At 58.8% G+C, this 57,671-nt stretch carries 47 protein-coding genes and 1 tRNA gene (2 of these 48 only partly in view); 29 read left to right on the top strand and 19 right to left on the bottom strand.

What is annotated here, in order from left to right; all coding sequences use genetic code 11:
• Window positions 1-2,524, bottom strand: partial view of a PKD domain-containing protein gene (locus SJY29_RS11530; protein WP_400083081.1) — the 5' portion only. 1,763 nt of this gene lie to the left of the window's left edge; the window shows 2,524 of its 4,287 coding nt (coding positions 1-2,524); it begins with the start codon at window positions 2,522-2,524; its stop codon lies beyond the left edge, outside the window.
• Window positions 2,525-2,750: 226 nt separating this feature from the next.
• Here SJY29_RS11530 and SJY29_RS11525 point away from each other — a divergent pair, with 226 nt between their 5' ends.
• Window positions 2,751-3,278 carry a phage tail protein gene (locus SJY29_RS11525; RefSeq protein WP_400083079.1) on the top strand — a complete coding sequence of 176 codons (528 nt, stop codon included), beginning with the start codon at window positions 2,751-2,753 and terminating at the stop codon, window positions 3,276-3,278.
• Window positions 3,279-3,358: 80 nt separating this feature from the next.
• On the top strand, window positions 3,359-4,573 hold the full coding sequence (locus tag SJY29_RS11520) for a DUF4331 family protein (RefSeq protein ID WP_400083077.1): 1,215 nt from the start codon (window positions 3,359-3,361) through the stop codon (window positions 4,571-4,573).
• Between the two features lie 466 nt (window positions 4,574-5,039).
• On the opposite strand, the gene SJY29_RS11515 is transcribed toward SJY29_RS11520, so the two are convergent.
• Window positions 5,040-5,129 (bottom strand) — tRNA-Ser (locus tag SJY29_RS11515).
• A gap of 173 nt (window positions 5,130-5,302) precedes the next feature.
• Between SJY29_RS11515 and SJY29_RS11510 the strand changes: the two genes are divergently transcribed.
• The 3 genes from SJY29_RS11510 to SJY29_RS11500 all read left to right on the top strand — a co-directional run bounded on the left by SJY29_RS11510 (window position 5,303) and on the right by SJY29_RS11500 (window position 10,865).
• On the top strand, window positions 5,303-5,980 hold the full coding sequence (locus tag SJY29_RS11510; protein WP_400083074.1) for an ImuA family protein: 678 nt from the start codon (window positions 5,303-5,305) through the stop codon (window positions 5,978-5,980).
• On the top strand, window positions 5,949-7,415 hold the full coding sequence (locus SJY29_RS11505; RefSeq protein ID WP_400088914.1) for a Y-family DNA polymerase: 1,467 nt from the start codon (window positions 5,949-5,951) through the stop codon (window positions 7,413-7,415). Before SJY29_RS11510 ends, SJY29_RS11505 begins: the two co-directional genes overlap by 32 nt.
• 144 nt (window positions 7,416-7,559) lie before the next feature.
• Window positions 7,560-10,865 carry an error-prone DNA polymerase gene (locus SJY29_RS11500; protein WP_400083071.1) on the top strand — a complete coding sequence of 1,102 codons (3,306 nt, stop codon included), beginning with the start codon at window positions 7,560-7,562 and terminating at the stop codon, window positions 10,863-10,865.
• Window positions 10,866-10,876: 11 nt separating this feature from the next.
• On the opposite strand, the gene SJY29_RS11495 is transcribed toward SJY29_RS11500, so the two are convergent.
• Window positions 10,877-12,727 carry a methyl-accepting chemotaxis protein gene (locus SJY29_RS11495; protein WP_400083069.1) on the bottom strand — a complete coding sequence of 617 codons (1,851 nt, stop codon included), beginning with the start codon at window positions 12,725-12,727 and terminating at the stop codon, window positions 10,877-10,879.
• 211 nt (window positions 12,728-12,938) lie between these two features.
• On the opposite strand from SJY29_RS11495, the gene SJY29_RS11490 reads away from it, so the two are divergent.
• From SJY29_RS11490 to SJY29_RS11470, 5 genes are read left to right on the top strand one after another with little or no spacing between them, the layout of a single operon-like run.
• Complete coding sequence (locus SJY29_RS11490) at window positions 12,939-15,014, top strand: hydantoinase/oxoprolinase family protein (RefSeq protein ID WP_400083067.1); 2,076 nt, start codon at window positions 12,939-12,941, stop codon at window positions 15,012-15,014.
• Window positions 15,011-16,696 (top strand): hydantoinase B/oxoprolinase family protein, encoded by a 1,686-nt coding sequence (locus tag SJY29_RS11485; RefSeq protein ID WP_400083064.1) that lies wholly within the window; start codon window positions 15,011-15,013, stop codon window positions 16,694-16,696. Before SJY29_RS11490 ends, SJY29_RS11485 begins: the two co-directional genes overlap by 4 nt.
• Window positions 16,696-17,898, top strand: coding sequence for an NAD(P)/FAD-dependent oxidoreductase (locus SJY29_RS11480; RefSeq protein WP_400083063.1), 1,203 nt, complete (start codon window positions 16,696-16,698; stop codon window positions 17,896-17,898). The genes SJY29_RS11485 and SJY29_RS11480 overlap by 1 nt, the downstream gene beginning before the upstream one ends.
• Window positions 17,895-18,680, top strand: a complete 786-nt coding sequence (locus SJY29_RS11475) for an HpcH/HpaI aldolase/citrate lyase family protein (protein WP_400083061.1) — start codon at window positions 17,895-17,897, stop codon at window positions 18,678-18,680. The genes SJY29_RS11480 and SJY29_RS11475 overlap by 4 nt, the downstream gene beginning before the upstream one ends.
• The gene (locus SJY29_RS11470; RefSeq protein ID WP_400083058.1) at window positions 18,677-19,513 is read left to right on the top strand and encodes an NAD-dependent epimerase/dehydratase family protein; all 837 of its coding nucleotides are present in this window, start codon (window positions 18,677-18,679) and stop codon (window positions 19,511-19,513) included. Before SJY29_RS11475 ends, SJY29_RS11470 begins: the two co-directional genes overlap by 4 nt.
• Here SJY29_RS11470 and SJY29_RS11465 read toward each other — a convergent pair.
• Genes SJY29_RS11465 through SJY29_RS11455 form a run of 3 tightly spaced genes read right to left on the bottom strand, consistent with a single transcriptional unit; the run spans window position 19,510 to window position 20,840 of the window.
• Window positions 19,510-19,935, bottom strand: a complete 426-nt coding sequence (locus SJY29_RS11465; protein ID WP_400083055.1) for a DMT family transporter — start codon at window positions 19,933-19,935, stop codon at window positions 19,510-19,512. The two genes, SJY29_RS11470 and SJY29_RS11465, sit on opposite strands and share 4 nt — an antisense overlap.
• Complete coding sequence (locus SJY29_RS11460; protein WP_400083052.1) at window positions 19,932-20,399, bottom strand: DMT family transporter; 468 nt, start codon at window positions 20,397-20,399, stop codon at window positions 19,932-19,934. The genes SJY29_RS11465 and SJY29_RS11460 overlap by 4 nt, the downstream gene beginning before the upstream one ends.
• Window positions 20,400-20,417: 18 nt before the next feature.
• The gene (locus SJY29_RS11455) at window positions 20,418-20,840 is read right to left on the bottom strand and encodes a hypothetical protein (RefSeq protein ID WP_400083050.1); all 423 of its coding nucleotides are present in this window, start codon (window positions 20,838-20,840) and stop codon (window positions 20,418-20,420) included.
• Between the two features lie 260 nt (window positions 20,841-21,100).
• Between SJY29_RS11455 and rpsD the strand changes: the two genes are divergently transcribed.
• The 7 genes from rpsD to SJY29_RS11420 all read left to right on the top strand — a co-directional run bounded on the left by rpsD (window position 21,101) and on the right by SJY29_RS11420 (window position 28,728).
• Complete coding sequence (gene rpsD, locus SJY29_RS11450) at window positions 21,101-21,721, top strand: 30S ribosomal protein S4 (protein WP_055296059.1); 621 nt, start codon at window positions 21,101-21,103, stop codon at window positions 21,719-21,721.
• A 150-nt stretch (window positions 21,722-21,871) separates the two neighbouring features.
• On the top strand, window positions 21,872-22,957 hold the full coding sequence (hisC, locus tag SJY29_RS11445; RefSeq protein WP_400083047.1) for a histidinol-phosphate transaminase: 1,086 nt from the start codon (window positions 21,872-21,874) through the stop codon (window positions 22,955-22,957).
• Complete coding sequence (locus SJY29_RS11440; RefSeq protein WP_400083045.1) at window positions 22,957-23,880, top strand: prephenate/arogenate dehydrogenase family protein; 924 nt, start codon at window positions 22,957-22,959, stop codon at window positions 23,878-23,880. The genes hisC and SJY29_RS11440 overlap by 1 nt, the downstream gene beginning before the upstream one ends.
• Window positions 23,877-24,698 (top strand): extensin family protein, encoded by an 822-nt coding sequence (locus tag SJY29_RS11435; RefSeq protein ID WP_400083042.1) that lies wholly within the window; start codon window positions 23,877-23,879, stop codon window positions 24,696-24,698. Before SJY29_RS11440 ends, SJY29_RS11435 begins: the two co-directional genes overlap by 4 nt.
• Before the next feature lie 186 nt (window positions 24,699-24,884).
• Window positions 24,885-27,845, top strand: a complete 2,961-nt coding sequence (ileS, locus tag SJY29_RS11430) for an isoleucine--tRNA ligase (RefSeq protein WP_400083040.1) — start codon at window positions 24,885-24,887, stop codon at window positions 27,843-27,845.
• Window positions 27,845-28,282 (top strand): PaaI family thioesterase, encoded by a 438-nt coding sequence (locus SJY29_RS11425; protein WP_400083037.1) that lies wholly within the window; start codon window positions 27,845-27,847, stop codon window positions 28,280-28,282. The genes ileS and SJY29_RS11425 overlap by 1 nt, the downstream gene beginning before the upstream one ends.
• Window positions 28,279-28,728 carry a methylated-DNA--[protein]-cysteine S-methyltransferase gene (locus SJY29_RS11420; RefSeq protein WP_400083034.1) on the top strand — a complete coding sequence of 150 codons (450 nt, stop codon included), beginning with the start codon at window positions 28,279-28,281 and terminating at the stop codon, window positions 28,726-28,728. The genes SJY29_RS11425 and SJY29_RS11420 overlap by 4 nt, the downstream gene beginning before the upstream one ends.
• On the opposite strand, the gene SJY29_RS11415 is transcribed toward SJY29_RS11420, so the two are convergent.
• From SJY29_RS11415 to fsa, 4 genes are all read right to left on the bottom strand, one after another.
• Entirely contained in the window at window positions 28,725-29,423 is a 699-nt protein-coding gene (locus SJY29_RS11415) for a CDP-alcohol phosphatidyltransferase family protein (protein ID WP_400083031.1), read from the bottom strand. The genes SJY29_RS11420 and SJY29_RS11415 overlap by 4 nt on opposite strands.
• 42 nt (window positions 29,424-29,465) lie before the next feature.
• Window positions 29,466-30,380 (bottom strand): tyrosine recombinase XerC, encoded by a 915-nt coding sequence (locus SJY29_RS11410; RefSeq protein WP_400088912.1) that lies wholly within the window; start codon window positions 30,378-30,380, stop codon window positions 29,466-29,468.
• Window positions 30,381-30,384: 4 nt separating this feature from the next.
• Complete coding sequence (locus SJY29_RS11405) at window positions 30,385-31,080, bottom strand: DUF484 family protein (RefSeq protein ID WP_400083028.1); 696 nt, start codon at window positions 31,078-31,080, stop codon at window positions 30,385-30,387.
• Window positions 31,081-31,228: 148 nt separating this feature from the next.
• Window positions 31,229-31,882 carry a fructose-6-phosphate aldolase gene (fsa, locus tag SJY29_RS11400; protein WP_055296218.1) on the bottom strand — a complete coding sequence of 218 codons (654 nt, stop codon included), beginning with the start codon at window positions 31,880-31,882 and terminating at the stop codon, window positions 31,229-31,231.
• Between the two features lie 83 nt (window positions 31,883-31,965).
• Between fsa and SJY29_RS11395 the strand changes: the two genes are divergently transcribed.
• Complete coding sequence (locus SJY29_RS11395) at window positions 31,966-34,158, top strand: primosomal protein N' (RefSeq protein WP_400083025.1); 2,193 nt, start codon at window positions 31,966-31,968, stop codon at window positions 34,156-34,158.
• Window positions 34,159-34,204: 46 nt separating this feature from the next.
• Here the strand turns inward: SJY29_RS11395 and SJY29_RS11390 are convergent, their stop codons facing one another.
• Window positions 34,205-34,804: a thymidine kinase gene (locus tag SJY29_RS11390; protein WP_400083022.1), complete on the bottom strand. Its 600-nt coding sequence runs from the start codon at window positions 34,802-34,804 to the stop codon at window positions 34,205-34,207.
• A 266-nt stretch (window positions 34,805-35,070) separates the two neighbouring features.
• On the opposite strand from SJY29_RS11390, the gene SJY29_RS11385 reads away from it, so the two are divergent.
• Window positions 35,071-35,520, top strand: a complete 450-nt coding sequence (locus SJY29_RS11385; RefSeq protein WP_400083019.1) for a hypothetical protein — start codon at window positions 35,071-35,073, stop codon at window positions 35,518-35,520.
• Window positions 35,521-35,638: 118 nt separating this feature from the next.
• On the opposite strand, the gene SJY29_RS11380 is transcribed toward SJY29_RS11385, so the two are convergent.
• Window positions 35,639-36,757, bottom strand: coding sequence for a beta-ketoacyl-ACP synthase III (locus SJY29_RS11380; protein WP_400083017.1), 1,119 nt, complete (start codon window positions 36,755-36,757; stop codon window positions 35,639-35,641).
• Between the two features lie 168 nt (window positions 36,758-36,925).
• Between SJY29_RS11380 and SJY29_RS11375 the strand changes: the two genes are divergently transcribed.
• Entirely contained in the window at window positions 36,926-37,246 is a 321-nt protein-coding gene (locus tag SJY29_RS11375) for a BrnA antitoxin family protein (protein WP_400083014.1), read from the top strand.
• 200 nt (window positions 37,247-37,446) lie between these two features.
• On the opposite strand, the gene SJY29_RS11370 is transcribed toward SJY29_RS11375, so the two are convergent.
• A complete protein-coding gene (locus SJY29_RS11370; protein WP_400083012.1) occupies window positions 37,447-37,890 on the bottom strand; it encodes a hypothetical protein in 444 nt (147 codons plus the stop codon).
• A 146-nt stretch (window positions 37,891-38,036) separates the two neighbouring features.
• Window positions 38,037-41,366 carry a carbamoyl-phosphate synthase large subunit gene (carB, locus tag SJY29_RS11365; RefSeq protein WP_400083009.1) on the bottom strand — a complete coding sequence of 1,110 codons (3,330 nt, stop codon included), beginning with the start codon at window positions 41,364-41,366 and terminating at the stop codon, window positions 38,037-38,039.
• 183 nt (window positions 41,367-41,549) lie between these two features.
• Between carB and bchE the strand changes: the two genes are divergently transcribed.
• The 3 genes from bchE to aspS all read left to right on the top strand — a co-directional run bounded on the left by bchE (window position 41,550) and on the right by aspS (window position 45,804).
• On the top strand, window positions 41,550-43,214 hold the full coding sequence (gene bchE / locus SJY29_RS11360) for a magnesium-protoporphyrin IX monomethyl ester anaerobic oxidative cyclase (RefSeq protein WP_400083006.1): 1,665 nt from the start codon (window positions 41,550-41,552) through the stop codon (window positions 43,212-43,214).
• Window positions 43,186-43,797 carry a bacteriochlorophyll 4-vinyl reductase gene (gene bchJ / locus SJY29_RS11355; protein WP_400083003.1) on the top strand — a complete coding sequence of 204 codons (612 nt, stop codon included), beginning with the start codon at window positions 43,186-43,188 and terminating at the stop codon, window positions 43,795-43,797. Before bchE ends, bchJ begins: the two co-directional genes overlap by 29 nt.
• A gap of 153 nt (window positions 43,798-43,950) precedes the next feature.
• Window positions 43,951-45,804 carry an aspartate--tRNA ligase gene (gene aspS, locus SJY29_RS11350; RefSeq protein ID WP_400083000.1) on the top strand — a complete coding sequence of 618 codons (1,854 nt, stop codon included), beginning with the start codon at window positions 43,951-43,953 and terminating at the stop codon, window positions 45,802-45,804.
• Window positions 45,805-45,814: 10 nt separating this feature from the next.
• Here aspS and SJY29_RS11345 read toward each other — a convergent pair whose 3' ends face one another.
• A complete protein-coding gene (locus tag SJY29_RS11345; protein WP_400082997.1) occupies window positions 45,815-46,528 on the bottom strand; it encodes a response regulator in 714 nt (237 codons plus the stop codon).
• 125 nt (window positions 46,529-46,653) lie between these two features.
• On the opposite strand from SJY29_RS11345, the gene mce reads away from it, so the two are divergent.
• Both mce and SJY29_RS11335 read left to right on the top strand, forming a co-directional pair.
• Complete coding sequence (mce, locus tag SJY29_RS11340) at window positions 46,654-47,058, top strand: methylmalonyl-CoA epimerase (RefSeq protein ID WP_110278398.1); 405 nt, start codon at window positions 46,654-46,656, stop codon at window positions 47,056-47,058.
• A 64-nt stretch (window positions 47,059-47,122) separates the two neighbouring features.
• Window positions 47,123-47,410 carry a DUF1467 family protein gene (locus tag SJY29_RS11335; RefSeq protein WP_055687091.1) on the top strand — a complete coding sequence of 96 codons (288 nt, stop codon included), beginning with the start codon at window positions 47,123-47,125 and terminating at the stop codon, window positions 47,408-47,410.
• On the opposite strand, the gene SJY29_RS11330 is transcribed toward SJY29_RS11335, so the two are convergent.
• The 4 genes from SJY29_RS11330 to SJY29_RS11315 form a co-directional block, all read right to left on the bottom strand.
• On the bottom strand, window positions 47,397-48,086 hold the full coding sequence (locus SJY29_RS11330) for an EI24 domain-containing protein (RefSeq protein WP_400082994.1): 690 nt from the start codon (window positions 48,084-48,086) through the stop codon (window positions 47,397-47,399). The two genes, SJY29_RS11335 and SJY29_RS11330, sit on opposite strands and share 14 nt — an antisense overlap.
• Window positions 48,083-48,661 carry a nitroreductase gene (locus SJY29_RS11325; protein ID WP_400082992.1) on the bottom strand — a complete coding sequence of 193 codons (579 nt, stop codon included), beginning with the start codon at window positions 48,659-48,661 and terminating at the stop codon, window positions 48,083-48,085. Before SJY29_RS11325 ends, SJY29_RS11330 begins: the two co-directional genes overlap by 4 nt.
• A gap of 303 nt (window positions 48,662-48,964) precedes the next feature.
• Window positions 48,965-51,562, bottom strand: a complete 2,598-nt coding sequence (locus SJY29_RS11320; protein WP_400082989.1) for an ATP-binding protein — start codon at window positions 51,560-51,562, stop codon at window positions 48,965-48,967.
• Window positions 51,562-52,044 carry a molybdopterin-dependent oxidoreductase gene (locus tag SJY29_RS11315; protein WP_400082986.1) on the bottom strand — a complete coding sequence of 161 codons (483 nt, stop codon included), beginning with the start codon at window positions 52,042-52,044 and terminating at the stop codon, window positions 51,562-51,564. The genes SJY29_RS11320 and SJY29_RS11315 overlap by 1 nt, the downstream gene beginning before the upstream one ends.
• Before the next feature lie 296 nt (window positions 52,045-52,340).
• On the opposite strand from SJY29_RS11315, the gene SJY29_RS11310 reads away from it, so the two are divergent.
• The 4 genes in view from SJY29_RS11310 to SJY29_RS11295 are tightly spaced (at most 39 nt apart) and all read left to right on the top strand, a layout consistent with a single transcriptional unit that may run on beyond the window.
• Window positions 52,341-52,946, top strand: coding sequence for a response regulator (locus SJY29_RS11310; RefSeq protein ID WP_400082983.1), 606 nt, complete (start codon window positions 52,341-52,343; stop codon window positions 52,944-52,946).
• A gap of 39 nt (window positions 52,947-52,985) precedes the next feature.
• Window positions 52,986-56,069, top strand: coding sequence for a hypothetical protein (locus SJY29_RS11305; protein ID WP_400082980.1), 3,084 nt, complete (start codon window positions 52,986-52,988; stop codon window positions 56,067-56,069).
• A 4-nt stretch (window positions 56,070-56,073) separates the two neighbouring features.
• Entirely contained in the window at window positions 56,074-57,138 is a 1,065-nt protein-coding gene (locus SJY29_RS11300) for a hypothetical protein (RefSeq protein ID WP_400082977.1), read from the top strand.
• A protein-coding gene (locus tag SJY29_RS11295) for a hypothetical protein (protein WP_400082974.1) crosses the window boundary here: on the top strand, window positions 57,135-57,671 show its 5' end (the start). Its footprint extends 966 nt past the window's final position; only the first 537 of its 1,503 coding nucleotides appear in the window; it begins with the start codon at window positions 57,135-57,137; its stop codon lies beyond the right edge, outside the window. The genes SJY29_RS11300 and SJY29_RS11295 overlap by 4 nt, the downstream gene beginning before the upstream one ends.

Raw genomic sequence — 57,671 nt, 5'->3', positions numbered from 1 at the left:
TCACCGTAAGGCTGAATGTCAGTACCGCGTCACTGTCGCCGATGTTCAATGTGGGGGCTGTGAATGACGGCTGTGCGACCGTTGTATCAAAGCTGACGGCGGTCCCGCCTGTTTGGCTCCACGTATAGGTGAGCACTTGACCCGCGTCATTTGCGGATGATGCGCTGCCGTCGAGCGTGACCAATGACCCATCCGCAACGTTTTGATCCGCTCCGGCATTGGCTGTGGGTGGTGTGTTCGGTGGTGCGGTAACGGTCACCGTGACCGTATCAGCCGCCGATGTATCAAAACCATCATTCACCGTCAGACTGAATGTCAGGACCGCGTCGCTATCGCCAATTTCCAAATTGGGTGAGGTAAATAGCGGAGAAGGTGTCGACGAGCTCGACAGTGTAACAGATGTGCCACCTGTCTGCGTCCATGCGTATGTCAGGCTCTGACCGGCGTCATTGGGGGTGGAACCGGTCCCGTCCAAGGTTACCGTGTTATTTGTTGGCACGATCTGGTCTGCCCCGGCATTTGCGACAGGTGCTGTGTTCCCCGGCGCTTGAACCGTGATCACCACCGTATCAGTGACAGAGGTGTCAAAACCGTCGAAAACCGATAGCTGGAAAGTCAGCGCCTGATCGGCGGCCCCGATCGGCAGGGTCGGCGCCGTGAATGTGGGCATCACGGTATCCGCTCCGCTGAGCACAACAGCGCCGCCAGACAGTTGCACCCAACTATAGGTCAGCGTCTGACCTGGATCATTTGCATCGGAGGCCGATCCATCCAGCGTCACCGACGCCGCAGAGCCAACCGCTTGGTCTGGGCCTGCGTTGGCGGTAGGGGCAGTATTTGCGGGGGCCTCAACCGTGACCGAAACTGTGTCAGCCACCGAACCGGATACCCCGTCATTCACGATCAGGCTGAACACCAGCGTGTCATCCGCAGCGCCAACCGCAAGGGTCGGGGCCGTAAATGTCGGCTGGGCCGCTGTCGTACTCGACAGGGTTACCGAAGGGCCGCTGGTCTGGCTCCACGCGAAAGTCAGGGTCTGTCCTGCATTGTTGGGATCAGAGGCCGTGCCATCCAGCGTGACTAATGCCGCAGAAGCAACCGTCTGATCAGGGCCAGCATTTGCCGTTGGGTCGATGTTTGCAGGTGGGTTGACCGTGATATCGACCAGCGACGCCGCAGAATTTTCAAAACCGTCATTCACAATCAATGAAAACGTCAGCGTCTCGGGCGGCACACCGGGGACCAGCGTTGGTGCGGTAAAGGTCGGTGCTGCTGCCGTTGAGCTTGACAATGTGACAGCCGTGCCTGCGGTCTGCGACCAAGCATAGGTCAGTGTCTGACCCACATCATTTGCGTTTGATCCAGTGCTGTTCAGCGTCACGGATTGTCCGGCTGCGGCGGTGGTTGGGGTGGCACCCGCGACCGCCGTAGGCGCTGTGTTCGTCGGGGCGACAATCGTGATCGTCACAACAGACGGGTTCGAGGTCGCGCCGTCATCGTCCGTGGCAACAACCGAGAACTGATGCGTGACCGATGAACTGCCGGTCGTGAGAGAATTGTCGGTGAAGGTCGGGTTCTGTGCAGTTGCATCACTCAGAACGGCATTGGCGCCTGAACCGGTGCCGCCTGTGCGCGTCCATGCATAGGACACAACGGTCCCGTCGGTATCATTGCCCGCCCCTAAAAGCTGCACCTGCGTCCCCGACGTGACACTCGTCGCGACCGCCGATGCGGTTACGGTCGGCGCCGCATTGGGGGGCGGCGTGATCGTCACAGTCACGGTATCAGCAACCGAGCTGTCGCCATCATTATCCGTGACAACCAAAGAGAACTCGTGCGTAACCGACGTATCATTGGAGGTCAGCGAGCTATCGGTAAACGTCGGGCTCACAGCCGTTGCATCATTCAGAACAGCATTGGCCCCCGATCCGGTGCCGCCTGTCCGCGTCCATGCGTAAGACACGATTGCGCCGTCACTGTCTGTGCTGCCGGAGCCATCCAGTGTCACCTGCGTGCCCGATTGCACCGACTGGTTCGATCCTGCGTTGGCCGTCGGCGCGACATTGGGCGCCGTATTGAGGGTGCGGGTGTTCACAACAATTGTATTTGTGACACCCTCAAGTGCGACGCGGTAGGTATAGCTCAGCCCGTCGTCGTCAAAAGTCGCTGTCCATACCAGCTCGTACTGATCTTCAGCTGAGTAGGAGGCCGCATCAGCGCCGACCTGTGACAGGATCACGACGTTTGAAAACGGACAATCGGTTTCAAGATCGGTGACGGTGACTGCGTTGAATATTGTGGTGTTGTTCGCCGAACTCCACCAGGTCCCGCCAACCGACGTGTTGCCGGGCGCGCTCGAAAAAAAGCTGATCTCGGCTTCGCCAAAACCGGGGTCATTGTAAGGGTTGAACGCACAAACAGTCGAACCACCCGTCACACCGACAGGTTTGAAGGCGGGCCCATCAAAGAACGATCCCCCGAACGCATTCACCGATGCTGGCGCGCTGACAGTCAACATCATCATGGTCGCACCTAAAGCTCTTGTTAATTTCTTCATCTGCTCGCCTTTCAAATTCGCTTGTGCCGTTCAGGGCACCGATATGAGACAGGCAATGGCAGATTTGCGCCGTTTGAAATGTGCGTTGGGATACAGATTGCGAAGCGCACGACCGGTCACTGTGAACACACGAAGGCGGGCAGACCGATCAGGTTTCCACTCACCCCGCTTATACAGATTGATTGGAGTAACAATGGAACCATTTATCGCGCAAATCATGCTCTTCGGGGGTAATTTTGCCCCGCGTGGCTGGGCTTTTTGTGATGGGCAGCTTTTGCCGATTTCGAGCAATTCCGCCCTCTTTTCTATCATCGGCACAGCCTTTGGTGGTGACGGACGCACAACTTTTGCTTTGCCTGATCTGCGCGGACGGGTGCCAATGCACGCTGGGACCGGTCCGGGTCTGTCGCCCCGCCGGATCGGTGAAAGCATCGGTGTAGAAGATGTCGCACTCGTTGCATCGCAGATGCCGTCCCACAGCCATGAAATGCTGGTGGCTTCTGCGGCGGCAGCAAACAACCGTGCCGCAGACGATGCCATCGGACGGTCCGACATATTTGTTAACAATAACCCGTCAGACCCGACGACCCAGCCCTCTATCGTACTGAACAGTCGCACAATCAGCAGCGCAGGAGGCAGTCAGCGGCACGAAAACATGCAGCCAACACTCTGCATTAATTATATCATCGCGTTGCAAGGGATCTTCCCGTCGCGCAACTAGAACTGTCAGCGATCCTCACACAAGGGACAAGCCGGGATATCCTGGCTTGTCCCACGCGACATATTTTGAAAGGAAACATAGTGTTACGCCGCAATCTCGCATTCGTCTCCGCCTTATTCTGCGCCGCCTTTCAGGCTTCCGCCGTCAGCGCCTCCGATCACCGCGATGCGCCCCTGACGCAGCTTTATCCGATGTCAGATATCGGTGATAATTTCCTGTTCCGAGGCGCCCAGACGGGTGGCTTGACGATAGCCTATACGCTCAACCCGCTGTCAGGTAGCGGCGCGCCGGGCACGCTCGGGTCCGAGGATATCAAGCTTGATCCGGATCTGATCTATATGTTCCGGCTGGATCTCGACGATGACGCGCGCGCCGACATTGCCTATAAAGTCAGGGTCCGGGATATCGATGGCGAGCGACAGAAACAAACAGTCGAACTTCGGGTAGCCGAAGGCGAGGAGGCTCGTTCGAACCGCTGGAACGGCCGCGAAATTGCACGCGGCTATACGACTGCGCTCAATCGCGCGCTTGAAGTAGTCGAAGGCGATAACGGCGAGTTGCTGTTCATCGGCCCACGGCGTGATCCATTCTTTTTTGACTTCTCAAATGTGCAGGCCCCGGCCGCCCTTGCGATTAAACAGGCACTGGCCGGTGGCGACAACCTGCCAGCCGAACCCACCTCTATCGGTGCCTTCGGGATTTCGGATATGACACTGATCGTTCTTGAAATCCCCGGTCTGGCCGATCAGGCATTGAACTACTGGGCCGTGGTTGCGGACAGCAACGGCATATCTGTTGACCGGATGGGGCGCGCGGGTGTGCAGGGTATTTTCTTTGTCGACCCGCCCGTCGGATACAACCCGGCACGCTATCTGCCCGTCGACCCCGAATATCCCACCGTTGGTGACTTCAACAACGCCTATAACGCCGCAAACCCGGATGAAGGTCTTTCACGCTTCGGCGATCAGTTCACCTTCAGCTTTAACCGGCTTGAGGTCGAAGAGGACAAGCTGGAAGACACCGTGGCCTTCTATGCCCCCGATATGCTGACATGGGACCCCTCGCAGCCTGCAGGCTATCCCAACGGGCGCAGTTTTGCGGAAGATGCGATCTACTGGACGATCACGGACATCAACCCGTTCCGCTACGAGGCCCCCGACAGCTTCCTGCCGCGCAGCTCTGATCAGGCGCTCAATGAAGAGAAATTCCCCTATGCAGCGCCATCCTTCAATCAAGCATGGCAACCGGGAATTCCGGTGCGGCCAGTGGCACCGATCTATATGGACGAGGAATAAGACCCGTGATCCGCAGGCGCCTAGGTTAGGATCAGGGCGGGTGTATGCCATCCCGCGGTGGCTAGTCTATCTGCTGTGATACATGCATCCCGGCAGGTAGGCCTGAAAACGATTTTCCTGACCAGCGCCATAATCTCTACGCGATAGGCGGACGTTACAGGTGATCCAGTGTACGTATTTCGCCCTTAAGGCGCAGCCGGCGTATCAACCGAACAAGCTGACGGGCTTTGCCCAGTGGCAAGTCCTCCGACTTGCCGGAAAGTGTTTTCGCGCACCGTCCAGAACTGATCGGTTTAAACCGATATTGCACTTCTCACGGAGGATAGTTTCCTGCAAACGACATGAAAATTCACAGCGGCAGTAGGAAAATGTCTGTTTGATATCGCGTATATTTCGGGTTCCCGAAATTCGGCCTGGAAGCAATATTTGTATTAATTCTGTATTACCAATGCCTTATTTTGGGCAGTGGCGGAGACGAAGGGATTCGAACCCTCGAGACGGTTTCCCGCCTACTCCCTTAGCAGGGGAGCGCCTTCGACCACTCGGCCACGTCTCCGCCGACGCGTCTAGCAGGAACAAACTGCCGATCACAAGTAGAATCTTGGATTTTGGGGCCTTTGCGTCTTCGCTGTGAGGTCTGCCTATTTCGCAGCGGGGCGGACGTTGCGAGAAAGGATAAAATGAATTAGAACAAATAGTGAACATCAAGAGGGATTCGGTGTGTCGTGTGTGACCCCACTTCGTTTACACAAAGGTCTGGAAGGGCAGGGGCCGCGTGCTGCGCCAATCGCCCATACCTTGTCAGAGGCTTTTGCGAGCCACTCCGCAGACGCCAGTGCTGTGGGTTTTGCTCTCTCGCGGCTGCCGCGCGGTACGGCACCGGTCCTATGGGTGCAGGATCGTTTGTCCCGCAAAGAGGCGGGGCGTCCTGCGCTGGCGGGAATGTGTGTGGATCGTCCGGTGATTATGGTCGATCTTTCGCGTGCCGTGGACGTGCTTTGGGCGATGGAGGACGGGTTGCGCTGTCGCAGCCTTGGCGCTGTGATTGGCGAGATTTGGGGCGATCCGCCCTGTCTGGATTTTACCGCCACCAAACGACTGGCCCTGCGCGCAGAGGCCGGCGATGTGCCCTGCTGGTTGATCCGCAGGGCGGCCAGCCCCGATCTGAGCGCCGCGCGCGAACGTTGGCGTATCGCCAGTATCCCCTCTGCCCCCCATCCGCACGATCCGCAGGCCCCCGGCGCGCCGCGCTGGGCGCTCGATCTGTTTCGCGCACGCCATACCAGGCCCGGCCAATGGGTGGCCAGCTATGACCGCGCGACGGATCGTGTCGATCTCGCTGCCCCAGTTCGCGATCGAGCGGTGGATGCGCGTGATGGAACGGCAGGGAAACGCACCGCCGGATAATATCCCCGTGGTACTGGCCCGCGAAGGACAGCATGGGCCGGTTATTCACGCCGCCAACCGGACTGCGCGGCTTGAGGGGATCACGCCGGGATCGCGGGTGGTCGATATGCGCGCGATTTGCCCCGAACTGCAGGTCGCATATGCCGATGAGGCGGGCGATCGTGCAGCCCTTGACCGGCTGGTCCTTTGGGCGCGTCGGTGGTGCCCGTGGACGGTGCGGGATGGCAATGACGGGCTGATTCTGGACACCACAGGGGCCGACCATCTTTGGGGGGGTGAGGCGGCCATGCTGGTCGAGATGGAAACGCAGTTATCCTTGCTGGGTCTGACCGCGCGGTTGGCGGTGGCGCCCACATGGGGGGCGGCCTGGGCGCTTGCGCGTTTCGGGCCGGTGCGCGCGATCTGCGGGGCGGACGAGATTTATTTCAAACTGGGGGCCTTGCCGGTGGCCGGTTTGCGGCTTGATGCGCCGACGCTGCTTTTGCTGCGCCGCCTGGGGTTGAAAACCATTGGTGCTGTCATGGATGTACCCCGCCTGTCCCTGACCCGCCGCTTTGTAAAGGCGGGGGTGCAGGCCAACCCGCTGATACGGCTGGACCAGCTGATGGGCAAATTGGCTGAACCGGTTTCCAGCGTCGATGCCAGGCCTGTGATCCGCGCGCAGGCCCGTCTGGCCGAGCCGGTTTTTGACCCAACCCCCTATCTGCCGGAGCTTTGTGATGATCTTTGTGATCAGTTGAAACAGACCGGACAGGGGTGCCGCCGCCTGCATCTGACGGTCTATAGAACCGACGGCGATGTCAGCCATGTTGATGTCGCGATCTCTGCGCCAACACGCGATCCTGCGCATTTGCATGGTCTTTTCCGGGATAAGCTGGAACGTATCAACCCCGGTTTCGGGTTTGACCTGATCACGCTGGCGGCGGGGGCGTTGGAGGAGATGCAGGACCGCCAGACCCGTCTGGAGGGTGGGGCGGACGATGATCTGCGCCTGACACAGCTGATTGACCGGCTCAGCGCGAAATTCGGCCCGCGTGCAGTGACCCGCCCCATTTTGCGCCAAAGCCATCTGCCCGAACGGGCCGAGGCGCAGATCGCAGCGCTTGCAAACGCACCTAGCGAGGGCACGGTTTTGATCAGGGAACGCCCCCTGCGCCTGCTTGATCATCCCGAAGAGGTGCGCGTGCTCTACGCCGTGCCCGAAGGCCCGCCTGCACAATTTGTCTGGCGCAGGCAAACCCACCGTGTGGCCCGTTATGCAGGGCCCGAACGGATCGCGCCCGAGTGGTGGAAGGACCGCCCCGGCACGCGGTTGCGTGACTATTTCAAGGTTGAGAACCAGACGGGTCTGCGGTTGTGGCTGTATCGCGAAGGCCTGCATGAGGATGGACGCGGGGGGGATCCGCGCTGGTTTGTGCATGGGTTTTTCGCATGAACCTGTGGTGCATATTGTGGGCTTGGGATGCCTCCGGCAGTGGGGTGAGTGGCGTCTTGGAAACTGTCCAGTGGACAGTTTCAGCCGCGAACGGGCGGAGCCCATTTGGCAAGATGATAAGCCTGTCGGATCGGGGGGTGGAAAATGCCTGAAAACGACCACCAACACCCCCGACGTACGCTGGATGGCGATGATTTTCCGCCAAACCCCCGGGCATCCTTTGTCGAACTGGGGGTGACGACCTGTTTTTCCTTCCTGCGCGGGGCCTCTGACGCGGTGGATCTGGCTGCAACCGCTTGGGCGCTGGGCTATGATGCCTTGGGCTGTGCGGACCTCAACACGATGGCCGGTGTTGTGCGCCTGCATACCGAAGCAACCAAGGCGAATATCCGCCCTGTCATTGGGTGTCGCATCCAGCTTGTCAGTGGTGAGGCCTTCCTTGCCTATCCTACAGACCGTGCCGCCTATGGGCGGCTGTGTACGCTATTGTCCAAGGGTAAAATGCACGGGGTTGATGGCGCATGGCAGGACAAGGGGGCCTGCGATATCACGCTGGATGATTTGGCCCAGCAGAGCGCAGGGGTGCAGTTGATCGCACTGCCGGGTGCAGACCTGAATCATTTCAGTGCCGGTTTGCGGCGGCTGACCCGTGCGTTGCCGACGCTGAAACATATCGCGGCCAGCTATCTTTATCGCGGCGATGATCGCGCGCGGATCAACCGGCTTGATGCGCTGGCGCGTGCCAACGGGCTCTCTATTCTGGCCACGAATGACGTGCATTACCACGCTCCTGACAGGCGCCCTTTGCAGGATGTCATGACCTGCATCCTGCATAAAACCACGATCCACAAAGCGGGGTTTCTGCTGGATGCCAACGCCGAACGACACCTCAAATCGCCAGCACAGATGGCGGGGCTCTTTGCCGAATGGCCCCATGCAATCGCGGCAACGCGCAAAGTGGCGGATGCGTGCAATTTCAACCTGACCGAACTGGCCTATGAGTACCCGCGCGAGACGGTGCCGGATGGGTCTACTGCGCAAGAACACCTTGAAGCGCTGACATGGAAAGGGGCCGCCACCCGCTATCCCGACGGTGTCCCGCCCGAGATCACGGCAGTCCTGCGTAAAGAACTGGCCCTGATTGCCAAGCTTGATATCGCCCAGTACTTCCTGACCATCGAACAGATTGTTGATTTCGCGCGCCACCAGACCACGCCGGAAATCCTGTGTCAGGGCAGGGGCTCTGCGGCCAATTCCGCTGTCTGTTACGTGCTGGGCATCACATCCGTTGACCCCAATAAAAACGATCTGCTGTTCGAGCGGTTTATCAGCGAAGAGCGCCGCGAGCCCCCTGATATCGACGTTGATTTCGAACATGAACGCCGTGAAGAGGTGATCCAGCATATCTACCACAAATACGGGCGCCACCGTGCCGCCCTCTGTGCGACCGTGATCCACTACCGCCCCCGCATGGCGGTGCGCGAGGTGGGCAAGGTCATGGGCCTGTCCGAGGATATCACAACCGCATTGGCCAAAACCATCTGGGGGTCATGGGGGCGCGAAGTGGGCGCGCGCGAAGCGGCTGAGGCAGGGATCGATCTGCGCGATCCGCTGATGGCGCGTACCATCAAACTGGCCGACCAGATGATCGGCATGCCGCGGCATCTGGGGCAGCATGTGGGGGGCTTTGTCCTGACCGAAAAGCCGCTGGTGGAAACTGTGCCCATCGGCAATGGCGCGATGCCCGATCGCAGTTTTATCGAATGGGACAAGGATGACATCGACGCGTTGCGCATCCTCAAGGTTGATGTGTTGGCGCTGGGCATGTTGACATGTATCCGCAAGGCCTTTGATCTGATTGATGCCCATTACGGCAAACGCTTCACCCTTGCCACTGTCCCGCAAGAGGACCCTGCGGTTTATGATATGCTGTGTCGCGGGGACAGTCTGGGCACCTTTCAGGTGGAAAGTCGCGCACAGATGAACATGCTGCCGCGCCTGAAACCGCGTGAATTCTACGATCTGGTCATCCAGGTCGCCATTGTCCGGCCCGGGCCCATTCAGGGGGACATGGTCCATCCCTACCTGCGTCGCCGCAGTGGCAAGGAACCGCCGGAATACCCATCCCCCGGTCCGGGGCATGACCCTGATGAGCTGCGTAAAGTGCTCGGTCGCACCCTTGGTGTGCCGATCTTTCAGGAACAGGCGATGAAAATCGCCATGGTCGCGGCGGAGTTTTCTACCAAAGAAGCCAATGAGCTACGCAAAGCCATGGCCACCTTCCGGTCCCGCGGCACCATTGGCGCGCTTGAGGACAAGATGGTCAGCCGCATGATCAAACGCGGGTATGATCCGGAATTTGCGGCACGCTGTTTCAACCAGATCAAAGGTTTTGGCGACTATGGTTTCCCCGAAAGCCATGCTGCCAGTTTCGCGCATCTGGTCTATATCTCTTGCTGGCTGAAATGCCATTATCCGGATGTATTCTGTGCGGCCTTGCTCAATTCCCAGCCGATGGGGTTTTACGCCCCCGCCCAAATCGTGCGCGATGCGCGCGAACATCAGGTGATCGTGCGGGCGGCTGATGTGAATTATTCGGATTGGGACAACACGCTGGAACCCGTCAGCCCTGGTGTCTTTGCCGTGCGGCTGGGTCTGCGCCAGATTGACGGGATGCGGCAGGAGATGGGGCAGCGTCTGATGGATGCCCGCACCGCACCTTTCACCGATTTGACCGACCTTAAAGAACGCGCGCGGCTTGATGCGGGCACAATGCGCAAACTCGCCGCCGCCGATGCGTTGCGATCCATGGCACTTGACCGGCGACAAGCGCTTTGGGACGCGCGCGCCCTGCGCGATGCACCGGACCTGCCGCTTTTTGCCGGCACCCGTGATGAGGGTGCAGAACAGCGTTTTGACCTGCCCCGGATGCCTGTGTGCGAACATGTGGTGGCGGACTACCAGACGACGCGACTGTCACTCAAAGCGCATCCGATGTCCTTCCTGCGCCGCAGTATGGACAAACAGGGCTATGCACCGACCCGTGCCCTGCAGGACATGCGCAATGGGCGGCAGATCAAACTGGCTGGCATCGTATTGATCCGGCAACGCCCGGGCAGTGCCAAGGGCGTGTGCTTCATCACGCTTGAGGATGAAACCGGTGTTGCCAATCTGGTGGTCTGGCCCAAAGTGATGGCGGCGTACCGCAAGGTCATCATGCGGGCCCGCGTCATTGATGTCCGCGGCACGGTCCAGCGTGATGCGGATGTAATCCATGTGGTCGCCCATCACCTGACCGACCGCAGTGATGCGCTTGAACGGCTGTCGCACGACCGGATGGAGGCGCCATTGGCCCGCGCAGATGAGGTCAGAAAGGCCATCCCACATGACCCGAGGGGCGGGCATCCGCGCGACGTGCGGGTCATCCCGAAATCACGGGATTTTCACTAGCTCAATATGGTTCAGGTCCCTGTCGCCAAACGTGGCATGTTTTCGATCACTGCAAAACGCCCGATATTCTGCTCACTGCCAAGCCGTTCCGGCGTGCGGAACCCTTTCAGGGAATCGGACAATCGCAGAGATTCATCGCGCAAAAAGCGCACCGCAGTGCCCGTCTGTTCGACCATCGACGCATTCTTCTGGGTCATATTGTCCAAGGTCCGGACGCTACCGTTGATTTCATCAAGATCACTGGCCTGCCGGCGGACGGATTGCGCGATATCCGATACAAGCCCGCCGAGGGATTCGACATGTTCCAACACTTCACCAAGCTTAAGGCCTGTATTCTGCACCAGTTTATTGCCGGATTGAATTTCCGCAGCACTGGTTGATATCAGCGCCTTGATTTCCTTTGCCGAATCCGTCGCATTCTTGGCAAGCCCGCGCACTTCGGATGCGACAACAGCAAAGCCGCGACCTGCATCACCGGCGCGCGCCGCTTCAACACCTGCATTCAATGCAAGCAAGTTCGTTTGAAAGGCAATATCTTCGATCACGCCAATAATCTTGGTGATTTCACCCGAGGACGCCTCAATGCGCCCGATCGATTGCATCGCGGCTTCCAACGCCGTGCGACTATCCGACGACAGCGATTGACTGCGGGTTGCCGCCGCATCAGCCTGATCCGCTTTCTTTACGATCTGCGTTGTCTCTTCGGTCAAGCGGTTCAAGGATGTCGCGGAGTCCGCCAGTGTTTTGGCCTGACTGTCGACGCGCGCTGCCAGTTCAGCGGATTCCGAACCGATAGACTGGCCGATTCTTTCGACTTCATCGGCAATGCTTCCAATGTCTGAAATAGTCCGCGACAGGTGTGTCACGAAATGGTTAAAGTCATCACGCAGCGCGGCATAGTCCTGTGGGAAACTTTCGCCATCACGCGCAGAGACCCGCACCATCAGATCCTGTTTCGCCAGCTTTTCCAGTGCATCGCGCAAGGCGCTGACAGCGAAGGCCTGCTCCGCTTGTGCGGTATCAGAGGCCTGCTTGACGGCTTCCGCGCGTTTCAATTCGTCCTGAAATCCTGAAATCTCTTTTGCGATCGCGCCGATCTGGTCTTTGCGTGTGATGAAGGGAATTGTCTGATGCAGCTGGCCCTGTGCGACTTGTGAAATCCGGTCTGCCAAAATGCTTAACGGGCCTAAAAGCCACGAAATCAATACTGCCAAAAGACCTGCTCCAAGCAAAATAATCGCTGCCGCCGTTCCGGAACCCAACCAGAAGCTTGATGCAAGTGCCGTGTCGATCCGCGTGCGCTCGACGCCCACGTAGAAAATCCCGATCACGTCGCCACGGCTATCGATGACGGGTTCGTAGATCGTCAGATAGGGCTTGCCGAGAATCACCGCCTCGCCACGAAATGTCTGCTTGTTTCTCATGACATCGAACACCGGATTGGCAGTCCCCAAGGCTGTCCCCACTGCGCGTTCCCCGTCAGGTTTGATAATGTTTGTAGTGCGTCGAATGAAATCACCTGCGTTCTGATCCCAAACAAACACGGTGGCTGTTTCACCTGAAATCGCACCCACGCGGTCGATCAAACGGTGGTCATCAAAGGCAGGAATCGCATCCCAGTTCACGGATGTGACAGCGCCATCTGCCCCGTAAGTTACCGCGATATCGTCGAATTGATCCACGAATGTTGATGTCAGGATGCGCAGCCCTGTATTTTGTTCCAACTGCGCTTTTTCCAATAACGTCTGTTTCTGTGAATATTGCAGTACGCCGATCACCATCGCGAAAAGAGCGGCGATAAGGATCACCGAACTCATGATCAACTGACCACGCAGTGACATGTTCGAGAGGAAATTGCGCATGTGGCGTACTCCGGATTTACAGTCTGGCCGCCGTTCTCGCGCAAAACTGTTTTCAAACAGTGAACGCGGGCCAACGAGTGATACGATTTTCAATCGTAAACGCGGATTGTGCGCCGGTAAAAAATTCTCCGCCAAGTGCGTCAAAGCCGTTTGTATCGCCGAAATATCGCTTCTAAGCTGACGCTGAATTTGCACGTGAAGGAGCCCCGCAATGCAGCAACATATACGCATGGGCGTAGATATCGGCGGGACCTTTACGGATGTGGTGTTGGAGGTGGGGGATGCACCCTATTCCACCAAGGTACTGACCACCTATGCCGCCCCCGAAAACGCAATCATCGACGGGATGCATCAGGTCTGTGACAAGGCAGGCATCAAGCCTTCCCAGATCGACCAGATCATCCACGGCACAACCCTTGCCACCAACGCGCTGATCGAACGGCGTGGGGCGAAAACAGCGCTGATTACCACTGAAGGCTTCCGTGATGTCATCGAGATGCGCACCGAAAGCCGCTTTGAACAATACGACCTGAACCTGCAACTGCCCGAACCGCTTTTGCCACGCCAGCATCGATTTACCCTAAACGAGCGCATTGATGCGAACGGTCATGTGCTGGTCGCGCTGGACCGCGCCGACATCGCGGCACTTGCCGACCAGATGGCCCCTTACGGTTTCGAAAGTATCGCCATCGGATTGCTTCACGCCTATCTCAATGACAGCCACGAGCGGATGATCCGCGAGGTCTTTGCGCAAAAGCTGCCCGATGTGATGATTTCGCTTTCATCCGAAGTGTCGCCGCAGATGCGCGAATACGAACGCTTCAATACGACAGTTGCCAACGCCTATATCAAACCGCTGATGAAGTCCTATCTGGGTCGCCTCAAGGGCCGCTTGAGCAATGAAGGGGCGGCTTGCCCCGTCTTTCTGATGCATTCGGGCGGCGGAATTATCAGCCTTGAGAGCGCGGCGGAATTCCCTGTCCGGCTGGTGGAATCCGGGCCCGCTGGCGGGGCCGTCTTTGCGGCAAATATCGCTGCACGCTATGGGCTAGACAAGGTTTTGTCCTTCGACATGGGTGGTACGACGGCCAAGACTTGCCTGATCAAAAATCAAACTCCTAAGACCGCGCGTGTCTTTGAGGTTGCGCGCACCTATCGCTTTAAAAAGGGCTCGGGCATGCCCATCTCGATCCCTGTCATTGATATGGTCGAGATCGGGGCAGGGGGCGGCAGCCTTGCCCATGTGGATGCGATGCGCCAGATCCGTGTTGGCCCCGAAAGTGCAGGATCAGAGCCGGGTCCGGCCTGTTACGGACGCGGCGGCGCGCGCGCTGCGGTAACAGATGCGGACCTGACACTGGGCAAGCTGGACCCCGACCATTTCGCAGGAGGTTCGATCAAACTTGATGCTACTGCCGCGTCGCAGGCGCTGGGCACATTGGGTGCGCCGCTTGATATGGATGCGCAGATGGCAGCCTTCGGGCTGGCTGAAGTGGTCGATGAAAACATGGCCAATGCGGCGCGCGTACATGCGGTGGAAAACGGTGAAGATCTTGCCAACTACACCATGATTGCCTTTGGTGGCGCGGCACCGCTGCACGCGGGACGGCTTTGTGAAAAACTTGGCATCGACCGCTTGCTTGTGCCAACCGGCGCAGGTGTTGGTTCGGCGATCGGTTTCCTGCGCGCGCCATTCAGCTTTGAAGCGACCCGCAGTGTTTACATGAAGCTTTCCGGTTTTGCGCCGCAGGTGGTCAAGACGCTGCTTGCCGAAATGGAGGCCGAAGCCACGGGTTTCGTGCGCACCTGTGACGCTGATGCGCCAATTAAAGCTGAATTCAAGGTGTATATGCGCTACACGGGCCAAGGCTGGGAAATCCCGATCAGCTTGACGCCCAAGCAAGCGCAGACCCCTGATGCGGCAGAGTTCCTTGCACTTTTTGAGGCGGATTATACTACGCTCTTCGGGCGCACGGTGGCAGGGATGGATGTTGAAATCACCGTCTGGGCTGTGAACGCGACGACCGAGGTGGCGGCTGTTGAAACGCTTGGTGCGACGCCCGGCGGCAAGGGTGCAGTGTCGGTTAACACCCGCGCGCTTTTTGATCCGATCATAGGCGCATCTTCCGCCGCGGCCATCGTTCCGCGTGCGCGCCTTTCTGCGGGTGATTGGGTCGCGGGCCCTGCGCTGATCACCGAGGATGAGACGACCATCGTCGTCCCCGCAAGCCGCACCGCCATAGCACGCCCTGATGGTACCATCGACATTACGGAGAAACGCACATGAGCAACGTTGCATTCCAGGTGATGTGGAACCGCCTGATCTCGGTCGTCGAGGAACAGGCACAGGCGCTGGTCCGCACCGCATTTTCGACTTCTGTGCGCGAAGCAGGCGATCTCTCGGCCGGGGTTTACAACGCTGACGGCCTGATTCTCGCACAGGCGGTCACAGGCACGCCCGGCCATGTGAATGCGATGGCCGATGCTGTCGCGCATTTCATCCGCAGGATTGGCCGTGAGAATATACAAGAAGGCGACGTCTATATCACCAACGATCCATGGGAAGGTACCGGCCATCTGCATGATATCACCGTCGTGACACCGTCATTTCATAACGGTCACCATGTGGGCTTTTTCGCCTGTACGGCCCATGTGGTTGATATCGGCGGGCGGGGTTTTGGAGCGGATGCGGCAAGCGTTTACGAAGAGGGTATCTATATCCCGATTATGAAATTCGCGGATCGCGGCAAGGTGGATGAGACCCTGATCCGCCTGTTGCGCGGCAATGTGCGCGAACCCGATCAGCTGATCGGTGATATTTATGCGCTGGCCACCTGCAACGAGATCGGGCACCGGCGGCTGACCGAAATGATGGACGAATTCGGCCTCGGCGACCTGACAGGGATCGGTGATTTCATCCTCGAAAATTCGCGCCGCGCCACGCTGGAACGGATCGCGGCGCTGCCCCGCGAAACCGCGACAGGGGCTATGCGGATCGACGGGTTTGACCGGCCCATTGATCTCAAAGTCAGGCTTGAGATCGCCGGGGACCGCATTTCATGTGATTTCGCGGGCACATCCGGAGTGGATAGAAAAGGCATCAACGTGCCGATGGTCTATACCAAGGCCTATGCATGCTACGCGCTCAAATGCGCTATCGCCCCTGAAATTCCCAACAATGCGGCATCATTGGCGCCGTTCGAAGTGACAGCCCCCGCAGGGAGTATTGTCAACGCGGTCCATCCTGCACCCGTCGCCTTGCGCCATATCATCGGCCATATGATCCCCGATACGGTGTATGATGCGCTGGATAAAATCCTGCCTGCCAATGTGCCTGCCGAAGGGGCGGGGTGTCTGTGCAATTTCCAGGTCTCTTTGCGCCCCGCTCCCGGCCACCAAGGGCGCAGGTCCGAGGTGCTGACTTTCAACTCCGGCGGTGCAGGTGCGCGGCCCACCGTGGACGGGCTGAACGCGACGGCCTTTCCTTCGGGCGTCATGACCATGCCGATCGAAGCCACGGAACACACAGGCCCTGTCATTATCTGGCGCAAGGAACTGCGTCCTGACAGCGGTGGCGCCGGGCAGTATCGCGGCGGTCTGGGACAATATATGGAGGTCGGTGCCACAGCAGGGCATGAATTTGATTTCTCGGCCATGTTTGACCGTGTCCATCACCCCGCCCGTGGACGGCAGGGCGGGCAGGATGGCGCACCGACGGTAATTGCGCAGGATGATGGCAGCGTCATGCAAGGCAAGGGGAAGCAGTTTGTCCCTGAAGGTAGACGCGTCATGCTGGCTTTGCCCGGTGGCGCAGGCTATGGCCCCGCCTCCGCACGCGATCCCGTGCTTGTGAAACGCGATCTTGCGCGTGGGTATATTTCGGCGACATCTGCCAGTGAGGATTATGGTCTCAGCGCGGATGAAATCGCAGGTGTTCTTGCGGCTGTCAGCAAAGGGGAAACCGCGTGATGCAAGCGCCTGAGCACGCAAACTATGACGTCGTTATCGTCGGTGGAGCGATCTACGGGTCGGCGGTTGCGTGGTTCCTGACAGACAACCCCGATTTTGACGGCTCTATCTTGGTCATAGAACGCGATCCGACCTATGAATTCGCCTCGACCTCGCACACGAATTCCTGCATCCGCCAGCAGTTCAGCGAAGAAATCAACGTGCGGATTTCCCAGTTCGCAGTGGATTACATCAAGAATTTTCGCGCCTATCTGGGCGGCGATGCCCGCATCCCGCAACCGCTGATCCATAGTTTCGGCTATCTCTATCTGGCAGATAACGACGGTTTTGCCGCAGCGCTGCGCGAAGCCCAGAAAATTCAGGCGGCTTGCGGTGCGGGCACGCGGCACATGAGCCGTGATGAAATCGCGCAGGCCTATCCGTTCTATCAGCTCGATGACATCATCGCAGGCAACCACAATACAGTGGATGAAGGGTATTTCGACGGTCACACGCTTTTTGACTGGTGGCGGCGCATGGCGAAGGCACGTGGTGTTACCTTCCTGACCAACGAAGTCGTTGCGATGCACCGCAACGCTGCAGGCACCCGCGTGGAGAGTGTGGTCCTCAAGTCTGGCGAGGTTGTTGGCTGCGGCACTGTCGTTAACGCCTCAGGTCCGCGCGCTTTGCTCACCGCGCGTATGGCGGGTATCGACATGCCCGTCGAGCCGCGCAAACGTTACACTTTTGTCTTTGAAGCGGCAGAACCGTTGGACCGCGATCTGCCACTGACGATTGACCCCTCGGGCGTCCACATGCGCACCGATGGCGCCTATTATATGGCGGGCTGTCCACCCGATGACGACGGGCCTGTCGATTATGCCGATTTCGCCGCTGACCATAGTATCTGGGAAGACAAGGTCTGGCCGATCCTCGCCACCCGTATCCCGCAATTCGAGGCGATCAAGCTGCGCAATTCGTGGGTCGGGCACTACGCCTACAATACCTTTGACCAGAACGCTGTTCTGGGCGCACATGACGTGGTCGAGAACTTTGTCTTTGTGAACGGATTCTCGGGCCATGGTTTGCAGCAATCCCCCGCCATCGGGCGCGGCACGGCGGAATTGATCACTTACGGGGAATATCGCACGCTGGATCTGACCCCGTTGAACTTTACCCGCATTGCGCAGGGTGCCCGCTTTGTCGAAAAGGCCGTGATATGAAGATGGCGCCCAACGCCTTTCTGGCCGCAATCCGCGCCGGCCGTCCGCAAATCGGGCTGTGGATCAGCCTGTCGCACAATTATGCCGCCGAGGTGGTGGCAAGTGCGGGCTATGATTGGCTCTTGGTCGATATGGAGCACGCACCAAGCGATATGGCGACTGTTCTGGGCCAATTGCAGGCAATAGCGCCGCATGGATCAACCGCCATTGTGCGCCCGCCATGGAACGACGCTGTGATCGTGAAACGCCTGTTGGATATGGGTGCGCCAGGGTTGCTCTTCCCGATGGTCCAGTCGGTGCAGGAAGCGCAGGCCGCAGTCGCCGCCTGCCGTTATCCACCCAAAGGTGTGCGGGGCGTGGCTGGGTCCGTCCGCGCCAACAACTTTGGGCGGATCACCGACTATTATGCCAAAGCAGGCGATGAAACAGCCGTGCTGGTGCAGGTCGAAACCCGCGCGGCCGTGGCGCAGGCGCTAGAGATCGGTCAGGTCGGCGGTGTGGATGGCGTCTTCTTTGGCCCCGCCGATATCGCCGCCGATATGGGGCTGCTCGGGAAACATATGTCGCAGGAGGTCTGGGATCTGATCCTGCCTGCGGCGCGCAAGCTGATGGATGCGGGCATCCCTGTGGGCACCTTGGTGACGGACCCTGTGTTCGCGGCAAAGCTGCTCTCTGACGGGTTCACCTTTGTGGCCTGCGGCACGGATACGAATTTGCTGGCCAAAGGGGCCGATGCATTGCTGGCGCAGATGCGCGCAGCGACAGAAAGGGAAGACACATGAAGAAACTCGTTCTCACAGGGGCCGCGGGCCGTCTTGGATCATATCTGCGCGAGCCGCTGACAAAGATGTGCGATGAGCTTGTCTCGACCGATCGCGCTGATGATATCGGCACGCTTTATCCGGGTGAAAGCTATGTGCAGGCGGATCTGTCCAGCCTTGATGCCATGCTCGAGGTGATCAAAGGGGCCGATATGGTCGTCCATTTCGGGGCCATCGGGGATGAGGCCCCTTGGGACGATATCCTGCAATCCAACATCATCGGTGCCTATAATGTCTGGGAGGCGGCCTATCGTTGCGGCGTCAAGCGTGTGGTCTATGCCAGTTCTGTCCATGCGGTGGGCATGCACCTGAAAACCGATACCATCGGATTGGACGCCCCCCACCGCCCTGACACCTACTATGGGCTGGCCAAATGCTTTTGCGAGGATCTGGCCAGCCTTTATTGGGACAAGCGCGGGGTGGAAAGCGTATGCATGCGCATTTTCTCTTGTGCGCAGGCCACCAACGCCCGCAGCATCGGCACGTGGCTGTCCTATGACGATCTGATCCATCTTGTGGAACGGTCCATCGACAGCCCTGTGGTGGGGTTCACCGTGGTCTACGGCATTTCCAACAATGACCGCGCGGTGGTGGATAACAGCAAGGCAGGCCATCTGGGGTATCGCCCCAAAGACAATGCCGAGGTTTTCGCCAAAGCGGTCTTTGCCGACACCCCGCCGCTGGACAACAAGGACCTAGCCAACCTGTGCATCGGCGGGCCTTTCGCGACGGTGGAACTGGGCAACTCTGGCGTGGCCGCACTCGGCGTTGTGGATGATCGCAAGGAAACCTAGCGTTTGCGCCCTTGCGCCACCCACATCCCTGCAAGGATCAGACCGACACCTAAAATGCGCGCCCACAGATTGCCGGGCGCGCCCATCACGATATCCAGCAACACGCCGGAAATCATCTGCCCTGCGATGATCAAAAGCGCCGTTTGCGCCGCGCCGATCCGCGCGATCAGCCAGCTTCCAGCAGCAATAAAGACCACACCGACAGTGCCGCCCAAATAGGCCCACCAAGGGGCCTCGGCGGGGTCGCCGGCAAAAAGGCCGCCGACCGCCAAGGCAACACAGGTAATAAAGACCAGCCCCACCAGATGATTCCAGAACGACGATTCCATTGCCGAGGTCGACAGCGCCAAGCGCCCGTTGATCTGGCGGCTGAGTGACACCAGAACGCCGGCCAGAATGGCGAGGGCAGCAAAAAAGATCATGTGCTGCTGCCAAAAAAGATCAGGATCAGACTGCCCGCGATGATCAGCGCCAAGGCCACAAAATCGCGCCGCACCGGCATCCGCTGGGGTAGGCCGAACAACCCGCGCATATCGGCAAACAGACTAAACACCATCTGGCCTGCAAGGCCCAGTGCAATGGTCCCCGACAGGGCCAGCGCTGAATTCAACGTCGCCGATGTTAACATCACCGTCACTGCCCCCGACACGCCGCCCAGATAGACCCAGAGCGGCGGGCGCGCCGCCTGCGCACGTTTCGGACGCAAGACCAGCAAAAATAGCAGCGCCGCGACACTGCCCGTCAGATGGGGCACCCATGATGCAAAGAACAGCGACCCGTAGGCGGCCAATGTGCCATTGAAGAGCACCATAAAGGATAACAACCCGCCCGTGCCAAAGGCGGCGGCAAAATGCAGTGGATGATTTGAAAGCTCAGGCTGCGACATAGTCGCAGGTGTCACTCTTTAGACGCGGGAACGCAATTGCTGTTGGCGCTTTATCGCACCAAAATGTTGCTTGGGCTGCTCGGGACGTGAAGATTTGATGTCGCGAAGTTTGCCGATTAGCTCCCGTCCGGCCCTGGGCAGCCCGTAAGATGCATAGCGCGACATCCACGAGGGCAGTTCTTCAACCGCATGGGCATGCAGGACCATCTTCTTTTCTTGCGCAGTCAACTGGTCAAAAGGCACCTCACAGGTTTCCCTGCGCATCAGGTCAACACAAAGCGCCATCAGGCTCTGTTCCGCGTCATCAAGAGTTGGGGCAGCAAATGTTGTGAGATACCGGTCAGCCAATTGATGATTCAACTTGGCGAAGCGACGCCGCACCAATTGATGACCAAAAAGCCAGATTGCCACAACACTCATGAACAAAAACAAAATACTCACTGGCAACACCGATCCATTTTACTGCCCCACGATACCTTATGTAGTACACGTTTGTCGATAATTCGTCTTAATTAGTACATTCCCAAGTCGTTCAGATAACAGAAGATGAATTTGTTGTTTCGTCGTTGACACCTCATGCAGCCGCTTTATAAGCCGCTCATTCATTGGTGTTGGTGGCCCGCGCAAGCGGAACCCTGTCGTCCCGGCCAAATCCGGGGAAAGGACAACGCCCTTCGCAATATAAAGAAGGAGATCAGCGTATGACTAAACGTACCGCTGCCAAGTACAAAATTGACCGCCGGATGGGCGAAAACATCTGGGGTCGTCCAAAGTCACCCGTCAACCGTCGTGAATACGGCCCCGGCCAGCATGGTCAGCGCCGCAAGGGCAAACTGTCCGACTTCGGAACACAGCTGCGCGCGAAGCAAAAGCTGAAGGGTTATTACGGCGACCTGACCGAAAAGCAGTTCCGCCGCATTTATGGCGAAGCCGAGCGTGTAAAAGGCGATACAGGTGAAAACCTGATCGGTCTGCTCGAGCGTCGTCTGGATGCCGTTGTTTACCGCGCCAAATTCGTGCCAACCGTCTTTGCTGCACGCCAGTTCGTGAACCACGGCCACGTCACAGTGAATGGCAAGCGCGTCAACATCCCGTCCTACCGCGTAAAGGAAGGCGACGTGATCGAAGTGCGCCAGAAGTCCAAGCAGCTTGAGCTGGTTCTGGTCGCGTCCCAACTGCCAGAGCGCGATGTGCCTGATTACATGGACGTCGACCATAACAAGATGACAGCGACTTTCGTGCGCACACCGGGCCTTGGCGATGTGCCATATCCGGTCACGATGGAACCAAACCTCGTCGTCGAATTCTACGCCAAGAACTAATCTTGGCAATTCTTCGGCGATATGCCGGAGCACACTCTTCAAGGCCGCTCCGATCCGGGGCGGCCTTTTCATTTCCAAGGCCCACCAATCCACTGGCTTTGCATCCAGCGGGGCGATAGAACGGGCGAAACGAGACGGGAACGGACTTTCATGGCGGACGGCATTCAACCCCAACCGGGCATTCTGGACATCGCACTTTACAAAGGTGGCGATGCACATCTGGACGGCGTCAGCAATGTGCTCAAGCTGTCGTCAAACGAAAATCCTTTAGGTCCAAGCGACGCCGTCAAAGAGGCTATTGTGCGGGCAACCCATGATTTGCACCGCTATCCGCCAACAGACCACGCCAAACTGCGTGCAGCGATTGCAGAGGTCTGGCATGTCGATGCCGAACGCGTTTTCTGTGGCGTTGGTTCTGGCGATGTCCTGAAACTTCTAGCCGAGGCCTATGCCGGCCCCGGTGATGAGGTTGTCTTTACCGAACACGGCTTCTCCATGTATCCGATCTATGCCCACGCCTGTGGCGCAACCCCTGTCGTGGTGCCCGAGAACGAGCGCGTCGTTGATGTGGATGCGATCCTTGCGGCCTGCACGGACAAGACGAAACTGGTCTTTATTGCCAATCCGGCCAACCCCACGGGCACGATGATCGGCAGCGCCGAGGTGGCACGTCTAGCCGAGGGTCTTCCGCCGCAAGCGCTTTTGGTGCTGGACGGCGCATATGCGGAATTTGTCGATGGGTTCGATGCAGGCAAAGCCTTGGTCGAAGCCCGCGAGAATGTCTTCATGTCGCGCACGTTTTCGAAAATCTACGGCCTTGGCGGGATGCGTGTGGGTTGGGGCTATGGCCCTCAGCCGATCATTGATGTGCTCAACCGCATCAGAGGGCCTTTCAATCTTTCTTCAGCCGCTCTCGCTGCAGCGGAAGCAGCGGTACGCGATACCGCGCATACCGAAAAGTGCCGTATCGAGAACGCCAAATGGCGTGACTGGCTCGCCAATGCGCTTGCCGAACTGGGCGTGCCGTCCGATACCTCAACCGCCAACTTTATCCTTGCGCGGTTTGCCGATGAGGCCGAGGCCACAGCCTGCGACGCGCATCTGCGTGCAAATGGGATCATTGTGCGCCGTGTCGCGGGTTACGGTCTGCCGCATTGCCTGCGGATTACGATCGGTGATGAAAGCGCCTGTCGCCGCGTGGCCCATGCGGTCGCGCAGTTCAAAGGGGCCAAGTGATGGCCCGGATTTACGACCGCGTTGCGCTGATCGGGCTTGGCCTGATCGCCTCATCCATGTGCCACGCCATGCGGCGGGCGGGGCTTGCCGGTGAGATCGTCGGCTACGCACGGTCTGCCGAAACGCGCGACACGGCGCGCGAGATCGGGCTTTGCGATCATGTCTATGACACGGCAGCAGAGGCCGCCAAGGACGCAGACCTTGTGGTACTTTGCGTGCCGGTCGGCGCCATGGAAAGCGTCGCGCAGGAAATCGCTCCGGTCCTGAAACAAGGTGCCACGGTCAGTGATGTCGGTTCCGTCAAAAGCACGGTGATCGAGGCCGTGGGTCCGCATATCCCCGAGGGCGTACATTTTGTTCCCGCGCACCCGCTGGCGGGCACCGAACATTCGGGTCCGCGCTCTGGCTTTGCAGAGCTTTTTGACAACCGTTTCTGCATCATTGTTCCGGTTGAAGGGTCCGAGCGTGCCGCCGTTGACCGGCTGATTGACCTGTGGCGCGGCATGGGCGCGTTGATTGATGAAATGGACGCCGAGCACCACGATCTGGTGCTGGCGGTGACCAGTCACACGCCGCACCTGATTGCCTACACGATGGTTGGTGTCGCCGACGATCTGCGCCGTGTCACCGATAGCGAAGTCATCAAATACTCTGCCGCCGGTTTTCGCGATTTCACCCGTATCGCGGCCTCTGATCCTGTGATGTGGCGCGATGTTTTCCTGAACAACAAAGAAGCGACACTGGAAATTCTGGGACGTTTCACGGAAGAGCTCTTTGCCTTGCAACGCGCCATCCGCCAAGGGGATGGCGATCATTTGCATGATTACTTCACCCGCACCCGCGCGATCCGGCGTGGCATTATCGAGGCAGGCCAGGATACCGACGCACCTGATTTTGGCCGCGTGAAGGTACGCAAAGAGTGAAGCGTTGGGCGATCCTCTGTATCGCCATGGTCCTGTCTGGCCCTTTGCACGCGCAAGATATTGTCCGCCCCGTGGCGCGCCCTGTGTCCGAAGTGCCGCCGGCAGATATTGTCCGACCTGTGTTGCGCCCCGCCGAGCGCCCGCTTCTCGAACATGGCGCGCAGACGCGACCACTGTTCCGCGCTGAACGCAACCTTTTCGCCTTTAGTCCGAATGCCATCGCGCTGTCTTTGCGCCCTGCGATGCGCCCCGCTTCGATCGAAACCGCCGCGGAAGAACGGCGTCTTGCGCGCGCGCGCGGACAGGTCTGTGGCAATCCCGCGATCCAAGGCACAGCTGTCGGCACGATCAACGGGGCAGGGGCCTGCGGGGTGACGGATGCGGTGAAACTGCGCTCTGTCGCCGGTGTCTCGCTCAGGCCGCAGCCGACGATTGATTGCCGCACAGCGCGGGCGCTGAATACGTGGGTCGAACGCGGCGTCCTGCCTGCGGTGGGCGGCGAGGGTGGTGGCGTGTCCTCTTTGCGCGTTGTGTCACACTATGCCTGCCGGACGCGCAACAACCAACCGGGTGGGCGCCTTTCGGAACATGCCTTTGGACGGGCGATTGATATTGCAGGCATCCAGTTGCGTGATGGCAGTGAGATGACGCTGCTGACAGATTGGAACTCGGCTGATCACGGGGCGCAATTGCGCGCAATGTGGCGGGCGGCGTGCGGACCATTCGGAACAGTCCTTGGCCCCGAGGCGAACCGCTTTCACCGTGATCACTTTCATTTTGACACCGCACGCTATCGCAGCGGGTCGTTCTGCCGCTGATCCCTGCCAAGTCGTGCTTTACCCTTTTGCATGCTGGGCCTATAAGCGCACACATGTTGCGGCAGATGATCATAAGCATTATTTGCCCGGCGGCCTGAAACCTTTCACGCCTGCCGGGAAAAGGTGTCAGCGTGCGCGCACCGATCCAACGTGATAAATCCATATGACTGCTAAAGGACGCCACCCATGTGCGCCGAAACACCCGACTATAAACAAACCCTGAACCTGCCCCACACCGATTTTCCCATGCGCGCCGGATTGCCCAAGCGCGAGCCCGAGTGGCTGGAACGCTGGGCGCAAATCGGGGTCTATGACCGCCTGCGCGAAAAGGCCGAGGGGCGTAAGCCTTTCACGCTGCATGATGGACCACCCTATGCGAACGGGCATCTGCACATCGGCCACGCGCTGAACAAGATCCTCAAGGATATGGTTGTGCGCAGCCAGCAGATGATGGGCCGCGATGCGCGTTATGTGCCGGGCTGGGATTGCCATGGTCTGCCGATTGAATGGAAGATCGAGGAAAAATACCGCGCCAAAGGCCGCGACAAGGATGACGTGGATGTCGTCGATTTCCGTCAGGAATGCCGCAAGTTTGCCGAAGGCTGGGTCGATATCCAGCGCGAGGAATTCAAACGTCTGGGCATCACCGGCAACTGGGCCGATCCGTACCTGACAATGAATTTCCACGCTGAGCGTGTGATCGCCGAGGAATTCCAGAAGTTCCTGATGAACGGCACGCTCTATCAGGGCTCCAAGCCTGTGATGTGGTCGCCGGTTGAGAAAACTGCGCTGGCCGAGGCCGAGGTTGAATACCACGACCGCCAGACCGATGCGATCTGGGTGCGGTTTCCTGTGGCCCCTGCGGGTGAGGAACTGGCGCTGCTCGACGAAGCCACTGATTTTGACGACGCTCTGTTCGATATCGCAACCGATCTCAAGAACGCGACAGTCCTGATCTGGACGACAACGCCTTGGACCATCCCACAAAACCGCGCGGTCTGTTTTGGCCCCAACATCGCCTATGGCCTCTATGAAGTCATCGGCCGCCCCGAGGAATGCTGGGCGACTATCGGAGAAAAAATCCTCGTTGCCGACGCGCTCGCTGAAGAGGTTTTTGCTGCTGGTCGTTTGGTCGGTGACGAGATGATCCGCCGCGTCCGCGATGTGTCGACTGAGGAACTCGCGGCGCTGACCCTCGCCCACCCGCTGCGCGGCGCCGAAGGCGCGGGCGGTGAATGGGACTTTGATGTACCCCTGCTTGCTGGCGAACATGTCACGAGTGACGCCGGTACCGGCTTTGTGCACACAGCCCCCAGCCACGGTGACGATGACTATGCCATCGGGGTCAAGCACGGCTTGCCGATGACCTATAACATCCTTGATGACAGCTCTTACCGCGATGACCTGCCGTTCTTTGCGGGCGAGTGCATTCTGAAGCCTAACGGCAAGCCCGGTGGTGCGAACAAGGCTGTGATCGACAAACTGGTCGAGGTCGGCGCGCTGCTGGCGCGCAAACGGATCACGATCTCGGATGCCCATAGCTGGCGGTCCAAAGCGCCCGTGATCCGTCTGAACCGCCCGCAGTGGTTTGCCGCCATCGACAAAGCCGTCGGTGACGGGCAGGACACCTATGGCACCACGATCCGCGAACGCGCGCTGCGTTCTATCGACGAATTGGTGACATGGACACCAAAAACAGGCCGCAATCGCCTGTATTCCATGATCGAGGCGCGCCCTGACTGGGTGCTGTCGCGCCAGCGCGCATGGGGTGTGCCGCTGACCTGTTTCGTCAAGAAAGACACGCAGCCCACAGACCCCGATTATCTGCTGCGCGATCCAGAGGTAAACGCGCGGATCCTCGATGCTTTCGAGACCGAAGGTGCCGATGCTTGGTACAAAGAGGGCGCAAAAGAGCGGTTTCTGGGCAACACGGTGAATCACGAGGACTACGTGCAGGTGTTCGATATCCTTGACGTCTGGTTCGACAGCGGTTCGACCCACGCTTTCGTCCTGCGCGATCGCGCCGACGGGTCCGAGGACGGCATGGCCGATCTCTACCTCGAAGGCACCGACCAGCACCGCGGGTGGTTCCATTCCTCGATGTTGCAGGCCTGTGGCACAATGGGCCATGCACCTTATCGCGGGGTTCTGACCCACGGGTTTACGCTGGATCAGAAGGGCATGAAGATGTCCAAATCCATCGGCAACACCATCGCACCCGAGCAGGTGGTCAACCAATATGGCGCGGATATCCTGCGTCTTTGGGTGGCGCAGTCGGACTATACGGCTGACCTGCGGATCGGGGATGAAATCCTCAAAGGTGTGGCCGACAGCTATCGCCGCCTGCGTAACACCATGCGGTATATGCTGGGCTCGCTGGCCGATTTCACCGAAGGTGACCGGATCGCACCTGCCGAGATGCCCGAGCTTGAACGCTGGGTCCTGCACCGTCTGGCGGAACTGGATAGCCAAGTCCGCGAAGGCTATGCGCGCTATGATTTCCAGGGCGTGTTCCAGGCTGTCTTTACCTTTGCCACCGTCGAACTCTCGGCCTTCTACTTTGATATCCGCAAGGACGCGCTTTACTGCGACGGCGACACGACCCGCCGCCGTGCCGCGCGCACGGTGCTGGATATCCTGTTCCACCGCCTGACCAAATGGTTAGCCCCGATGCTGACCTTCACGATGGAAGAGGTCTGGCTGGAGCGGTTCGGCGCGGACGATAGCTCGGTCCACCTTGAGGATTTCGCCGAGACCCCTGCCGAATGGCGCGACGATTCGCTGGCCGCGAAATGGGCCGAGGTGCGCAAGGTCCGCCGTGTCGTCACTGGCGCGTTGGAGGTCGAGCGAACGGCAAAGGTTATCGGTGCCTCGCTTGAGGCGGCACCGACTGTCTATGTCAACGCCGACACCGCCAAGCTGTTGGAGACCGTCAGCTTTGATGATCTCTGCATCACATCGGGCATCGTTGTTTCAACGGATGACGCGCCAGAAGGTGCGTTCACGCTGGACGAAGTGGCCAATGTCGCGGTGGTCTTTGGCCGTGCGGAAGGCGAGAAATGCCAGCGCTGCTGGAAAATCCTGCCCGATGTCGGCACCCATACACACGCGGGTGTCTGCGGGCGCTGTAACGAAGCGCTCGGCTGATGGAATATGGTGATCCCCAATCGGTTGCGCGCATGCTGGCGGATTTCGACCGTCAGGGTGCAATGCAGACCATGGGGATCACTGTTGCGGATGTCGCGCCGGGGCGTGTGGTTCTGGAAATGCCGTTCAATCAGGCATTTTCCCAGCATCACGGGTTCATCCATGCAGGCACGATCACATCGGGCATGGATAGCGCCTGCGGCTTTGCCGCCCTGACGTTAATGGATGCGGAAAGCGAAGTGCTGACCGTGGAATTCAAATGCAGCTTCATGGCGCCCGCAAAGGGCCAGTCATTCCGGTTTGAGGGCAATGTGCTCAAGTCCGGCCGCACGCTGACCTTCACCGAAGGCCGCGCCATCGCGATCGATGGCACGCAGGAAAAGACGATCGCCACGATCACGGCCACCATGATGGCGGTGCGCGGCCTCAAGCCTTGATTTGCGCCAGTTCGCCCGTAGGCGCGTTGGGAGCGGATGCGGTCGATGGTGCTGTGACGGCCTTGCATTGGGGCCGTGACGGTACGCTGACCGAAGGGCCGCTCCATCAGCAGATGGCCGATGAGTTTGCAGCTTACTTTGCAGGAACGCTCCGACATTTCCGGACGCCCGTGGCGCCGCGAGGCAGTGCGTTTCAACAGCGCTTTTATGCAGCACTGTGCGCCATTCCCTATGGCGAAACACGCACCTATGGCGATCTGGCCAAAGAGCTTGATGTTTCCGCGCAAGCCATCGGGCAGGCCTGCGGGGCCAATCCGATCGCGATCATTATTCCGTGTCACCGCGTCTTGGCGGCGGATGGTTTGGGCGGATATTCCGGTGCTGGCGGGATTGAGGCGAAGGTCGCCTTGCTGCGGCTTGAAGGTGCAGCCGGTTTGTTGATTTAGGCGGTTTCGCGGGCCGGAATTACCTGCTGGGCAACCCCTGCAAAAAGCAGGTAGACCGAAGTCAGGACCAACCCCCAATGCGCCCAGCTGTTGGGATGGAAATCCACCCAAGCGGCCCAGCCTGCAAAGAACGTCCACCCCAAGGCCATCGGCAAGGTAACCACCCGCCAACGCTCGGTCCGGACTGGATGGACGAATTTCAGCGGCGCAAACATGGTGATGGCAAGGCTGCCGACCAGTACAAGGGACACCCAGAAATTGGGCTGCAAAGCAAAGATCACCAGCACCAGCATATTCCAGCATCCGGGAAAGCCGGAGAATGAATTATCTTTAGTTTTCATGCGTGTATCAGCAAAATACATGGCGGACGCAAAGGTGATGATGATAATCGCGAACCACCCCGTCCAGCCGGGCAAAAGGCCGGATTTGAAAAGCGCATAGGCGGGTACAAAGACGTAGGTCAGATAATCAATGATCAGATCGAGCAGCACGCCGTCAAAGGCGGGCGCGTTCGTCTTGACGTCGTACTTGCGCGCCAGCGGCCCATCAATGCCATCGACAAAGAACGCAACCACCAGCCACAGGAACATCAGGCTCCATTGCTCCTCAACTGCGGCCAGCATTGCCAACATGGCAAAAACGGCGCCGGTGGCAGTAAGAAGATGAACAAGAAGGGCTTTGGTGCGAAGTGTCATTGAACCGTCATGAGCGAAAAAGCGCGGAGGGGCAACCTGTTCTCAGGCCTTTGGATGCGCCTTTTCATAAACAGACATTAAGTGTGCGGCATCGACTGCCGTATAAGCCTGGGTGGTGGAGAGAGAGGCATGCCCTAGCAGTTCCTGAATCGTACGCAGGTCGCCGCCTGCGGCCAGTAAATGCGTGGCAAATGAATGGCGCATCGCGTGGGGCGTGGCCGTTGCGGGTAGACCCAATTGCAGGCGGGCCTTTTCCATCACTTTCTGGATCGCACGTGGTGAAAGAACACCGCCACGGGTGGCGCGAAAGATCGGGGCGTCGTCGGCGACGGGATAGGGGCACAGGCGCAGGTAGGCGTCCACTGCATCACGCGCAGGGGCAATGACGGGGACGATCCGTTCCTTGTTCCCTTTGCCGATAATCCGGAGCACATCGGGCAGGGGCACGTCACGGCCCGTAAGGCCCAGGGCCTCGGAAATTCGCAGGCCACAGCCGTAAAGGAGTGTCACAACCGCAGCATCCCGCGCGGCAACCCAAGGATCGTTCGATTGCAGTTCAACCGTCTCGATCATCTCCGAGGCGGCGTCTATTTCAAGCGGGCGCGGCAGTTTGCGCTGGAATTTCGGGGCGCGGGTGGACAGGACTGCTGTGGGCTCGAACCCTTCGCGCTCGGCGAGCCAGCGGTAAAAGGACTTCACCGCCGACAGGGACCGCGCCAAAGAGCGCGCACCGACACCACGGGCACGCTCATGGGCCATCCACGCACGCATGTCGCGGATCGTGATGCGGGCGATGGGGGCAAGACCCTGGCTGCCACCATTGTGCTGGGTCATGAAGGCCAGAAACCCGAGCACATCGGTCTGATACGCCTTCAATGTATTCTCGGCGGCCCCGGCCAGCGCACGCTGGCCCGCGAGCCACGCGCCCAAGGCGTCTGAGAGCGCAGGCGCGATCATCGCATCAGGCCAGCCAGCGGCGCACGACCCGTTCAAAGACTCCAACAAAGAAGGTCAGCAGGTCGGTGCCCTGTTGCGGTGTGAATTGCTGCGGGTCTTCACTGCCCATGACCAGCATGGCGGGAAGGCGATCAGGGCCGAGGTCAACCTTCAGGCAGGCCTCGGATTTGATGTATTCTGCGCGCGCGCCATAAAGGCTTCCACCCACTTTGTGGAATTCACGCAGGGTGATCTGGCGGGCAGGCATGTTGCGGCCAAGGGTGATATACCCGTCGACATAGCCCTCGGGCATAATCGCAATGGCTTCGCCTGTAGCGCGCTGCGTGTCTTGCAGGTTGCTTTCCAGCACAAGGCGGACTGCATCAACGCGCAGGATATCCGCCACTTCGCCGGAAAGATCCGCAAGGAAGCGTTCAAAGGTGCTTGCATCCATCATCCGCAGGATCGCGCGGTGGATTTGATTGGTGCCCGCAAGATTGTCATAGGCGGCCGCAATAACACTGCGGTGGGTGTCTTCAAGGCGGTCGAACCGCGCCTCGAGCCGTTCCATGGCGACCGACCGGAGATCGACGATATTGCCGGCATTCTGGTCTGCGTTCGCCCCCACGAGGGCGCGCATCACGTCCACATCGTCCAAAAGAACATCGGGGTTTGCGATGATCTTCTCGCGAAGGTCATCGGCCATCAGTGTTTTATTCATGAGCCTGCTCTGCTTTGTTTTTTGATAAACTAGCAGAGGGTTGGGGGGCTTGTCGCAGGGTTTTTGCGTTCAAGTCACAGGGCGTGGCACTTTTGCCCTAGTTTGCTGAAGGTAAGGTGGATCAAGATCCACCTTACCTGACTTGTCTTTAGAGAATTTTGATACCGGCCTTGGCGACATCCGCCATGAACCCGTCCAGACCTTTGTCCGTCAGGACATGGTTTGCCATTGCCTTGATCACATTCGGCGGGGCCGTCGCGACATCGGCACCGATCTTGGCACATTCGCTCATGTGATTGGCGGACCGGATCGAGGCGGCAAGGATATTCGTCTCGAAGCCGTAGTTGTCATAGATTGTGCGGATATCCTCGATCAGTTCCAGACCATCGAGGTTCAGATCATCCAGACGCCCGATGAAGGGACTGATGAATGTCGCACCCGCCTTGGCCGCCAAGAGCGCCTGGTTCGCGGAGAAACAAAGCGTGACGTTCACCATGATCCCGTCGTCCGACAGTGTCTTGCAGGTTTTCAGACCCGCCCATGTCAGCGGTACTTTGACTGCAATATTGTCGGCGATCTTGGCCAGCTTGCGGCCCTCTGCCAGCATGGTGTCGGCGTCCAGCGCCACAACCTCGGCTGAGACGGGGCCGGACACGATGGAACAAATCTCTTTCGTGACTTCCAGAATGTCACGGCCCGACTTTGCGATCAGCGAGGGGTTCGTCGTGACCCCGTCAACCATCCCGAGGTCATTGAGTTCTTTAATCTGGTCGATCTCGGCGGTATCTACGAAAAACTTCATCTGTTCACTCCAAAGCGGGGTTGGTGTTTGATGATGCAGCATTTACCTGATCTGCAAGGCGGCGGAAACCCTCAAAGGCGGATATGACCGATAGCTTTTTTCATGAAGGTGATCTTGTTGGCGTGTTGACGGCGCAACCGCTTGACCGCCTGCTTGATTACAGGGCACCTGAGGGCGGCTGCCATCTGGGTGCGTTTGTCGAGGTGCCCTTGGGCCCGCGCAAGGTGCTGGGTGTCGTGTGGGGTGCGGGCAAGGGTGATTATGACCGTGCGAAAATCCGGTCTGTCATCCGTGTGCTGGATGTGGCCCCGATGCGCGAGGAGATGCGCGTTTTCCTGACGCGCGCTGCCGAATATACCCTGACGCCAATGACCGCGATGCTGCGCCTTGCGACCCGCGCACCAGGCTTGGGAGAGGCGCAGTCGATGCGCAAAATCTACCGTCTGGGCGATCAGACCCCCGACCGCATGACTGATGCGCGCGAAAAGGTTCTGGGTGTCTTGCGCGATTATGGGGGGCTGTCGTTCACCTTGGGCGAGGTGGCCGAGATGGCGGGGGTTGGTACGTCGGTGGTCAAAGGCCTGGTCAAGCTTGGGGCTGTTTCGGAAGAAGAGGCCCCGCGCGATGTACCCTATCCGCAGCTTGATCCCGACTATGGCGGCAAGGCCTTGAGCGCGGATCAGGCAGCAGGTGCTGAAACGCTGCGCGCCGCGTTGCGCAGTGACACCTATGGCACCACCTTGCTGAAAGGGGTGACCGGATCAGGCAAGACCGAAGTCTATCTTGAGGCGGTCGCCGAATGTTTGCGCATGGGCCGTCAGGCGCTTGTGCTTTTGCCGGAAATCGCGCTGTCGGGCGAATTCATCAACCGTGTCGAGGCGCGGTTCGGGATGAAGCCGGCTGAATGGCATTCTGGCGTCACCATGACAGAACGCCGCCGCTGCTGGCGCATGGTCGGGCGGGGGGATGCGCAACTAGTGGTTGGCGCACGCTCGGCGCTGTTTCTGCCCTATCAGAACCTTGGGCTGATCGTGGTCGACGAAGAACATGACACCTCCTACAAACAAGAGGACGGCGTGCTGTATAACGCCCGCGATATGGCGGTTCTGCGCGCGGCAATCAATGGGGCGCAGGTGGTCTTGGCCTCGGCCACGCCCAGCCTTGAGAGCTGGGCGAATGTCGAGGCAGACAAATACACGCGGCTGGAACTGACGTCGCGCTTTGGGGCGGCGGTGATGCCGAAGATGGCGGCGATTGACATGCGGGTTGAGGATATGCCCGCGGGGACGTGGGTTTCACCCACCCTACGGGACGCGATCCGGAAGCGGCTTGAGAAGGGCGAACAATCGCTGATTTTCCTCAACCGTCGCGGCTATGCACCTATCACGCTATGTCGGGCCTGTGGGCATCAGATTGGCTGTGATCATTGCGATGCGCGGATGGTCGAGCACCGGTTTCTCAAGCGGTTGATGTGCCATCAGTGTGGCGAAACAAAACCTTTGCCTACCAAATGCCCAAGCTGTGATGCCGAAGACCGGCTCAGTGCTGTTGGTCCTGGCGTGGAGCGTATGGGCGAGGAGGTGACAGCACTTTTCCCTGACGCGCGTGTTGCTGTGCTGTCTTCTGATCTTTACGGCTCGGCCCGCGCGATGAAGGCGCATATCGAAGAGATTGCCGAAGGTGGTACGGATATCATCATTGGCACGCAACTGGTGGCCAAAGGCCATAACTTTCCGTTGCTTACGCTGGTCGGTGTCATTGATGCTGATCTTGGTCTGCAAGGATCTGATCTGCGCGCGGCGGAACGGACCTTTCAACTGATGCGGCAGGTTGCGGGCCGTGCAGGGCGGGCGGAGACCCCCGGTGAGGCGCTGTTGCAGACCTATCAGCCGGAACATGCGGTCATCCGGTCAATTCTGGCGGGCGATGAGGAAAGCTTCTGGGCCGCTGAGGCGGCAGAGCGCAAAGCCGCAGGCGTGCCGCCTTATGGTCGGATGGCGGGGATCATCCTGAGCAGCCCGAATGTGCAGGAGGTCTTTGATCTGGGCGCGGAAATGGCGCGCATGGATGGGCCGTTGCGCCAGATCGGGGCGCAGGTCTTTGGGCCGGCACCGGCACCCATTGCACGGGTGCGTGGGCGGCATCGGGTGCGGCTGCTGGTGAAGGCAGAAAAATCCGCGCCGCTACAGCAGGCGCTTGCCAAATGGGCGGGGCAGTTCCGTCTGCCTGCAAATCTGCGCATGGCGATCGATATCGACCCGCAGAGCTTTTACTAGCGCGCCGGAGCCTCCGGCGGGAGTATTTCGGGCAAGATGATAGGCGCTAGTCGATATTTGGATCGGCGTAGTCGCCCATTTCCTCGCGCCAGTGACGGCGGCAGAGCGAGACATAGCGTTCATTCCCGCCCACGACGATCTGATCGCCTGCAGCCAGCACATTGCCGTTTTCGTCACGGCGGACCACCATCGTGGCCTTCTTGCCGCAATGACAGATGGTCCGGACCTCGCGCATTTCATCGGCCAGAGCCAGAAGGGATGCTGAGGCGGGAAACAGGCGGCCACGGAAATCGACGCGTAGGCCGTAGGTCATGACGGGTACATTCAGATCATCCACCACGCGCGCCAGTTGCCAGACATGGGCGGGCGTCATGAAATGAGCTTCGTCGAGGAACACACAGGCGCAGGGACCTGCGTTCAGGCGGGCGGCGATCATCTCGAAGAGGTCATCCTCGGCGCCAAAGGTGTCGGCATCCGCGCCGATGCCGATCCTGCTTCCGATGCGGCCAACACCTGCACGGTCATCAAAGCGCGCGATCAGCAGATAGGTTTGCATCCCACGTTCGATGTAGTTGTGCGACGCCTGCAAGAGCACGGTCGATTTGCCCGCATTCATAGTGGAGTAGTTAAAATAGAGCTTTGCCATGAAAAGTGATTAGCGCCGGTCTTGCCAGCTTGGCAAGACCGATACGCAACGCAAATTGGCGTTAGTTGAGCTTTGGAATGAATTGACCCCAATGAAAACGGACCGCGGTCCAAACACATCGCGCCACTCAGCGCGACAACTCTTTAACCAGCCCCAAAACACGAGACTGAATTATTTCTGTCACACGGGGCATTGGCGTTGTATGGGAATAGCGAAATGATTTTCCCCTGCCGCAAGAGGCAGCAGCACGATGACGGAGTACACCTATGGCGGGTTATGGCGGCTACTTGAAAAAACATACCGAGGCCCTGGTCAAAGATGTCGGTATCGAAGCCGCCTGCGTGCTGACAGGGAAATCCAAGGCGACCTTGGGGCGCTATTATTCTGATAGCAGCGAACACGCCGACCGTTTTATGCCGGTCGATGCTGTGGCCGCTCTCGAAGCAGCGGCGGCCTATCCGCACGTCACATCTGCGCTGGCCGAACTGAAGGGTGTCACCCTGTCCTACGACACAGAGCGCGCCAATAGCACGGGTGAAATCAACACCGATGTTATCAAGCTAAGCCAGCGTTTTGCCATGCTGATGGCAGAGTATAACCAGTCCATTGCGGACGGGGTCATTACCATTAACGAGGCCAAGCGGATGCTGCGGGAAACCACAGCGCTCCAGCAGGTGCTACTGGATATGAAGCTGCATCTGGAAGAGACATCGTGACGGCGATCACCGTTTCGGATGTGACCCGCTAGATCAGCGGCACAAACGGCACACCACAGGCGGCGAGAGTGAGCAGCAGTAAGGTGGTGATAAGCAGCTTCATGGGGCGATCCTGGTTCTATGCGCGCTCAACGATGACAGAACCTACAGAATAGCCAGCACCGAAGGAGCAGATCAAACCTTTATCGCCAGCGGCCAAGTCGCTGGAGTGTTTGGAAAACGCGATGATGGACCCGGCCGAGGACGTGTTGGCATAGTCCTGCAGGATGTTGGGTTGTTCATCGGGGGAGGGTGCGCGGCCCAGAACCTTTTTGCCGATATAGTCGTTCATGGTTTTATTCGCCTGATGCAGCCAGAGCCGACGCAGGTCTTGGGGGGCGATGTTTTCTTCGGCCATGTGATCCGCAATATGGGCGCTGACCAGCGGCAGGACCTCTTTGAAAACCTTGCGCCCGTTTTGCATGAACTGCATATCACGGCTGTCTTCCATGGCATCCTGCGTCCGGCGTAAGTAACCGTTATTGTTGCGGATATTATTGCTGAACTGGGTGGCGCAGCGGGTGGAAAGAACTTTGAAATGCGGGCCCTTGAGGTCTTCGTCGCGTTCCAGCAGCGTTGCCGTTGCGACATCACCAAAGATGAAATGGCAGTCGCGGTCGCGCCATTCCAGATGCGCCGAGCAGATCTCGGGGTTGATCACCAGCGCGCGGCGGATCGAGCCTGCGCGGATCATATCAGCGGCGGTTTGAATGCCGAAAGTGGCGCTGGAACAGGCGACATTCATATCGAAGGCGAAACCGCCCGCGCCCAGAAGCTGTTGAATTTCAACGGCAATTGCGGGGTAGGCGCGTTCCATATTCGAGGCAGCGCAGATCACCAGATCGACGTCAGCGGCGTCAACGCCCGCTTCGGCCAGAGCCTTTTGCGCGGCATCCACGCCGATCTCGGCCATATAGCCGGGGGCGTCATCGGGGCGTTTTTCAAGCTTGGGGAACATGCGGGTGGGGTCAAGAACGCCCGCCTTATCAAGAACATAGCGGCGCTCGATGCCCGAGGCCGCAACGATGAAATCGCTGGAGGAATGGGGTTTGGCCTCAACTTCGCCTGCGGCAATGGCGGCCGCGTTTTCGGCGTTCCAGAGGTCCGCGTAATCGTTGAACGCGGCGACCAATTCATCATTGGTAATAACCTGTGAGGGGGTGAAAACCCCTGTTCCTGTGATGGCGACGTTGTGCATTTTGGCCTCTTGGATTGTTGCCGACAGACTAGGGTGGGTGGGGGAATAAATCTACCGGAACGCTGCGTACACAACGCGTACACAGGCTGTACACATCCTGTGCGCACGCTTGGGCATCCCGCTGTTTACCTTTTCGCGGCATTTTGACGGTCAGCGGAGGACAGGCCAATGACCGACCCCAAAGACATGACCAAGACCCAGCGCATCCATTGGAGCTATGCCACCGACGCGCTGCGGATGATAGAATATGACCTGCATTCGGTGGCGCTGAAACTGCGCTGCATGCCCCGCGAGTGGGACGAAATCTGGCAGGACAAAGACCGCCGTGACCCCAAGCGCGTGCGGGCGACAATCCGGTTGGACGCGGATGTGGTGAAGTTCTTCAAGGCGATGGGGCCGGGGTATCAGCCGCGCATCAACCGCGTGCTGCGGGCCTATATGCATTACCGGCTGGCCGCGATCATCGACGGACCGGACACCACGGATTAGGTGTTGCACCCCGAGCGGCTGGACAAGACACTTATGGAACGGCCCGGCTGGGGTGGCTTGCAAAAGCTGGAAGCGGATTTAGAGGAGAGAAGGGCGCGGGTTTTGAAGGAGATGGGGAAGTGAGGGGCGATCGCAGTTGCGTGGCGGCTCCCCTCCAATAACTGATGAGCTTTCAGTGAACTCGATTCACGCCTTTAGTATCAAGATGCTGCATCTTGTAAAAACGGACGAAGTGCTGCAGCATAGCGTTCGCAACCACCGATATTGCCTTCAAAATTGTGACCTAGAATCCGATTATTTTGGTCGATTTCAACCATAATTGTACAATTATAGTTGACGGTTTGAGGCACGTAAGTTGTTGAAGTGCCGGAGTAGGATCCAAATCCATAGCCTGAGTTGCCAAACGCGTTTGCGGTGCCAGAACTATAAGTTGTCACTGGCGTAACTGTGGTCACATTTTGACTAGAACTCCATACTACCAGCTTTCTTCCCGCTACCGTGCGCTCGCCTTCGGGAAAGCCAATAACAGAAATGAGATCGTTAATTGATCGTCCTTGGAAAGCATCTAAGCCTCCATCAATGTCTTCAAAGGTCGTGCAGGCAGCCGCAAATACAAAAGCTGCAAGAGTTTTAATCAGTTTCATTGCCCGTTCTCCTATGTCGATGTCATTTATGGGGAAGAACGTATAAGTTCTTTGATCGTTTGTTCATCGCAACTGCAATGTGGCCTCCAACGGAGGCCAGTTTGTGGCTGTTTTGGTACAACTTTTGGGTGCTTTGGAAAAACCAATTACCCCTGCAACGACCTCACCCCAACATCACCCTCTTCCCTTGCTTGCATCGCCAGCGTGGCAGCATGTGAGGCTGCGGCTGTCGTGAAGTAGGGGATTTTGTCGTAGAGGGCGACGGCGCGGATTTCGCGGCTGTCTTCGACCGCTTGCGCGCCTTCGGTGGTGTTGAAGACCAGTGCGATGTGCCCGTCCTTGAGGCGGTCGACGATGGTCAGCCCACCTTCGTAGACCTTGTTGACGATTTCGCAATCAATCTGGTTTTCACTCAGCCAGCGGGCCGTGCCGCGTGTCGCCACGATGTTGAACCCAAGTTGCAGGAGGATTTTTCCGGCTTCGATCATATCCGCCGTTTTGTCCATATCCTTGATCGAGATGAACACGGTCCCTTCCGTGGGCAGGTTGGTGCCTGCACCCATCTGCGCCTTGAGGAAGGCGCGCGGGAAGGAGCGGTCCCAGCCCATGACCTCACCGGTCGAGCGCATTTCCGGCCCGAGGATCGTATCGACGCCGGGGAAGCGGGCGAAGGGCAGGACGGCCTCTTTCACGCTGAACCACGGGGTGTGCGGATCGGCGAGCGTGAAGGCATCGCCCATGGGCAGCACGTCCATCGGGTTCTCGGACGCGGGGTAGGGCGCGCGCAGCGGGAAGTTTGACAGCGGCTCACCCGCCATCAGACGCGCGGCGATCGAGGCGATGGCGCTGTCGGTCGCTTTGGCCACGAATGGCACTGTGCGCGATGCACGGGGGTTCACCTCGATCAAGTAGACGGTTTCGTCTTTGATCGCGAACTGGATATTCATCAGGCCCACGACGTTGAGCGCCTTGGCGAGTTTTTCGGTCTGGTCGCGGATTTCCGCGATCATCGCGTCCGAGAGCGAGTAGGGCGGCAATGAGCAGGCGCTGTCACCCGAATGGACGCCCGCCTCTTCGATGTGCTGCATGATGCCCGCGACATGGGTCGCGGTGCCGTCAGAGAGGCAGTCAACATCAACTTCGACTGCGCCCGAGAGGTAGCTGTCGAGCAGGACGGGGCTGTCGCCCGAAACCACCACCGCGTCAGAGATGTAGCGGCGCAGGTGGTCCATATCGCGGACGATTTCCATGGCGCGGCCACCCAGCACGAAGGAGGGGCGGATCACGAGGGGGAAGCCGATGCCTTCGGCGATGGCCAGCGCCTCTTCATCGGTTGAGGCGATGCCGTTGTGTGGTTGGCGCAGACCCAGTTTCTGCACAAGCTGTTGGAAACGCTCGCGGTCTTCGGCAAGGTCGATGCTGTCGGGTGTCGTCCCGAGGATCGGGATGCCCGCGTCGTTGAGTGCGTTGGCCAGTTTCAGGGGCGTCTGCCCGCCGAATTGCACGATCACCCCGTGCAGCGTGCCGTTGTCCTGTTCAACGCGCAGGATTTCCATGACGTGTTCGAATGTCAGTGGTTCAAAATAAAGACGGTCCGAGGTGTCGTAATCGGTGGACACCGTTTCGGGGTTGCAGTTGATCATGATCGTCTCGTACCCCTGATCGGTCAGGGCGAAACAGGCGTGACAGCAGCAGTAATCGAACTCGATCCCCTGCCCGATGCGGTTGGGGCCACCGCCCAGGATGACCACTTTCTTGCGGTCCGAGGGGCGGGCCTCGCACTCGGCCTCGCCCATGACGGGGCTTTCGTAGGTCGAATACATATAGGGCGTTTGCGCCTCGAATTCGGCGGCACAAGTGTCGATGCGTTTGAAGACCGCGTTGACGCCAAGGTTACGGCGCGCGCGGCGGACCTGATCCTCGGTGCGGCCGGTCAGCTTGCCAAGGCGGGCATCGGTGAAGCCAAGCATCTTGACCGCGCGCAGGCCGTCTTCGGTGACGGGCAGGCCGTTTTTGCGGATCTCGGCCTCGGCGTCCATGATTTCGCGGATGCGGGCAAGGAACCACGGGTCGAATTTGGTGACGGCGTGGATATCGTCGTCGGACAGGCCGTGGCGCATGGCCTGGGCGATCACGCGGATGCGGTCGGGGGTTTGTTTGGCCAGCGCTTTGGTGATGGCTGCGGCATCCGGTGCGCCGGGGATGTCGATTTCGTCAAAGCCTGTCAGGCCGGTTTCCATCGAGGCCAGTGCTTTTTGCATGCTCTCGTGGAAGGTGCGGCCGATGGCCATCGCCTCGCCTACGGATTTCATCGCCGTTGTCAGGTGCGGTTCGGAGCCTGCGAATTTTTCAAAGGCAAAACGCGGGATCTTGGTGACAACATAGTCGATTGTGGGTTCAAACGAGGCAGGGGTCACGCCGGTGATGTCGTTGTCGAGTTCGTCGAGCGTATAGCCGACCGCCAGTTTGGCGGCGATCTTGGCAATCGGGAAACCCGTGGCTTTGGATGCGAGCGCCGAAGACCGCGATACGCGGGGGTTCATTTCAATGACCACCATGCGCCCGTCTGACGGGTTGACCGCCCATTGCACGTTGGAGCCGCCCGTTTCGACGCCGATTTCGCGCAGCACGTTGATGCTATGGGTCCGCATGATCTGGTATTCTTTGTCGGTCAGAGTCAGCGCGGGCGCGACGGTGATCGAATCGCCGGTGTGTACGCCCATGGGATCGACGTTTTCGATGGCGCAGACGATGATCGCGTTGTCGGCCTTGTCGCGCACGACCTCCATCTCGAATTCTTTCCAGCCCAGCAGGCTTTCATCGACAAGGATCTGCCCGACAGGCGAGGCCTCCATCCCTGTGCGACAGTAGTATTCATAATCTTCGCGGTTATAGGCCACGCCGCCGCCTGTGCCGCCAAGGGTAAAGGCGGGGCGGATGATGGCCGGCAGGCCGACATATTCGATCGCGTCGATGGCCAGTTGCAGGCCCGCCTTAATGTCGCGTTTGCCGTTGACTTCGGGGGCGGTGATGATGGTTGCCTTGGGGTTTTCGATGCCAAGGCGGTCCATGGCTTCGCGGAACAGCTTGCGATCTTCGGCCATTTCAATGGCTTCGCGTTTCGCGCCGATCATCTCGACACCGAATTTTTCCAGCACGCCCATGTCGGCCAGCGCCAGCGAGGTGTTCAGGCCGGTCTGTCCGCCCATCGTCGGCAAGAGCGCGTCGGGGCGTTCTTTTTCGATGATTTTGGCGACAACTTCGGGGGTGATCGGTTCGATATAAGTCGCATCCGCCAGCCCCGGATCGGTCATGATGGTGGCGGGGTTGGAGTTGACGAGGATCACGCGGTAACCCTCTTCGCGCAGGGCCTTGCAGGCCTGGGCGCCGGAGTAGTCAAACTCGCATGCCTGTCCGATAATAATGGGGCCCGCGCCGATGATCATGATCGACTGGATGTCGGTACGCTTTGGCATGGCAGTGCCCCCTATATCTGCAAATTGTCGTGGGTTATAGGGATGGCGACGCGGTGTGCAAGAGGCAGTTCAAATTTGTCGCCGATTTGATGCGCCGGATTGCGGAACGGGCCGTTTGATCTATGTCAACAAAAATAGACAGCTAAATATGTAAAGCTAGACTTACATAATAAGGAGCTGTCCATGCGCATTCTGTTTGTTCACCCCAATTACCGCTCGGGTGGGGCCGAGATTGCGGGCAGCTGGCCGCCTGCCTGGGTTGCGTATCTCACAGGATCGCTCCGCCGTGTCGGGTTTGATGACATCCATTTCATCGACGCGATGACCAACGATCACAGCGATGAATTTCTGGCCGAGAAGATTGCGGCGTTGCAGCCCGATGTTGTCGGGGTCACCGCCATCACGCCGTCGATCTATAAGGCCGAGGAGGTGCTGCGCATCGCGCAAGAGCATGCGCCCGGCGCTTTGCGTGTTTTGGGCGGGGTTCATGCGACGTTTATGTATAAGCAAGTGCTCTCCGAGGCGCCGTGGGTCGATGTGATCGTGCGGGGTGAGGGCGAGGAGATCGTGACCGAGCTGATGTCTGCGGTGCGCGATGGCCGTTGGCCCGCCGACAAGCGGAAGATCAAGGGGCTTGCGTTCATTGATGAGGGCGAGATCGTTGCGACCCCTGCGGCAAGCACCGTCAAGGATCTGGACGGGATCGACCCTGACTGGACCATTCTGGAGTGGGAGAAATATATCTATATTCCGCTGAACACGCGCGTGGCTATTCCCAATATGGCGCGCGGCTGTCCCTTTACCTGTTCGTTCTGTAGCCAGTGGAAGTTCTGGCGTGATTACCGCGTGCGTGACCCCAAAAAGGTGGTCGACGAAATCGAGCGTCTGGTGAACGAACAGCAGGTGGGGTTCTTTATTCTTGCCGACGAAGAACCGACCATCAACCGCAAGAAGTTTATCCAGTTCTGTGAGGAGCTGATCGCGCGGGGGCTGCCGGATAAGGTAAAATGGGGCATTAATACACGGGTGACGGACATCTATCGTGACCGCGAATTGCTGAAATTCTACCGCGAGGCGGGCTTGGTTCACGTCAGTCTGGGAACCGAGGCCGCAGCACAGATGAAGCTGGACCAGTTCAACAAGGAAACTAAGGTCGAAGAGAATAAAGAGGCCATCCGCCTGCTGCGCGAAGCCGATATTCTGGTTGAGGCGCAGTTTATTGTGGGGCTGGACAACGAGACCCCCGAGACCCTGAACGAGACCTACAAGATGGCGTGGGACTGGCAGCCGGATCTTGCCAACTGGGCGATGTACACGCCTTGGCCCTTCACGCCGCTGTTTCAGGAGTTGAAGGATCAGGTCGAGATCTTCGACTTCAGCCGCTACAACTTTGTCACCCCGATCATGAAACCGGCAGCGATGACGCGCGGCGAATTGCTGGATGGTGTGATGAACAATTACCGCCGGTTCTATATGAAAAAGGCGCTGTTCCATTATCCGTGGCGCGGCACAGGATTCCGGCGGCGCTATCTGCTGGGATGTCTGAAGGCGTTCATGAAGGCGGGCTTTGCGCGGACCTTCTATGATCTGGGCAAGGTGGGCTATACGGGGCCGCAATCAAAGAAGAACCTTGATTTCCATTTCGACGAGACCCGCACGATTGCCGAGGCGCAGATGGAGGATTGGGAGGCCAGCGCCGATAAGGCCGCGAGAGCAGCCGAGCGCCGTGCCGCGATCCGAGCACAGGGCAAGGAAAGGGCTGCGGAACGTGCGGCCGATTTCAAGATGCCGAATGGTGCGCAGATTAAGGCCTGCGGCGGTGGGTCCGAACAAATGGAGGACGCCTGACGATGCCAATCGCGGTGCGGGCCTGATCGGGCCGAACGCGATCCTGCAACTGTTGCCCGTGCTGGAACGCGCGGGTGGCCAGCCTTTGCGTGATCAGGTGATGGCCGCCGCAGGGGTGTTTGCGCCGCCAAGCGATGAGGGAATGATGCCGGAGGGGCCCGCCGCGCGCATGCATCAGGCCCTGCGCGCGATCGAACCCGAGATGGCCCCGTCGCTGGCCTGGGCCGCCGGAGAGCGGACGGCGCGCTATATTATGGCGCGCCGCATTCCGAAACCTGCGCAGCTGTTGTTGCGGGTTCTGCCCGCTGCGCTGGCTGGGCCGGTCCTGTCAAAGGCGATTGCGCAACATGCATGGACCTTTGCGGGGTCGGGTGAATTTGCGGTGACGGGGCCTTTGGTTTTCGAGATCAGGGACAACCCCATCGTGCGCGGGGAAGTCAGTGAAACGCCGCTGTGTCATTGGCATGCTGCGGTCTTTGAGACGCTTTTTCGCAGCTTGGTGGACCCGCGTCTGCGCTGTGTCGAGGAAAGCTGTTGTGCGACGGGTGCGCCTGCATGCCGGTTTGTTCTGAACCGGGGCTAGGGTCAGGCACCTTGATACCAAAATTCTGCGCATTTTGGTGCCTCCGGCGGGAGTTTTTCTTGCAAGATGATGAGGAACGGTTGACTTCATCCGGGCAAAGGGGTGTATCGGGCCGACCAACCGCACCGTCCTAATGCCTTGAGGAATTGACCCATGCACGCCTATCGCAGCCATACCTGTGCCGATCTGACCGCCGCCAATGTCGGGGAAACTGTCCGCCTGTCGGGCTGGGTCAATCGTGTGCGCGACCACGGGGGCATCTTGTTCATTGATTTGCGTGATCACTATGGCATTACGCAGGTGCTCTGTGATCCGGATTCGGCGGCTTTTGCTGACGTGGAAAAGGTGCGGTCCGAATGGTGTATCCGCATTGATGGCGAGGTAAAGGCGCGTGATCCCGAGCTGGTGAACCCCAAGCTGCCCACCGGCGAGGTCGAGGTGTTTATCCGCGCGATCGAGGTGCTGGGTGCTGCCAAGGAATTGCCGCTGATGGTGTTTGGCGATCAGGAATATCCTGAGGAAACCCGCCTGAAGTACCGTTATCTGGACCTGCGCCGCGAGGCGATGCAGCACAACATGAAACTGCGGTCTGACGTTGTGGCGTCGATGCGGCGTCGGATGTGGGATAGCGGGTTCCGCGAGTACCAGACGCCGATCATCACTGCATCGTCCCCTGAGGGTGCGCGCGATTTTCTGGTGCCGTCGCGCCTGCATCCCGGTAAATTCTACGCCCTGCCGCAGGCGCCACAGCAGTTCAAGCAGCTGATCATGGTGTCGGGCTATGACAAGTATTTCCAGATTGCTCCGTGCTTCCGTGATGAAGACCCGCGTGCCGACCGGTCGCCCACGGATTTCTATCAGCTGGATCTGGAGATGTCCTTCGTCGAGCAGCAGGACGTGTTTGACACAATTCAGCCTGTGCTGACCGGCATTTTTGAGGAGTTCGGCGGCGGCCGGAAGGTTGACCAGACATGGGAGCAGATCAGCTATCGCGATGCTGCCCTGTGGTATGGCACCGACAAGCCCGACTTGCGCAACCCGATCAAGATGCAGGTCGTGTCCGAGCATTTTGCAGGGTCCGGCTTTGCAATTTTCGCCAAGCTGTTGGAGCAGGAAGGCACCGAGGTGCGTGCTATTCCGGCCCCTGGTGGCGGCAGCCGCAAATTCTGTGACCGCATGAATGCCTTTGCCCAGAAAGAGGGTTTGCCCGGGATGGGCTATATCTTCTGGCGCGAAAAGACCGCTGATGCGGTGGCCCAAGAGCTGGGCATTTCGGTGAAAGAGGCGCAGGCCAAGCTGAATTCCGGCGAGATTGAAGGTGGCATGGAAGCGGCAGGTCCGCTGGCCAAGAACATCGGGCCGGAGCGGACCGAGGCGATCCGCCAGCAACTTGGTCTGGGTCTAGGGGATGCGGCGTTCTTCCTTGGTGGCAAGCCGAAGGCGTTTGAAGGTGTGGCCGGTAAGGCGCGCACCGTTATCGGTGATGAGCTGGGCCTGACGGATCAGGACCGCTTTGCTTTTGCATGGATCGTGGATTTCCCGATCTACGAGCAGGATGAAGAGACCGGCAAGATTGATTTCGAGCACAACCCCTTCTCGATGCCGCAAGGCGGGATGGAGGCACTGGAGGGTGATCCGCTCAAGGTGCTCGGCTACCAGTATGATCTGGCCTGCAACGGCTATGAGCTGGTGTCGGGTGCGATCCGGAACCACCGCCCAGAGATCATGTTCAAGGCGTTTGAATTGGCCGGATATGGCAAGGACGAAGTCGAGAAGCGCTTTGGCGGCATGGTCAATGCGTTCCAATATGGCGCGCCGCCCCACGGCGGCTGTGCGGCGGGGATCGACCGGATCGTGATGTTGCTGGCAAATGCGTCGAACATCCGTGAGGTCATCATGTTCCCGATGAACCAGCGGGCAGAAGACCTGATGATGGGCGCGCCAAGCGAGCCACAGAACGAGCAGCTGCGCGAATTGCGCCTGCGCGTTCTGCCGCCCGAAAGCTAGGCGGCTGTCGCTAGAGCGGCCCGCCTGCGGCGAGCCGTGTCTGCACCAGCTGTGACAGGGCGATGACGCCGGGCGCTGCGTTCTGGCCGGCGCGGCGCAGCCGGATCAGGTTTGCGACAGCGGCGTCAAGGTCATGATCCTTGGCACTGCGTGCCACACCGCCAAGAAACTGTGTGACATAGTCCAGCGCGTCATCTTCGTCCGTGTCGTCAAGCACCTGCGCGATATGGTGCAGGTCGTCGCGATAGGCGACCAGATCGGGCCGGATCGTTTCATCGGATACCGCGCGGGGGGTTGCGGGTTGCCGTTCTTTGGGCAGGTTTTCCAGAATTGCGGTTTGAAATCCCAGCAGGCTGTCGACCGGTTTGGCGACAAAGCCGTCGGCACCTGCGGCGATCACATCATGCGCGTGATCATCCCCGCTCATTCCCAAGAGCACCTCGATCCGCGGGGTTGCTGCGGCCAGCATCCGCAGCAGTGACAGCCCCGACCCGTCGGGCAGGCCCACATCGACCAAAAGCACGTTGGGCCGGTAGATCGCCAGATGGCGCCGCGCATTTTCCAGACTGTCGGCGCGCCTGAGCCGCGCACCCGAACGCAGGCACATCAGGCGGATCGCCTCGCTTGCGAAGCGGCTGTCTTCGACCACAAGAACGGTCAGCCCCAGCAGCGGGCGGCGTGCGGTGGGCGCACGGGTAAACATCAGTTCATCAAGCGTTGCCATCTGATTCTTCCCTTCGTTGCAGCTCCCACATTCAAAGCAGCACAAGGTGAAGAGGTGATTAACCGCATCGTCCGTTGCACACGACGTTTGCACGCGCCATAAAGTGCAAAAGAGGAGAGACCCGCATGATTGGCCGTCTGAACCATGTTGCAATAGCCGTGCCTGATCTGGAGGCCGCAAGCGCGCAGTACCGCACCATGCTGGGGGCCGACGTGGGCGCGCCGCAGGATGAGCCGGACCACGGTGTCACGGTTGTTTTCATCAACCTGCCCAATACCAAGATCGAGCTGCTCTATCCGCTTGGTGAAGGCTCTCCGATACAGGGCTTTCTCGACAAGAATCCCTCGGGCGGCATTCACCATGTCTGCTATGAGGTGGACGATATTCTTGCGGCCCGTGATCATCTGCTGGCCGAAGGTGCGCGCGTGCTGGGTGGCGGTGAACCCAAGATCGGGGCGCATGGCAAGCCGGTGCTTTTCTTGCACCCCAAGGATTTCAATGGCTGTCTGATCGAGCTTGAGCAGGTTTAGCCCCTTGTCCTGACGCGCAAACGGCGTATCTGAAGGATAGCCACGCTACATAAGGAATATCGTTTTGGGTCCCGTATCCGGTCTTGTTTTGCTTGCAGTCATTTGGACGGTGGTTTTCTTTATCGTCCTGCCGCTGCGTCTTGAAACCCAAGGCGAGGCCGGTGAGATCGTGCCGGGGACGCATGCGTCATCGCCTGCGAATTTCAGCTTCAAGCGCAAGGCACGGCTGACCACGATGTGGGCCGTGCCGATCTGGGTTGTCATCGCGGGCACGATCCTGTCGGGGGCTGTGTCGGTCCGCGACATCGACTGGTTCGAGCGGATGTCGACCCCCGAGGTCAGTCGCGACTAACGGCGTGATAGAGGTGGGTAAAGGTTGCGGCACCCAGTATCGGGATCACCAGATTGATCAGCGGAAATGAGAGCGGGACGGCCATCAGGCAGCCTGCGAGCCAGATTTTCGCTTGGTGTTCCTTGCGCAACGCTTTGGCGCGGACCCGTCCGACACGGCGCATGGCAGCCAGCGTGAAATATTCGCGGCCCAAGAGGAACCCGTTCAGCGCGTAGAAGATAAAGAGCGCGGCAAAGGGAAACAGCCCGTAGAGGATGAAGGCAAAGAGGTTTGCCACGATCAGCACACCCAAGAAATTCACGCTGTCGCGCAGCCCGTCCCAGAAGGTGACATGGGGGACCGCGGGGAGTGTGGGGAAGTGTTTGTCCTCGACCGCCTGCGCGACCTCATCCAGAAAGAGTGACGTGATGGCAGAAGCCACCGGCACCATCAGGAAGATCGACATGACGATGATCAGCCCGAGCGACCCCCAGCTGAGCAGATCGCCGATCCATGTGACTTCGCCAACGCCTGGCAGGGTGATCGGGGCTGCGGTCAGCCATTCGATCAGCCACAGAAGGCCCGCGTAAAGGCCCACCAGCAAAGCGATTGTCAAGCCGATCCCGCGCCACAGCACGCTGCGAAAGCGGGGGTCCGGCAGTTGGGCGATGGCCTTGAGAAAAGACGCAAGGATCATGTATTGGCCCAGGTGGTGATCGCCGCGAGGTCGGGGCGGGGGCGTTCCGGCGGTGCGCTGGTTTCGGTGCCAAGGTGGATGAACCCCGCCACGCTTTCATGGGGCGCAAGCCCGAGCCCTTCGGTCACGAAGGTTGCATCATGGCTGGCCCAGCCCGAGAGCCAGTTCGCACCCCAACCCGCCGCAAGGCCCGCGTTGACCAGTGCGAGGCAGACGGCACCTGCGGAATAGACCTGTTCGATATGGGGGATTTTCTCGCTGGGTTTGGGGCTGAAGATCACCGCAACGGCAAGGTCGGCATTCGCGAACTGGTCCTGCGCCTTGGTGATCTTTTCAGGCTCGATGCCAAGTGCCGCGCCGCGCGTGGGCACCAAAGCGGCCAGCCGTGAGAGAGCAGGTTTTGACAGCACGATAAAGCGCCAGGGTTCCAGTTTCCCATGATCGGGTGTGCGCGCGGCAGCAGTCAGCAGGGTTTCCAGCGTGGCCCGGTCCGGCACAGGGGTGGTCAGCGTTTTGGCAGGCCGCGAACGGCGGGTGAGAAGGAAATCGAGAGCGGCTTGGTTGCGGTCTGGCATAGGTCTTCCTGTATTTTCTGTGCGCTACAGATATGAAGGCAGGGGCCGCGTGGCAACAGGGGGGCGGTGTTGAAAGTAATTCGCGAGCTTCAGACATTGGATGGCTTTATGGATCGCGGTCTTAAAGGGTCCGATCCGGCAGGCTGGACTTTGACGTAAATCTCAGAGAATGGCGGCTTTGCGCACAGAATAACCGGTTCTGCCAATCGCACGGACCATTGGAAGCGGCTGGAAGCTGGCCTTCGCTACCGGTGCGAAAGAATATATCCGAGGCAGATAACGGGAGGCCCAAAGGAAGCCGCATCAGTCTGCATCTTGTCCGCGCATTTCGTCGCTACAGGTATTCGTCCAGCACTCCGGAACCAATCCGATCAGTTCTCGTGCGGCGTGGTGGTCGTTCACATCGAGTTGTTCTTCAATCCTGCGCAAGAGCACCCCTAGTCTTGACGCTCCAAGAGTGGATGCGGAGCCTGCCAGCTTATGCACATCGGGGCGCAGAGACTCCATATCTGACCTGTGCCCTCGCGCGAATATGGTTTCACAGGCGGCATCCATCTCTTCCACAAACAGCTTCATGAGTTCGCGCCACTTTTCTTCTCCGATGACCTCTCTGAGGTCGCGTTGATGGGTCTTGTCCCAATAGGGGCCGGCGTCGTCATGGAGAGTGTCCAGCTGTTCGCGGAGGCTGAGCAAGTCTTCAAGGCGCTCAAGTCCGATGGGTTTGACCAGCACGTCGACCATCCCGGCGGCTCTGAAGCGGTCCACGTCGGCTGGCATCGCGTGGGCGGTTACCGCAAAAATGGGCGTTTGTGCATTTGGGCCGGTGCCGGCTTTGATCAGCGTCGTTGCCTCCACCCCGTCCATGTCAGGCATACTGATATCCATCAGAATCGCGTCGAATGGTTTGATCTCAGCAAGTTTGACCGCTTCAGCTCCGTTGTAAGCCTCAATGCAAGAATGGCCGAGGCGCGCAAGCATCTCACGGGCGACGACCCGGTTGATTGCATTGTCTTCGACAAGCAGGATCGAAAGCTTTGGGCGCGTCTGGTCGATCCGAGCAATCCTTGGTGAGAGGCGTTCTTGGTGCTGCGGCCTGCTGGTTTCGGAGGCGACATTTGTCGGCAACCGGACCCAAAATACCGAACCCGCGCCCGTCTCGCTTTCGACACCGATTTCACCGCCAAGGTGCTTGACCAGACGCCGGACGATGGCGAGGCCAAGCCCCGAGCCTTCTTGTGCGCGGGTATAGGACGTATCAAGGGTGACGAAATCGTCGAAAACCCTCGCTTGGTCTTCTTCCGAAATGCCGATCCCGTCGTCGCTCACACGCAGCTCCCATTGTTCTTCTGCGAAGTGGGGTTCGATTTCTACGTTGATCGTCCCATGACTTGTGAATTTAATCGCGTTGCTCACCAAATTCGTCAGGATCTGCCGGAATTTCCCTGGATCCCCCAGAACCAGATTGAAGTCCGGGTCCAAGACATTCAGTTTGAGCTTGTTGCCGCGATTTTGGGCCGACATCTTGAGGCTGCTGAGCAACTCCTGCGCAACGGTTGCCGGGTCAAACGGACGTTTGATGGTCTCTGCGGCGCCAGCCTCGAGCCGTGACATATCGAGGACGGCGTTGACATGATGAAGCAGCATCTCGGCCGATGTGCCCATCACGTCTGTCATGTTGGCTTGGGTCTTGTTGAGTTCAGTCGTCTTGAGAAGTTCGAGTGCTCCGACGATGCCGTTCAGCGGGGTCCGCATTTCATGGCTCATGACTGCAACGAGGTCGGCCTTGGCCTTTTCGCCTGCGACCGCTTTGTCGCGGGCCTTGACCAACTCTTCCTCTTTTACGACGCGGTTGGAAATGTCCCGCAGGTACGAAACGAATATCTCTCCGTCAGGGCCCTCCGCACTCGAAATAGAAAGCTCGACCGGGAAGATACGTCCGCTCTTGTGCTTGGCTTCGAGTTGGACACGGCCTTGTCCCAAGACCCGGCGCTCGCGGGTTCTGATATATCGTTTCATGCCGGTTTCATGTGCTGCATGCAGCTTGTCGGGGACAATCTTCTCTGCCATGTTTTGGCCGATGATCTCATCCCTCGCATAACCGAATATCTTTTCGGCGGCCTCGTTGAATTCGATGACTTGCCCCTTGAGGTTGACGGCAATGATTGCATCCAAAGAGGTAGACACGATTAACGCCATGCGTTTTTGCGCTTCAGCCTTTTCCAGACCGTCCCTCGTCGCGTTGCGGAAGGATTTGACGAGGGCGAGAGCCGTAACGCTGAGGGCTGCGACCAATAGGGTTGTGAGAAGACCTAAACGCAACAGGGCGTCGGCGACGCGCGTGCGCTGAGCATCGGCAACACGCGAGAAATAACCAACGCCGATGAGTGACACGTCGCGCACGGCAGGCCGCATGGCGTCGAACTGGCTGGTGATCTCGGGCAACGCAGCGATCAGGGCTGCATCAGGGCCGTCAATAATCGGGACAATAGTGTCCAATCGGTCGGAAACGTCCGACAAGTTCGCGCGGGCATCGTCATCTTGTCGCAAGCCGGCCAAGACTGCGCTTTCCTGCATCGTCTTCACGCGGGAATAGAATACGTCAAAACGCCGCCGTACGTTTTCAATCTGCTGTTCTTCGGGCAGATCGGACCTGAGGGTCTCCGACAGTAGCGCCAGTAATTCAACCTCGGACTGGGCAAGCGCCCATTGTGTGCTGTCGGCGTTTGCTGTGGCCAGCGCATCGATTTCGCGCCGGGCGTCGGCGCTGAGGTAATAGATGCCAACGGCGCAGGCGGAAAACACCACAAATGCCAGAAGCGCGCCGAACCAAGTGTTCGCGCGCGCCCTGTGAGTGGTGGTCATTCCATCTAGATTTGGCTTTGCAGGACCATCAGGTGGCATCAATCGCTCGTTTCAATGCGGTCAAGCTGCCAAATGCTTCGAGAGTAGATCAGTTCCGACCGGTATTCCGGATCGCTGTCATAAGGGTAAACGATCCAGAGTGGGCCTTTGTCGCGGACCGACATGCGTTCGCCATTGTTGAGATAGGCGATGATGGGGCCCCCTTCGACGGCATCAGAAACCGGAATCTCGACGGTGTAGTCATTGATGGCCGATGCCAGCAGCACGCCGTCTTCCAAGTTCAACTCTTCGACAAGTTCTGTGAGTGGTACACCGGTGAATCTTTGTGGACCATCTGTCCAGATCGTTGTGGTCTCGAAGGTGACCGCGCCCATGTCTTCCAAGGCGTCCAGATCGTATGTTTGTACGTTCCCTTCGTGTGTCACGGTAAGCAGCGTTTCGGCGACCGCCGAAACGGGGGCGATCCCCAGACCAAGGCACAAAGCCAAGACTGACAATGTTGGAGTGGGAGTGAAAATCATAACGCTGACCTTGCCTGTGATTGTTTCTATTCAAACTGTGATACCTGTAACAGAGCAAGAGCCGATTTCGACATGGTCATTGGAATATGCCCATATACGAAAGGATAGGCCGTATGATCCAATGCACGTGTAACTGTGCCTTGGTACCGTTGTCCGGCATCGTGGTTTACGAAATGTTACCCGAAAGAAACTCGCTAAAATACTTTAGACTACCCAAAAAAAAGCCACTTTTGGGACGCACAAGCTGATATGTCCCACAGATTTGCTTTGCTACTACATTCAGGCCGGAGATTGAAATGCGTGTACTTGTTGCTGATGATCATGATCTTGTCCGCGAGACAATCGCCTCGTTCCTGGTCAGTTCTGATGGCATCACAGTGGTGGAAACCGCCGCAACGCTGGATGAGGCTTTGGTGGCAGTTCAGGGAGAATATGTCTTCGACCTGATCCTGCTGGATTACAACATGCCCGGCATGAATGGATTGAATGGCTTGGCGCGTATGAAGGAGGCTGCCGGCAAGGTTCCTGTCTCTATCCTGTCGGGAACAGCCTCTCCTGCGGTGGCGCAGGCCGCCATAGAAGCCGGGGCGATGGGCTTTGTGCCCAAGACGCTCGGTTCCAAATCTATGGTCAGCGCTGTCAAGTTCATGGCGATGGGCGAGGTCTATGCCCCGTTCGATTTCATGCAGAAGGCGCAGGAAAAGACCGTGGGAAACTTGACAGAGCGTGAAACGGCGGTCTTGCAAGGGCTGTGCGAAGGCAAATCCAACAAGGAAATCGCGCGCGATCTGGACCTGCAGGAAGTAACGATCAAACTGCATGTCAAAACGCTCAGCCGCAAGCTCGAGGCGCGCAATCGCACCCATGCCGCAATGATCGCCAAAGAGCGGTGTCTGGTCTAAGTTTTAGGGCACCCAGGGGGGCGAGCCAGAGTGACGTCCATGCGACCCTACTCCGATCTTGACAGCCAGACGAGCGACGGGATGCGCTTGCTCTTTGTGGCGCTCGCCGGGGCGCTGCTTTTTCATGGTGGGCTTTTGCCCTTTACACACGGCAATACCTACGACGCCTTTATCCATATGTTCTTTGGCGACAGCTATCACCGCAGCTGGTTCGATACCTGGGAGCCGCGCTGGTACACAGGATTTTCTACCACCAGTTATCCCCCGGGAACACATATGTCGATTGCGGCATTGATGCATGTCTTGCCGCTGCGCGCAGCGTTTATGGTCGTGCAGATGGTGGGCCTTTTCTTGCTCGTCATCGGGGTTTACCGTTTTTCCCTGCTGTGGGTCATGCCCCGCGCTGCAGGCTATGCCGCCGTTGCCGCAACACTTGCCTCGTCAGTCTCTGAGACAATTCACCTCTTTGGGCAATTGCCGACAATCTTTTCTTTGGGCATCTTTTTGAACGGTCTGCCCTTTGTCTATCGCTGGATCGTTTATGGCCGGTTGTCGAATTTCTTCGCTGCGGTGGTTTTTGCCGCCGCAACGACAGCTGCCCATCATGTCACCACAATCTTCGGCGGTGTACTCTTTGTGATCCCGCTTGCACTGCAAGCGTTGCGTAGTGTGCACGAGATTGTCCCAGTTGGACCGCACCGTTTCATGCATCTCCGCCGCTTTGTCATGCCCGTAGCGCGTGGGCTTTTGCTGGCGGGCTTCATGCTCGGGGCCATTGTTGTCACCGTTTTTCCCTACTGGATCTGGTCGATCAACGATCCGATCACGCAGGTGCCGATCCCGCACGGGAGCCGTGAAAGCTTTATCCAACGCCCCGACCTTGGTTTGATCTTCTTTGTGCTGCCTTGGGGCGTTACAATTCTGTTTCTGCCTTTTGTTGTTTATAAAACCCTGACGACACGTTTGTGGCCCTTGGGTGCGATGGTCCTGATCTGTTTTGTCCTTGGCACAGGTGGGACCACGCCGATTCCGCGTGCGATCCTCGGTGGCGCCTTTGATATCCTGACACTGGACCGATTTACGTTCTGGGCCACGATCCTTGTGCTGCCGTTCATGGGCCACATGATCGACGGGCTATTGCACGGGCGATCCGGCCAAAGCCTCATTGCGGCCTTCGGGCGTGGGGCACGGCGTTTGGTGGTGGGAGGTCTGTTCGCATCAATGACTGCCGTGGCCGTTTTCATTGCCATTCTTCCAACCATTCAACCCACGCAGCCGCGCTTTATCGACCCGGCCCCTATTGTGAAATTCATGTCAGAAGATGAGCATGACAGATGGCGTTATCTCACGCTGGGGTTTGGTGACCAGTTCGCCTATCTGGCTGCTCAGACGACCGCACAGTCCGTCGATGGAAACTACCATTCGGCAAGACGGCTGCCAGATATGACACGGTTCTCCGTCGAACGTCTGGAGAACTCCAAATACCTCGGCGTTCCCGGTCTGGGCTCTCTTCAGCAATTTTTGGAAAACGCGGACCGGTATCACCTTAAATTCGTATTCTCGAATGATGCGTTCTACGATCCATTGCTGCAATTCAGTGGCTGGACACGGCTGAACCGGCTGTCCAATGGTGTGACCGTCTGGGAACGGCCCGATGTCGCGCCGCTACCGGTGTTGCAACCACGGCGCAGCTTGCCGGACACCCAACGGCTGATGTGGGGCACTGTGCCACCGCTGGCATTAGGACTGGCCGCACTGATTTTCTTGGTCACCGGCTTAAACAGAGGTCTGAGCGCCCACCAGATGGAGCCACGCCCGCTGGTACCTGCGCAGACCGCCTTCGGCAATCCCAACCGTGTACGGCTCATTGTCATAGGATTGGGCCTGAGTGTCTTTGCGCTGGGCACGTGGTTTACAGTCGCGTTGAGCAAGGAGCTGGCCAAGACGCCCGCGCCGCAAGATGTGGTCACGGCCTATTTCGATCACCTCGATTTCCGCCGGTTTGAGGACGCCTATGACCTGATTGACCCGGAAACACGGCCGCCGTTTGACGACGTCATGTTTGGTTGGCGTTGGCGGGGCGGGTTGATTGCGTCCTATGGCAAGCTGACAGAAACGCAACTAACAGTGCAGGATAGCAGCCCTGCGCTGATCGATTGGGAGGTGAGCCTCGACTGGCTGACCGCTCTCAATGTCAGGACAGAGGTACTCAGGGTGCGAACTGTCCTGCGCGACGGGCAATGGTTCATCGCGCCGACGTCCCTGCCAGCCACACAAACGCCCGTCCGGTTGCAGCGTGACACCTCAGTTGTCTGGAACGTAGTCGGCAGGCGGCAACCGCGTCCCGAGACCGACCTGCATCGTGACAGGCTTGACCGCCCCCGCATCATTTTGGGGCAGGCGAGGCTTGTGGAACATCAGGGCCGCTATTCCATCGTAGGCGAGGTAACGAATTCGGACAGTGACCCCGCCTATGTCAGTTTGTTTGGCGAAATGGACGCGAACGACACCCGTCAGGCGGCGGGGGTGGTAAATGGCCAAAGGCTTCTGCCAGCTGAAACCAGTGGATACCGGATCGACTTTGACGATGTCCTGTCACTGCAGGATGCGAGGGCTGCGGGTCAGTTCGATCCGACCTTGTGGATTCCTCCAACGCTCGACGCAGTCCCGACGCAAGCCTTTGTGACAGGGCGCGCCTTGGTCGCAGGGACCGATCTTTATCGGGGTGTTTCGCTCAATGGAATAAGGGTCGAGATGGCGGCGGATCACCCCGTCCTGACGGCAACTGCGGTCAACAACGGAGTAGAAAGTGCAACAATCGTGCGGGTCGTGGCTGTTCTCTATGACACAGATGGTATTCCGGTCTGGTCGCAGGCAGGCTTTGTTGAAACCAACATCCATCCTGGCCAAAGCGCCCCCTTGCGGATGGATTTCCCCGCCCGCGACGGCTTGCGGGTGGTGGCCGAGGTCCGGCCCGACACAATCATTGTGAACGGCAGCACGCAGCAGGCCGATACCATGCTGCCGTCTTCCGAGATCGGGACAATCCTGCTGGACGGTATCACGGGCTATTCGGCCCTGCGGCTTCACATCTCGACCATGACCCATGATCCGTTGGAGTGAAGTGATGATCCGGCTCCCTCTCGCACTTATGTTGACGACCCAGATGGCTGTTGCGCAGGATTTCACGACCGATGCGTTTGGCATTCTGCCAACTGCGCAGTTGGGTGACCGTGCAAACTGGGCCGGGCTCAGGCAGTCGCCCGTGGGCGGTGACACCATGCAGAACGCACAGCCCGCTGATGCCGTGATCTTCTTCGTTGGGCCCAAGAGCATCGTGGCGGGGGGCGAGCCCGGCCATGCGGTGGCCCTCGGGCTGGACGCGTATGGAAATATGGTCAGTGAGGTGCAGGCCGAAGTCCGTCTTGGATACGGGCCGATTATCACCGGAAATACACGCGACGGGATTGCCAATGTCCTGTTCACGCCACCACCCCAAGCGGGCATGTTGTTGGCAGGGGCAGAGATTGACGGGGTGCAATCGGCCCGCGCCGATTACCGTGTGACCGCTGATTTGGCTACGGTTCTTCCAAGCTTCGCAGAACGTGAAATGCGCGTCCTCTCCGAGACTTTTGGTGAGATAAAAACCGCGCCACTGATGGATGCATATGGCAACAGCGTCGATGATGGCGTTGGCGTCAGCTTTGTCCTGACGGATGAAACCGGCGGCTCGACCTATTTGCCCTCGGTGGTCCGCGAAGATGCCGCACGCAGTGTTGTACTGGCGCGGGATCTCGCGGGGTCACACAATGGCCAATTGGCTTTGGCGGGCACCAGCGCAGGCGGACTCAACCTGACAGTTGATGATGTATTGATTGAGGATGCAGGCACCTTCGTGGTTTGGGCGGAGCCCGCGATTGACGCCGTTCAGATCCGGCTCGGCCCGCTGGCGACGCCGAACGGGTATTTGGTACCCGATGGCACCGCAGCCCAGGTTGATATGGTCGCGTCAGACGGCACCCGTCGTTCCGCACAGGGATGGGTTCTGGACGGATTTGTGACGTTTGGCCTGTTGCTGTCGCCCTTGGCGGCTCCGTTTGATGTGTCGTTGACGATCGCCGGGTCGATAGTGAATCGTACTGTTGATCTGTCGCCGCCGCCAGCAAACCTGACCATCAGGGGGGCAGAATGACCCGAATCCTCGCCTTTCTTGTAGTCTTTGGCGTCCTGATCGGTGGGGTCCTCTGGATGGCTTCTGCGGCGCTGTCGCGTGCCACCGAACGGACCGTCACCTACCAGTACATCGCCGACGCACTTGATGCGCTGTCCGCACGTCCCAATCAGGTGACGTGGCAGGAGCCTGTTACCGACCTCGTACGCGCTGTCACACCCGGCGACAAAGCTTTACTTGGCGCGGCAATGACCGAGGCCTGGTCCGTTCTGGCACTGGCCCAACATACCGGAGATACCTCGATCTTGCGTGACAGTTTTAGCGGCGTCGCCCAGGAGCGTGCAGAGCAATCAGTGCGCGATGCTGGCAACGGCGGGCAGATGGTGGTGCTGAGCCAACAGGCGCGACCCCAGTTCTACCATCTCGATGGATCTGTCTTTCAGGCAGAGGTGTCGATGCGGGTGGCCCGCTTCGTCGCGGACGGTGATGACTTAGCCTATTTCGAACTCGTTGAGGATCGCGCGGTCACAACCCTGCTGAATGAAACCAATGGT

Origin of the sequence: Yoonia sp. R78084 (assembly GCF_044595625.1) — a bacterium.
GTDB lineage: Bacteria > Pseudomonadota > Alphaproteobacteria > Rhodobacterales > Rhodobacteraceae > Yoonia.
This window is presented reverse-complemented; position numbering and strand designations above follow the sequence as displayed.

Coding starts and splice junctions, on each gene's coding strand:
- SJY29_RS11525 (WP_400083079.1), top strand. CDS start 2,751: ATGGAACCATTTATCGCGCAAATCATGCTCTTCGGGGGTAATTTTGCC.
- SJY29_RS11505 (WP_400088914.1), top strand. CDS start 5,949: ATGGAACGGCAGGGAAACGCACCGCCGGATAATATCCCCGTGGTACTG.
- SJY29_RS11500 (WP_400083071.1), top strand. CDS start 7,560: ATGCCTGAAAACGACCACCAACACCCCCGACGTACGCTGGATGGCGAT.
- SJY29_RS11495 (WP_400083069.1), bottom strand. CDS start 12,727: ATGCGCAATTTCCTCTCGAACATGTCACTGCGTGGTCAGTTGATCATG.
- SJY29_RS11490 (WP_400083067.1), top strand. CDS start 12,939: ATGCAGCAACATATACGCATGGGCGTAGATATCGGCGGGACCTTTACG.
- SJY29_RS11485 (WP_400083064.1), top strand. CDS start 15,011: ATGAGCAACGTTGCATTCCAGGTGATGTGGAACCGCCTGATCTCGGTC.
- SJY29_RS11480 (WP_400083063.1), top strand. CDS start 16,696: ATGCAAGCGCCTGAGCACGCAAACTATGACGTCGTTATCGTCGGTGGA.
- SJY29_RS11475 (WP_400083061.1), top strand. CDS start 17,895: ATGAAGATGGCGCCCAACGCCTTTCTGGCCGCAATCCGCGCCGGCCGT.
- SJY29_RS11470 (WP_400083058.1), top strand. CDS start 18,677: ATGAAGAAACTCGTTCTCACAGGGGCCGCGGGCCGTCTTGGATCATAT.
- SJY29_RS11465 (WP_400083055.1), bottom strand. CDS start 19,935: ATGATCTTTTTTGCTGCCCTCGCCATTCTGGCCGGCGTTCTGGTGTCA.
- SJY29_RS11460 (WP_400083052.1), bottom strand. CDS start 20,399: ATGTCGCAGCCTGAGCTTTCAAATCATCCACTGCATTTTGCCGCCGCC.
- rpsD (WP_055296059.1), top strand. CDS start 21,101: ATGACTAAACGTACCGCTGCCAAGTACAAAATTGACCGCCGGATGGGC.
- hisC (WP_400083047.1), top strand. CDS start 21,872: ATGGCGGACGGCATTCAACCCCAACCGGGCATTCTGGACATCGCACTT.
- SJY29_RS11440 (WP_400083045.1), top strand. CDS start 22,957: ATGGCCCGGATTTACGACCGCGTTGCGCTGATCGGGCTTGGCCTGATC.
- ileS (WP_400083040.1), top strand. CDS start 24,885: ATGTGCGCCGAAACACCCGACTATAAACAAACCCTGAACCTGCCCCAC.
- SJY29_RS11425 (WP_400083037.1), top strand. CDS start 27,845: ATGGAATATGGTGATCCCCAATCGGTTGCGCGCATGCTGGCGGATTTC.
- SJY29_RS11415 (WP_400083031.1), bottom strand. CDS start 29,423: ATGACACTTCGCACCAAAGCCCTTCTTGTTCATCTTCTTACTGCCACC.
- SJY29_RS11410 (WP_400088912.1), bottom strand. CDS start 30,380: ATGATCGCGCCTGCGCTCTCAGACGCCTTGGGCGCGTGGCTCGCGGGC.
- SJY29_RS11405 (WP_400083028.1), bottom strand. CDS start 31,080: ATGAATAAAACACTGATGGCCGATGACCTTCGCGAGAAGATCATCGCA.
- fsa (WP_055296218.1), bottom strand. CDS start 31,882: ATGAAGTTTTTCGTAGATACCGCCGAGATCGACCAGATTAAAGAACTC.
- SJY29_RS11395 (WP_400083025.1), top strand. CDS start 31,966: ATGACCGATAGCTTTTTTCATGAAGGTGATCTTGTTGGCGTGTTGACG.
- SJY29_RS11390 (WP_400083022.1), bottom strand. CDS start 34,804: ATGGCAAAGCTCTATTTTAACTACTCCACTATGAATGCGGGCAAATCG.
- SJY29_RS11385 (WP_400083019.1), top strand. CDS start 35,071: ATGGCGGGTTATGGCGGCTACTTGAAAAAACATACCGAGGCCCTGGTC.
- SJY29_RS11380 (WP_400083017.1), bottom strand. CDS start 36,757: ATGCACAACGTCGCCATCACAGGAACAGGGGTTTTCACCCCCTCACAG.
- SJY29_RS11375 (WP_400083014.1), top strand. CDS start 36,926: ATGACCGACCCCAAAGACATGACCAAGACCCAGCGCATCCATTGGAGC.
- SJY29_RS11370 (WP_400083012.1), bottom strand. CDS start 37,890: ATGAAACTGATTAAAACTCTTGCAGCTTTTGTATTTGCGGCTGCCTGC.
- carB (WP_400083009.1), bottom strand. CDS start 41,366: ATGCCAAAGCGTACCGACATCCAGTCGATCATGATCATCGGCGCGGGC.
- bchE (WP_400083006.1), top strand. CDS start 41,550: ATGCGCATTCTGTTTGTTCACCCCAATTACCGCTCGGGTGGGGCCGAG.
- aspS (WP_400083000.1), top strand. CDS start 43,951: ATGCACGCCTATCGCAGCCATACCTGTGCCGATCTGACCGCCGCCAAT.
- SJY29_RS11345 (WP_400082997.1), bottom strand. CDS start 46,528: ATGGCAACGCTTGATGAACTGATGTTTACCCGTGCGCCCACCGCACGC.
- mce (WP_110278398.1), top strand. CDS start 46,654: ATGATTGGCCGTCTGAACCATGTTGCAATAGCCGTGCCTGATCTGGAG.
- SJY29_RS11330 (WP_400082994.1), bottom strand. CDS start 48,086: ATGATCCTTGCGTCTTTTCTCAAGGCCATCGCCCAACTGCCGGACCCC.
- SJY29_RS11325 (WP_400082992.1), bottom strand. CDS start 48,661: ATGCCAGACCGCAACCAAGCCGCTCTCGATTTCCTTCTCACCCGCCGT.
- SJY29_RS11320 (WP_400082989.1), bottom strand. CDS start 51,562: ATGCCACCTGATGGTCCTGCAAAGCCAAATCTAGATGGAATGACCACC.
- SJY29_RS11315 (WP_400082986.1), bottom strand. CDS start 52,044: ATGATTTTCACTCCCACTCCAACATTGTCAGTCTTGGCTTTGTGCCTT.
- SJY29_RS11310 (WP_400082983.1), top strand. CDS start 52,341: ATGCGTGTACTTGTTGCTGATGATCATGATCTTGTCCGCGAGACAATC.
- SJY29_RS11305 (WP_400082980.1), top strand. CDS start 52,986: ATGCGACCCTACTCCGATCTTGACAGCCAGACGAGCGACGGGATGCGC.
- SJY29_RS11300 (WP_400082977.1), top strand. CDS start 56,074: ATGATCCGGCTCCCTCTCGCACTTATGTTGACGACCCAGATGGCTGTT.